Source organism: Aequorivita vitellina (assembly GCF_022008365.1).
Taxonomy (GTDB): Bacteria; Bacteroidota; Bacteroidia; order Flavobacteriales; family Flavobacteriaceae; genus Aequorivita; species Aequorivita vitellina.
Genome location: NZ_JAIRBA010000007.1, coordinates 57,672 through 115,342 on the forward strand (window position 1 = coordinate 57,672; position 57,671 = coordinate 115,342).

The window sequence follows — 57,671 nt, forward strand, 5'->3', positions numbered from 1 at the left end:
TTCAATATCGGAAGCGTATTTTGTGCGAAACGCAGAAGTAGTCATTGCCGCAGGATGAACGAGCAAGGGCGTTTTTATTTCAAAATCTAAATCATAAAAAAGAAAGGGCGTACAGGTCCCTGCTCTAAAGCCAACGGTATTTCGAAAAACCATTGTAAAATCGCGATTTATTTCAAGTTCTACCAAATGCCGGTAAATATCGGGAAGGTTAACTAAAAATTCCGAATTCATCGAACTGCTTAACGCACGGTTAGTAATTGCCTCCATTCGGCGTTTTTCACGTTTTAAAATTTGGTAATTACTCAAGGCGTTAAACGAAAAAATAAGACCTACATTTTTATAGTCGGCCACGTATTTTATGAGCAACTTAAACTTTTGACGGTGGGTGTTCATACTTTCGTTAAAAGACAAGGCATTTCCTAAAAGAAAAAAAATTGTAAGTTTAAAATTACTGCGATTGGCAATATTTACGATCCATTTAAAAGTATCTAACGGATCGCGTTTAAGCCCAATTATAACTTGAGTACGGCTAATAATTTCTCTAAATCTCCCATGAATTAAACTATCAAAATACCCCACAATTGAACGAAAAATACTTTTCTGTTTATAAGCATAGGGTTGTGCGGCCTCAATTACGGGGTGGATTACAATTTTTTTTGATGGAAAGTCAATTTCCGGGAACGTGGTTAAAAGTTTTTCTTTAAAAATATATGCCCAGATATCAACAACGGGTTGATGTAGAAAACCTTCCTTATATGCCAAACTCTCCGATGCCATAAAGCGTCCCATTTCGTCTTTAACGTGGGGCAAATATTCCTCGTAGCGCGTTAACATAAAAAAGCTAGCTGCAAAAATATCGAACGGCAAAGCACTTGTATTTGAAACCGAAAAGAAACCATACGTATTACCCCATTTTTTTACTGTAACTTCAATGGCTTCGAGACCCTGCTGATCTAAAAGCCCTTCACTTTGGAAAAAGAGTTCGTTTCCGAGGGGTTTTTTACCATACGAAATTTTGGGACCTGTGTGTGAAATAAACTCCTCAATAACCGAGGAAAACCCTACCTCTATCCCCAAAATACGCAGACAAATATGCTTGAAAATATAGGAAATTCGCGGAGTAAGTTTTTTGGTGTAAATTAAAAGCATAGCAGATTACAGCATATTTTCATCGGCAAAGCTAAAGTACGCTTTTTCGGTAATAATAAGATGATCCAGCACTTTTATGTCTAAACTATCACCAGCTGTTTTTAGTTTTTTTGTGAGATGAATATCGGCTTGACTAGGTTTTAATGTTCCCGAAGGATGGTTGTGGGCCAAAATAATGCCAACTGCACCAAGCTGTATGGCTTCCTTAAATGCCAAACGAACATCTACAACCGTTCCCGTTATACCGCCTTTACTAAGCTGTGCGCTTTTAATAATTTTATTTGAATTGTTTAAGTAAAGAATCCAAAATTCTTCGTGTGGTAGTTCTCCAATTATTGGCTGTACATATTCAAAAACAGAATTGCTGGAAGTTATTTTTTTGCGCTCCAAAGCTTCACCCGTTCTTCTCCTTCTCCCCAGCTCCATAGCGGCGGCAATACAGATTGCTTTTGCTTCGCCTATGCCTTTAAACTCCATTAACTCTGATATAGACCGACGGCCTAACTCACTTAAATTATTACTAACCGAGGCCAAGATACGCTGGCTTAATGACACGGCACTTTCTTGACGATTTCCGGAACCAATTAATATTGCTATTAATTCGGCATCGCTCAAAGCTATGCGCCCCTTTAGCAACATTTTTTCGCGAGGGCGATCGTCTTCATTCCAGTTTTTTATGGAAAAGGAGTTATTTTCTTCCATATATTAGGTTTTGAATAAAGATAATAACCTAAAAGGAAACCACATAAAGTTTTGAAAACAATATTTTTATGTCCGTGGTTTTTAAAATTTATTAAATAAATTTATAACCTGTAATTTTCACTAAAATCTTAGAGATGAAATCACTTTTTGAACCAGAAACCCATACTGTAATTATAGAAAGAATAAACAAACTTTCAGAAAAAAGTGAACGGCGATGGGGATCGATGAATGTAGCGCAAATGCTTCATCACTGCCAGCTCCCTCTAAAAATTTCATTAGGAAAAGGCAATTTAAAAAAGCAGTTTTTTCCACTCGCTTTTCTTTTTAAAAAATCGCTTTACAACGATAAACCTTGGCGACAGAATTTACCAACCGCAAAAGCTTTTAAAATTACCGAATCGAAAGATTTTGCCGAAGAAAGAACGATGCTTACCGCACTAATTGATGAATTTCACACCAAAAAAAACCAGTCAAAATGGGAACCACACCCCATATTTGGTAAATTTACAGCGCAACAATGGGGGCAAATACAGTATAAACACCTAGATCACCATTTAAAGCAGTTTGGCGTGTAGCTCGTATTATTGATGAAGTGATTATTGAAGAATTTGAACTCAAGGAAAAAACAGTTTCCTATATTTTTGATTGTGCGAATAAAACGAATTAACGGTTATTTTTCTAAACCTTTTAACCAATCCAAAGCTTTCTGGCGTTCGTGTAGCTCAAAGCCTTTTGTTTTAATACCTGGGATAATTAAACTAAAAGCCTCAATAGATTTTTCCAACCATTCTTTGTCAGTAACAATAGCGACGGTTTTAATATCGCTCCAATAATGCAACCCCATTTTAAAGTCTTCCCACAGGGCTTTCGCGGTGTAGTTTAATTCGTCAATTTCTATAAAAAATTTGATAGTCCCGTGCATAGCTTTGTGTTTTTCCAATAAAGGATTAAGCAGGTCGTAATCTGCCTTTGTAGTTTTTCCTGAAATTACGATTCCTAAAATATCCTCGGGAATTCCGCTTATCATTGTAAACATAATTGTAAAATTTTAATTAAATTTTCAGAAGAATAAAGTTAAATATTGAAAACCACCTAAACTTCTAAGATTCTGCTAATTAACACATTTTTAAAGGTTTGAAAATTAATTTGAATTTTATGGAAGTTTACAAAGAGAGACAATGGGTTGGTTAGACATTGCTTTCATTGCTAAGTGTAAAGAAAAACCGCCATTAAACACCTATTTTAAGCCTAGTTTTAAAAACGAAAAAACTGTACTTACAAAATCAAGTTTCCACGATTTAAAGTACAGTTTTTTCTATTTTTAGTGACCGCGAAGGGATTCAAACCCCCAACCCTCAGAGCCGAAATCTGATGCGCTATTCAGTTGCGCCACGCGGCCATTATTTAGTGTTCAGTGTTCAGTGTTCAGTGTTCAGTGTTCAAAAAAATATAATTTGAATTAGTTAAAACAAAATAATTCAATAACATATTAACCAATAACCATGAATTATGAAAGCCTCGACTTCACCACAGTCGAAATAGTTTTTCCATCTGCTTTCCCCGCAAGTTTTGCGCTTGCCAAGCCCATAACTTTACCCATATCTGCCATCGATGAGGCTCCAGTTTCGGCAATTATTTGAGCCACTACCTTGTTTATCTCTTCAATACTTAATTGTTGTGGTAAAAACTGTTCTATTACTTTCGCTTGCGTTAATTCTGGTGCTGCCAAATCTTCTCGCCCCTGCGCTTTATAAAGTTCGGCGCTATCCTTTCGTTGTTTAACTTGTTTTTGAAGAATTTTTATTTCTTCTGCCTCACTTATTTCTGTTTTTGAACCTGTTTCAGTTTGTGCCAAAAGCAGGGCAGATTTAACCGAACGTAAAGCCTCTAAAACTTGTGTGTCTTTGGCTTTCATCGCGGCTTTCATCGCCTCCATAACATTTTGCTGTAAGCTCATTTCTGTGGATTTTAATTGCGTACGAAGATACTTAAATCTCGGCAAACTAAAAAGCGTATAAACTTAGTTTTTCTACTTAATATTGTTATAAAAATAAGCCCCGAATTACAATAATAAATTCGAGGCTTTGCATTAAGTGTATAAAAATTTATTAATCCACGTTATCGTGTAAAAAGGAATTATTCCTACGTAATTCAATCTCGTCTGCATCGGTATTCACAGAGGTTCGTGAAATATTAGACTCGTTTTTCGTTTCGTTTAAATCAATCCCCATGCGTTTGTAAGCGGGTTGCTTTTCAATTTCATCAATTCGGGAAGGACTATTTTTGAACTTATAATTGAATTCTTTCATTTTTCGCTTGCGCTCTTCGGCACGGTCACTCAATATTTTTGATATTGGCGAATTCATCGGGTCTTCTTCTACATTGGTATCGGATGTATCGGTACTTGGTTCTGAAACCGTTCTTTTTTCAAAAACAATTTCCTCATCCATATCTTCCGAAGGGCTTATTTTTTTTGGCTTGGCATTGTTTAAATGACTTTCAACTTCTTGATAGTCGTCAAGACTGTAGCGCTTTATTCCGTTTTCCGAAACTTCGGTAACCGGAACAACTTCTACGTGATCTTTCACCTCTATTTCATCCAGATTAAAGAAAACCTTTTCTTCTTTCTGTTCTTTCTCAGAAGTTTTCTGAGAATTAGATTTTATAGGAAGATCGAACATTAATATTTGCTCCTCATTCTCAATAGCAGTGCTTTGAGAAGTGCTTGTGGTTTCCTCCTGTTTTTTTGGAGCTTCTACAATTACGAATTCGTTGACGTTTATTTTATTAACTTCAACTTGGTTAAAATCTTCAATATTTTTCGCTTCAACTTCTTCATAATTAACCGTTAAGTTTTTCAACAATTCTGAAGTTTTAACATAGCCTTCAAAAGGTTGTTCTTCTTGCAATTCGGTATCATCAAATAAAGTGTGTTTAACTATCGGGGCTTCATTTTTGGGCTGGGTAGTTAAAGGCTTTTCTGGCAATCTAACGGGACTTGCAGTGGCTTTAGGAGTAAGATCTTGCACGGCCTTTTGTTCGTCTTCTAAGGTGTGAATTATCTTTTTTGTTTCGGTATTTACTATTTCATTTTGTTGTTCAATGTTAAAACCAGTAGCAATTACGGTAATTGAAATAGAGCCCTCTAAATTTTCTTCGTCGCCCACACCCATAATAATATTCGCGCTATGGCCAGCTTCACTTTGAATGTGATCACTTATTTCGCCAATTTCATCAATAGTAATTTCATCGGTTCCAGAAACGATAAGCAGCAATACGTTTTTAGCACCTTTTATTTTATTATCGTTGAGCAATGGCGAGTCTAAGGCTCTGCTAATTGCCTCTTTAGCTCTGTTCGCACCAGAAGCGGTAGCGCTTCCCATAATAGCCGTACCACTATTTGCAAGAACCGTTTTTGCATCCCGAAGGTCAATGTTTTGCGTGTAGTGATGTGTTATTACTTCGGCAATTCCACGAGCAGCAGTTGCCAATACTTCATCGGCTTTGGAGAAACCAGCTTTAAATCCGAGATTTCCATAAACCTCTCGCAATTTATTATTGTTAATTACCACCAAAGAATCTACATTTTTGCGCAATTTTTCAACTCCAATTTGCGCCTGATCGTTACGGGTTTTTCCTTCAAATTGAAATGGAATAGTAACAATGCCAACAGTGAGAATGTCCATATCTTTTGCCATTTTGGCAATAATAGGCGCAGCTCCTGTACCCGTACCACCACCCATTCCGGCTGTAATAAAAATCATTTTGGTATTGGTAGTAAGCATACTGCGAATTTCTTCCATGCTTTCAACGGCAGATTGCTCACCAACGTCGGGATTGGCACCTGCGCCCAAACCTTCGGTTAAAGAAACCCCTAATTGAATTTTAATTGGCACCGGGCTGTTTTCTAACGCCTGTGAATCTGTATTACAAATTACAAAGTCTACTCCCTTTATGCCCTGGCTGAACATATGGTTAATGGCATTACTACCTCCACCGCCAACACCGATAACCTTAATCACATTTGATTGGTTCTTCGGCAGGTCGAATGAAATGTTATCAAATTCTGTTTTGCTGCTCATAGTTTTATTTTTTGTTGCAATGTTTTAAAATTTTATCCGATTAATTCATCGGTTTATCCGCGATGCATCACACATCGTCGTTATTCGGCATTGTCTAAAAATTCTTTAAACCGTTCTGCCCATTTATCAAAAAATCGTTTTGATGATTTCTTTTCTTTGGTAGTTTCTTCTTCTGCGCCATCGTCGTCCTCTTTCGCTTCAGTTGCTACCGCTTTCTCTTCATCATCTTGCGATTCTTCACCATTTGGAAAACGCTTCATTAAAGAAGATTTTTCTTTGCTTTCCAAACTATTTAACACCAAGCCTACCGCTGTTGCATACATTGGGCTGGTAGTTTCGGCATCGCTGTCGCCTGCCAAATGCTCGTTGGGATAACCAATTCGCGTATCCATTCCTGTAATGTATTCTACCAACTGTTTAATATGCTGAAGCTGCGCACCGCCACCGGTTAGCACGATTCCGGCTATTAATTTCTTCTTCGGATCTTCATGCCCGTAATTTTTAATTTCCATATAAACCTGCTCAACAATCTCGATAACTCGCGCATGGATTATTTTTGACAAGTTTTTTAAACTAATTTCTTTTGGTTCTCTTCCGCGTAGTCCAGGAATAGAAACTATTTCGTTGTCTTTATTCTCTCCAGGCCAAGCCGAGCCAAATTTTATTTTTAAAAGCTCTGCCTGTTTTTCAATAATAGAGCAACCCTCTTTTATATCGTCCGTAATTACATTTCCTCCAAATGGAATTACAGCGGTATGACGAATTATACCGTCTTTAAAAATTGCTAAATCTGTGGTTCCACCTCCAATATCAATAAGTGCTACTCCCGCTTCTTTTTCCTCTTGACTCAAAACTGCTTTAGCCGAAGCTAACGGCTCTAATGTTATAGCCGAAAGTTCTAAACCAGCGCTTTTAATACATCTGCCCACGTTGCGGATAGAAGATACTTGCCCAACTACCACATGAAAATTCGCTTCAAGCCGTGCGCCGTACATTCCTATCGGTTCTTTTATTTCTCCTTGACCATCTACTTTAAAATCTTGTGGCAACACGTGTAATATCTCTTCGCCCGGAAGCATAACTAGTTTGTGTACTTGATTGCACAGTCTATCTATATCCTCTTCTTTTATTACATCTTCGCCATTAGAACGGGTTATGTAATCGCTGTGTTGCAGACTGCGAATGTGCTGGCCAGCAATGCCAACAACCACTTCCTTTATTTTCATCCCAGAGGAAGTCTCGGCATCTTGCACTGCTTGCTGTATAGATTGTATGGTTTGGGTAATATTGTTAACAACCCCCCGGTGTACGCCAAGGCTTTTTGCTTTTCCAATTCCCAACACCTCCATTTTGCCATAATCGTTTTTTCTACCAATCATAGCAACTATTTTGGTAGTTCCAATATCCAATCCTACAGCAATATTATCGTTTTCCATGGCCTTACTTTTTAGTGGCAATTACCTGATTGTCAAACTTCAGATTTACCATTTTGTACTCAAATAGCGTACTGTCTTGTTTTGTTTTTTTATAAAAAGCTTTAAAGTTTTGAAACTTTTGCGCTATGTTTTCCGGTTGCCCGAATAACACATTAAAATCCATTTTTCGAAGTTCGAATTGTATCGAACCATCTTCAAGCCGGTTTACCCCTATCACGCTTTTTTTCATAAATTCATCTTCATCAATTTTTAGCAACAAAGACGTAATTTCATTAAAATAATTTTTAGAGCTGCCCGTAATTATTGGCACCCTTGCCGAGTAAACTGTTGATAACGGCATTTTTTTTCCATCAGCATCTATGTAATAATCGGGTGTTGCAGACACCCTACCAATGGGTCTACGCTGCTCAATCTTTGCGCCCAACGTGCCATCTACAGACACATAGACCTGAGCATCACGAACCATAGGGTTTTTCTGCAGTCTTTCCTCCATCTCCTTCAAAACTAAAGTTTCTTTGTCTATGCTCGTAACCTTAGCATGATTTTGTATCAACAATTTATTAACTGTATCAAAAGTGATAAAAGGGTTATTTTCATCTGTAAAAACAACTTCTATTTTATTGAGTTTTCTGGCGTTATTCCGCTTATTTGTGAAGCTGAAAAGAAATGCCAGCACCCCTAATAAAATGATAAATTTTATAATTTCAAGACTGCGTTTCATTCTTCAATTTTTTGGTTAAACTATTTACTTCTGCACCAATATCACCAGCCCCTACCAGCAATTTAACTCGGCATTTAGACTTTAATAGAACTTCTGGTAAAGCAGATTTAAAAACCACTCTTTTATTTTTTGCTTGTATTTGGTTTAAAAGCCATTTTGACGTAATACCTTCAATGGGTTCTTCACGCGCTGGATAGATATCTAAAAGTACAACCTCGTCAAATTTGGAAAGGCTTCTTGCAAAACCTTCGGCAAAATCGCGCGTTCTGCTGAAAAGATGTGGCTGAAAAACAATCTGTTTGTGATCGTTCGGGTACATTTCATCTACCGCTTGAAAAAGTGCCTCAATTTCTGTGGGGTGATGTGCATAATCGTCTATTAAAACCAACGTTTCTGTTTTAATTTTATACGAAAAGCGACGTTTTACCCCTTTAAAAGATGCCAACGCTTTGGGCAGACGATCGGTTGGGGAGCCTGCTAAAATCGCCATGCCCAAAGCCATGATGGCATTTGTAAGATTATGGTGTCCAGGAAGATGAAAAACTAAATTTTCAATTGTTAAATCCGGTGTTTTTAAGTCGAAAATATATGCGCCATTTTCAATTTTTACGTTCTGCGCTTGGTAATCTGCCGTTTCGTCAACTGCAACAGTCATCCCGTCCAACGGAAGATTTTGTTTAATAAAAACATGTTCCTCCTTTTCCACCAAACGCGCAAAAGTTCTAAACGCATTTTCTAATTCGGAAGCATCGCCATAAATATCTAAATGATCTGCATCCATTGAAGTAATGCAAGCAATATTTGGTTGTAATTGAAGAAACGAGCGATCAAATTCATCGGCTTCTACTACGGTTATTTGTTTTCCATTATAGATGAAATTGGAATTATAATTTTCCGCAATTCCGCCCAAAAAGGCAGTTACCGGCATATTGCACTCCGCCAATAAATGCCCCAAAATTGCCGAAGTTGTTGTTTTGCCGTGCGTTCCTGCAACTGCCAAACACAGTGTGTTTTTTGAAACCTCGCCTAAAAGTTGCGCTCTTTTTACAATGGAAAATTCTTCGGAAAAGAAATAATTTAAAATCTTATTTCCCTTCGGAATGGCAGGGGTGTAAACAACCAAAACATTATTTTTTGAAATAACTTCTTTCTGAATTTCTGAAATTTCATCAATAAAATTCACCTGAATTCCTTCGGCTACCAATTCATCGGTTAAATCGGTTGGCGTTTTATCGTAACCAAAAACAGCTTTCCCCTGCATATTGAAATAGCGGGCAAGCGCACTCATCCCTATGCCGCCGATGCCGACGAAGTAAAAGGTTTGTATTTGGTTTACATCTTTCAATTTTTAGTTTTTATCAATTTTTCAATCTCTTCAACTATATCTTTTGTGGCGTTTGGTTTCGCTAATTTTTTAATGTTTTCCGACAGTGTTTTTTGTTTTTCTTCGGAAGTAATTAATGCCGAAAATTCTTTTTCAAACTTGGAATCCAACTCGCTTTCTTTTATTAACAACGCAGCATTTTTTTCTGAAATTGCCATGGCGTTTTTAGTTTGGTGATCTTCTGCTACATTGGGCGATGGAATAAATACAACAGGTTTTCCTACCAAGCACAACTCTGAAACTGAAAGCGCTCCTGCCCTTGAAATAATGAAATCTGCCGCAGCATACGCCAAATCCATTCTGTTTAAGAAAGTGTGAATTTGAACCGTTTTACTACCCTTACTTTTATAAATTTCACCGTAATATTTTCCACATTGCCAAATTACCTGCAACTGTTGTTTTTCAAAAAGCGGAAGCGATTTATCTATTAATTCATTTATACGTTTTGCACCCAAACTTCCACCTAAAACCAATAAGGTTTTTTTGTCTTTCTTCAAATTGAAAAAAGCGAGCGCCGCTGCTCTTTTTGAAGAAACGTCAATTAAATCTTGCCGCACGGGATTTCCGGTAAGTTTTATTTTATCGGAGGGGAAAAATTTATCCATTCCGTCGTACGCGACACAAATTTTCTGAACCTTGGTACTCAACCATTTATTTGTTATCCCGGCGTGGCCATTCTGCTCCTGTATTACACACGGCACGCCACGTAAAGCTGCCATTCGCAACAAGGGAGCGCTCGCAAAACCGCCAGTGCCTATGGCAACGTCTGGTTTAAAATCTTTTAAAATTTTTAAAGATTTCCGAAGACTTGAAACAAGTTTTAACGGAAACGCTAAATTCTGCAACGACAAGCTGCGTTGTAATCCCGAAATCCAAAGCCCAATAATCTTGTAACCAGCTCGTGGTACTTTTTCCATCTCCATTCTGTCGGCGGCTCCCACAAATAAAAATTCAGCATCGGGGAAACGAGCTTGCAACTCGTTCGCAATAGCAATCGCCGGGTAAATATGACCTCCGGTGCCGCCGCCTGATATGATGAATTTTCGTTTCATTAACTTTCTCTTTATTCTTTCCTCTTTATTCTTTGTTCGCCACTTCTTTAAAAACACTACTTTAGACGCACTACAGTGCGGTTCTACGGTTATATTGTTTCACTTAAAATATCAAGTGGATTTTCTTCCGTTTCTTCTTTGGGCACCACTTCTCGTTTTGCACTCACACTTAAAATCATTCCCAACGCCATACAAGTCATCCAAATTGACGTTCCGCCGCTACTTATTAACGGTAAATTTTGTCCTGTTACGGGGAACAATTCCACCGCAACCGCCATATTTATCATCGCCCTAAAAACAATGGGCAAGCCAACGCCAATGACGAGCAGTTTCCCAAAAATGGAAGTGGATTTGTGAGCAACGACCACAATTCTGAATAATAAAAACAGGTAGAGTATCATTAAAAACATACCCCCCAACAAGCCAAATTCTTCAACAATTATTGCATAAATAAAGTCTGAAGAAGACTGCGGCAAGAAGTTTTTCTGAACACTTTTTCCCGGACCCAATCCTGCAATTCCGCCGGAGGCAATGGCTATTTTTGCTTTTTCAATTTGGTAATCTGCTTCGGTATCTTTATCGTCGCTAAAGTTCTCAATACGGCTCATCCAAGTATCTACTCTATTTGGAAAAACACCCGGGAAAGCTTTCGCTGTAAGCACAAAAAGTGTTAGAAAAAGCAAGCCTGCTCCAAGAATTATCCCCAAGTATCGCAACGGATAACCGCCCACAAAAACTAACATTACAATCATTGAAAAGAAGATTGCAGTAGTTGAAAAGTTAGCCGGAAGAATTAATGCGAGCACCATAAATACTGGCACCCAAAGTGGTAAAATAGTTTCTTTAAAGCTTACTGTTTTGTCTTTGATTCGCGATAGGTATCGCGCAACATAAGTCATTAAAACTACACCCGCCAAAGTTGAAGTTTGGAACGTTATGCCCACAAATGGCAAACGGATCCAACGGCTGGCATTGGCTCCTTCAATTGTAGTTCCCTCAGCCATTGTAGCTATCAACAACAAAATAATCACAGGCATCGCAATGATGGAAAGCCCGCGGAAATAATGATACGGTATTTTATGCACACCGTAAAGAATGGCAAAACCCAAAACCAAATGCGAAAAGTGCCGCAACAAATACGGCAAAGTACTTCCATCGCCGTACAAATAGGCCAAGTTACTGCTTGAGCTGTAGACGGGCAAAAAGGAAAAGAGCGCCAAAAGACCCACAACTCCCCAGATTGCTTTATCACCTTGTATGTAATGGAAAATGTTTTTCATTTTTTATTTCTTGTCTGTTCTCTGTTGTCTGTTGTCTGTTGTCTGTTAAAAAATTATAAATTTCTAATTGCATCTTTAAACTGTCTGCCGCGGTCTTCGTAGTTTTCAAACAAGTCAAAACTCGCACAGGCTGGGGAAAGGAGCACCGTATTATTTCGTTCTGCTAGTTTGTACGCCACTTCTACCGCCATCGCCATTGAGTCTGTTTCAATAATTGTGTCTATCACATTTCCGAAAGCATCAATTATTTTTTGATTGTCAACGCCCAAGCAAATAATTGCTTTTACTTTTTCGTTCACCAAAGGCAACAGTTCGTCGTAATCATTCCCCTTATCTACGCCCCCAACAATCCATACAGTTGGATTCTCCATGCTATCTAAAGCAAAATATGTAGCATTTACATTCGTGGCTTTTGAATCGTTGATATACAACACGTTGTTTATTTTCAAAACTTTTTCTAGCCTGTGCTCCACACCCTGAAATCCTTCGAGACTTTCGCGGATTGTTTGTTTTCTAATTCTCAGCAATTTAGCTACTGTTGAAGCAGCCATAGCATTTTTTACATTGTGTTCCCCTTGTATTCCTATTGTTGCAATTGGCATAGTAAATTCTGTATTATTTATTTTTAATATTATTTCGTTATTTCTTTTGTATGCGCCCTGTTTCAGTTCTTTTTTAACCGAAAAAGGAAGCGGTTGCGATTTTATGGGATTTTGCGAAAGCCATTTCGTTATTTCCACATCGTCAGCGTCATAGATGAAATAGTCTTCGGACGTTTGATTCATCACAATTCGAAATTTTGAAGCGATATAATTTTCGTATTTGTAATCATATCTGTCCAAATGGTCCGGACTCAAATTGGTTAAAACTGCTATGTGCGGTGCAAAAGTTTCAATTCCGTCTAGTTGAAAGCTGCTTAATTCAAGTACGAAATTTTCATACTTTTCTTCAGCTACTTGTCCGGCAAAACTCTTTCCTATGTTTCCGCCCAATGCTACATTTAAGCCGCCGTCACTCAATAATTTATAAGTGAGACTGGCTACCGTTGTTTTTCCGTTACTTCCCGTGATGCCTACAATTGTTGCTTTCGTGTACTTTGAAGCAAATTCAATTTCAGAAATCACCTTCACACCTTTCGCAAGTAATTTTTTTACGATTGGCGCTTTATCGGGAATTCCCGGGCTTTTCATTACAATATTTGCGGAAAGAACTTTTCCTTCGGAATGACCTTCCTCTTCCCATGAAATCTCATTATTTATAAGAACTTGTTTGTACTTCTCTTTTATTTTTCCGAAGTCTGACACAAACACTTCAAACCCCTTCTTTTTTCCTAAAATGGCAGTTCCAACTCCACTCTCGCCTCCGCCCAGAATTACCAATCGCTGTTTCACTTTATCTAATTTTGAGTGTAACGAGTGTAATTATTGCTAGAAATATTCCTACAATCCAAAACCGAGTTACAATTTTACTTTCGTGAAAACCCTTTATTTGATAATGGTGATGTAATGGCGCCATTCTGAAAATACGTCTCCCATCTCCAAATTTTTTCTTCGTGTATTTAAACCACGTTACCTGTAAAACCACCGAAAGGTTTTCCATCAGAAATACGCCACAGAGGATTGGTATTAATAGTTCTTTCCGAACAGCAATAGCGATTACGGCTATAATTCCGCCAATAGTTAAACTGCCGGTATCGCCCATAAATACTTGAGCTGGATACGTATTGTACCATAAAAACCCGATGAGTGCCCCAACAAAGGCAGTGATAAAAATGGTCATCTCTCCCGTATTTGGGATGTACATTATATTTAAGTAATCTGAAAAAATTACGTTGCCCGAAACCCAAGCAAATAGAGCCAGGGTAGATGCTATTATAGCAGATGTTCCCGCAGCAAGCCCATCGATTCCATCGGTGAGATTGGCGCCATTTGAAACCGCGGTGATAATAAAAATTACAATAGGTATAAAAATGAGCCAAACATAACTTTGGTAGTTATTGCCTGCCCAACTTATAAGCTCGGAATAGTTAAATTCATTCTCCTTTACAAAGGGAATGGTGGTTAACATAGACTTATCTTTTACATAAAAAGTATTGGTTGTTGGTTTTTCAATTACACGAGCAATTTCAGTTTCAGTTTCAGGGTTTTGAACAGTGCGCTCAACCACAATATCTGGATGTAAATACATAGTCAACCCCACAAAAAGCCCCAGTCCAACTTGCCCAATTACCTTAAACTTTCCCGGAAGACCTTGTTTATCATTTTTAAATTTTTTAATGTAATCGTCAATAAAACCAATAACTCCCATCCAAAGGGTGGTAATAATTAGCAGGATTACGTAAATATTTTCCAGCTTTGCGAAAAGCAAAACAGGGATAAGCGTGGCCAGAATTATAATAATTCCACCCATGGTTGGCGTTCCGGCCTTTTCGTTTTGCCCTTCCAAACCAAGGTCGCGGATAGACTCGCCAACTTGTTTTTTTCGTAGGAATTCAATTATTTTTTTACCGTAAACCGTGGCAATAAATAACGAAAGTATAACCGCCGAAATAGCACGAAAGGAAATAAAATTGAACAAACCCGCGCCTGGCACATCGTACGTTTTATCCAAATATTCAAAGAGATAATAAAGCATTTGGTTATTTGTTTAAAGCTGTTAATGTTTGGTTTACTATTTTAAAATCATCAAAATCAAAGCGTTCGCCATTAATTTCCTGATAGGTTTCGTGACCTTTTCCGGCAATTAAAATAATGTCATTTTCTTCCGCCATTTGGCAAGCTGCTTTAATCGCTTCTTTTCTATTTGTAATTGAAATGGTCTTTTTATAATGTACGGCTGGCACTCCAGCTTCAATCTGCTCAATAATTTTTTCGGGATTTTCAGTCCGTGGATTATCACTCGTAAAAACTACCCGCGTACTCAAAGTAGCCGCAATTTCACCCATAACAGGACGTTTTTGGTCATCTCTATCGCCACCGCAACCCACAACTGTAATGACCGCTTCATTCCCGGTCCTAATACTATTTATGGTCTTTAAAACATTTTGCAAAGCGTCAGGGGTGTGTGCATAATCTACAATTGCAGTAATTTTAGTTTCAGATATTAAATATTGAAACCTGCCATCAACACTATCCAAAGTGCTCATAATTTGAAGAATTTCCAGTTCCTCTAACCCCAAGAGTTGGGAGGCACCAAAAATGGCAAGTAGATTGTATGCATTAAAGTCTCCAATCAATTTTACCCAAACATCCTGATTATTAATTTTTAGAAGCTGACCAGAAAACTGACTTTCCAAAATCTGTGCTTTATAATCTGCGTATGTTTTTAAGGCATAGGTGTATTTTGTGGCTTTGGTATTCTGAAGCATTACCAATCCGTTTTTGTCGTCAACATTTACTAATGCAAAAGCAGATTTTGGCAACCCGTCAAAAAAAGATTTTTTTACATCGCGGTATGCTGCAAAATCTTTGTGATAATCTAAATGATCGTGCGAAAGGTTTGTAAAAATACCACCTGCAAAACGCAAAGCCTCCGTCCGTTTTTGATGGATGCCGTGCGAACTCACTTCCATAAAACAGAACTCTACCCCTGCATCTACCATTTTGCGTAAATAGCTGTTTATTGTTAGTGAATCTGGCGTTGTGTGCGAGGTTTTATATTCGCTGTCCCCAACCATTATTTTCACCGTAGAAAGCAAACCGGCTTCCATGCCCGCTTTTTTGAAAAGTTGGTATAAAAGTGAAGAAACCGTTGTTTTTCCATTGGTGCCGGTTATACCCACAAGTTTCAATTCTTCCGAAGGATTTCCGAAATAATTGGCAGCCATTATTGCTAAAGCACTGTGCGTATTTGCAACCTGCACATAGGTAATTCCATTTATAATATATTCTGGCAATTCTTCGCAAATAATGGCCAATGCACCTTGGTCCGCCGCTTTTTTAATATATTGATGTCCGTCTGAAATTGTTCCTTTTATTGCAATAAACACGTCGTTTAAAGAAACGTTTCTCGAATCAAATTCTAGATTGTTTATTGCCACAGAAGTACTACCAACGACGCTTTCGATGGTTACTTTGTACAGTATGTCTTTTAACAAAATCACGATAAACTCAATGTTATTAATTGTCCTTTTTTAAGTAATTCTCCAGACTTTATAGACTGAGTAGAAACTGTTCCGTTGCCTACAACTTGTACTCTAAGTCCAAGATTTTCTAAAAGTGAAACTGCGTCCATTCCCGCCATTCCCGTTACATTTGGGATGGTTTTGGATGGTTGTTGCAGTTTGGCATAATATTTTTCGAAATCTTTTTCGACGGTAGTATCCGGAATTTCTATTTTTTCTACTTTATCCACATTTCGAGATTCAGTAAATATTTTCTGCGCCACGCGTTTAAATACAGGTCCAGAAACATCTGCCCCGTAAAAACCTCTTTTAGTACTGGGTTTATGAATTATGACAATGCAAGAATATTTAGGATCTTCTGCCGGAAAAAATCCTGCAAACGAAGAAATATATCGCGGATTACTATTCCAATCGGGGTACCAATATTCAGTACGGGCAGTTCCTGTTTTTCCCGCCATTGAAAAATCTGGTGAGTAGAGGGATCTTCCAGTTCCACGCTTCACCGTATTTTTCATAATTTCTCTAATGTCATTCAAGGTTTTATCTGAACAAATTTTTGAATTTATAACCTGGGTATTATAGACGGTCACTTTTTCATTCCATGCGCGTACTTCTTTTATAAAGCGCGGCTTCACCATTACTCCGTTGTTTGCAATGGCATTGTAAAAAGTTAAAGTTTGAAGTGGGGTCAACCTTAAATTATATCCGTAAGCCATTGATGGAAGCGCATTCTTACTCCATTTTTTATCGCCGGGCTGCGGAATTAATGGAGCTCCTTCACCTTTAATTGCCACCCCAGTTTTATCATCGAGATGCCAACTTTTTAATCGATTAATAAATTTATTTGGGTTTTTGGAGTACCCATTATCAATAATTGTAGCCAGCCCTATATTTGATGACACCTCCAACGCTCTCGCCGCCGAAATTTCACCATAACCACCCCGTTTTGAATCATTAACAGGTTTGCCATAAAATATCTTCCTGCCATTGCCGGTATCTACAACACTGCTAGTGTCTATTACTTTATCTTCCAATGCCGCCATTAACGCCATCACTTTAAAGGTTGAACCGGGCTCGTGCGATTCGCCGACTGCGTAATTAAGTTTTTCGTAATAGTTCCCGTTTGATGTACGCCCCAAGTTTGAAACAGCTTTTATCTCGCCAGTAGCCACTTCCATTACAATTACAGTTCCGTGCTCGGCTTCGTAATATTCTAGTTGCTTTAACAAAGCGTGATGCGCTATATCTTGAATATTTACATTAATTGTAGAAACAATGTCGTAACCATCTTGTGGCTCAATTTCGTTGTCGTCTGAAATAGGTTTCCACTGTCCTTGAGCTATTTTTTGCTTTAGTCGATGCCCTTCTTTCCCGGTTAACAAATCGTTGAAAGCGCCTTCCAATCCAACGGCATAATAGCCCGGACGGTCAAATGCTTCGTCACCAACGGTGCGCTGAGCAATTTTTCCAATTGGATGTTCACGAACGGTGCGCTGCTCCACAATGATGCCACCCTTATACGGTCCTTTGCGGAAAAGCGGTAAATTTTTCACTTTTATATAATCTGAATACCCCAGGTTTTTTACAATTAGTAAATACCTGTTTTTATCGGCACGGGCTTTTCTGAACTTGTTTTGGTAATACGAAACAGGTTTTCCAAACATACTGCTCAATCCTTCGGAAAGAGGCTTTAAATTTTCTTTGAAATCTTTTGAAGAAACGGTAACCGCGTCAAACCGAATGTCGTATTTAGGAACCGATGTAGCCAAAAGACTGCCGTCATCGGCATAAATATTACCACGATTAGCAGGAATTATAAAATTTTTGGTGGTATTTTCCTTTGCCAAATCACGATACTTATCGCCGTCTATAAACTGAATGTTCATCAATTTAACGCTAATGGCAAGCGCGAAGAGAAACATACATCCTGCAATGATGTATAAACGATTTAATATGTTTTTTTCTTCGAAAGCCATTTTACTCCTCAGTATCCCTTTTTTATTCTTTTCTCTTTTTTCTTTTCTCTTTATTCTTTCGTCTTTATTCTACCCGCTCTAATCCTCTTCTTCAATAATTCGAATTCTTTTCGGTGGATTAGACGATGGCTGCAACCCTCGACGTTCCATTGCCGCAATAATTTTGCTTTCCATTCGCGACTGCATCAACATCATTCTTACATCTACATATTCGCTTTTAAGCTCCTTTACCTGTGCGTTTAATTTTGAAATTACGTGCACTTTTTTATCGGCGCTGTGCGAACTGCTAATCATTACCAAAGCCAAAACAGAAAGAAAAATGATGAAATGCCAGTTTTTTAATGCGTCATCACTTACCAAAAATTTTCCTTTTATTATGTTGTAAAAACCTTCTTTCATTTTATAATTTCTCGGCTATTCTAAGTTTGGCACTTCTAGCGCGATTGTTCTGTTTTATCTCTTCTTTGGTGGGAATAATAAATTTCCCCACAGCTTTAAAAGGCACTTCCACCCTTCCGTACACGTCTTTCTCTGGTTCGCCTTCAAACAATCCATTCCGGATATAGCGTTTTACAAGCCTATCTTCTAAGGAATGATAGCTAATTAAACTAATTCGCCCTCCGGGTTTTAAAACCTCGTTTGTTTGAAGCAAAAACTCTTTTAGAGCCTCCAATTCTTGGTTTACTTCTATCCGGATTGCTTGATAAATTTGCGCCAGAATTTTGTTTTCTTTATGCGCAGGCAAAAATCTGCTCAATATTTTTTTTAGCTGCTCACTCGTTTTTATTTTTTCCACTTGCCTGGCCTCAACTATTAACCGAGCCATTCCTGCGGCACTTCGCAATTCGCCATAATTTGAAAGAACATCACGCAATTGGGTTTCTTCATATTTGTTGACAACCGTATATGCCGAAAAATTGCTATCGCGGTTCATTCGCATATCTAAATCGGCTTCAAAGCGAGTTGAAAAACCTCTTTCCGCCACGTCAAATTGATGCGAAGAAACTCCAAAATCGCCCAAAATTCCATCAACAGTTCGATACCCGTGAAATCTTAAAAATTGCTTCAGAAAACGAAAATTCTGATTAATGAGCAAAAATCTTTCATCGTCAATCACATTTTTTAAAGCATCTTTGTCTTGGTCAAAAGCTATGAGTTTTCCTTGTGGCCCCAAGCGCTTCAATATTTCGCGCGAGTGTCCGCCGCCACCGAAAGTTACATCCACGTAAACCCCGTCTGGCTTTATGTTTAAACCATCAACTGTTTCCGTTAGCAAAACTGGATTATGATACTCCATCTCCTTCGTCATTTTTATCTCCCATTACTTCTTCAGCTAAATCGGCAAAATCATTTGCCGCATCGTCAATAGCTTGTTCATATTTGTTTTTATCCCAAACTTCAATAATATTTATAGCGGAAGAGAGCACAATTTCTTTACTGATGCCCGCAAAAGAAAGCAGGTCTTTTGGAATCAACAAACGGCCTGTAGCATCAAGCTCTACGGTTTTCACGCCCGCTGTAAACCTTCTAATAAAATCGTTGTTTTTCCTGCTGAATCGATTTAACTGGCCCATTTTCTGCATTAAAGCATCCCATTCTTTCATTGGATAAATTTCCAAACACGGCTGAAAAACGGCGCGCTTAATTACAAAGCCCTCAGGAGCAACCGCCGCCAACTGCTTTTTTAGCGGCACAGGCACCATGAGGCGTCCTTTTACGTCTGCTTTACATTCGTATGTACCTATTAGATTGAGCATTGTGGAATTTGGCGATTTGCAATTTATAGTTTCAAATATATATAACTTTTACCACTTTTTACCACATTCTACCACTTTGTTGATAAGTTTTACCACATTGTAGATAACCTCATTTTGAAATAAGTAAAAACAAAGGCAGCGTATAAATAGACGCTATGAAAAATTTTTGTTTACTTTTGTCATTCTAAATTGCAACAACCAAGCATGTCAGAAAACTTAAAGAAAGAAGGAAAATTTTCATATTTAGAAATAGGTGAAGGCACACCAATTGTTATCCTTCACGGGCTTATGGGAGGCTTAAGCAATTTTGATGGCGTTGCCGAATTCTTTCCGCCGAAAGGCTACAAAATTCTCATCCCAGAACTGCCTATATACAAAATGACTTTACTGCGCACAAATGTGAAAAATTTCGCAAAATACGCGGCGCAGTTTATAGATCACTTGGGGTATAAAGAGGTAATTCTTTTAGGAAATTCGCTTGGGGGCCATATTGGGCTTCTCTGTACAAAAATGTACCCCGAAAAAGTAAAGGCGCTGGTTATTACCGGCAGCTCGGGACTGTATGAAAGTGCCATGGGTGAAAGCTATCCAAAACGTGGCGATTATGAGTATATAAAACAAAAAGCCGAAAATGTATTCTACGATCCGGCAGTTGCAACCAAAGAAATCGTGGACGATGTTTACGAAACCGTAAACGACCGTACAAAGCTAATACGAACATTGGCAATTGCTAAAAGTGCTATACGGCATAATATGGCAAAAGATTTGCCAAAAATGCACACTCCAACCTGCATTATTTGGGGAAAAAACGACAACGTAACCCCACCAGAAGTGGCGGTAGAATTTCACGAGCTTTTACCAGATTCAGACCTCTTTTGGATCGATAAATGCGGTCATGCGGCAATGATGGAACACCCACATGAGTTTAATAAAACGCTTTACGCTTGGTTAGAAAAACGAGGGTTTTAGCGGGACCTTAGGCTTCAAAAAATATATTTTTCCAAATAATTTATACCTTAAAAAAATGCATATTAAATCTGCAGAATTTTTAATGAGCAATAGCGATGTTGCCAAATGTCCGAAAGATCGCCTGCCAGAATACGCCTTTATTGGGCGAAGCAATGTGGGAAAATCTTCCCTCATCAATATGCTTATGCAGCGAAAAAGCTTGGCCAAAACTTCAGGCAGACCGGGAAAAACGCAGCTTATAAATCATTTTATTATCAATAAAAACTGGTATTTGGTAGATTTACCGGGTTATGGATACGCGCGCGTTTCAAAAACCAGTAAAAAGATTTTTCAGAAATTTATTACCAATTATTTTGAAAAACGCGAACAGATGGTACTTGCCTTTGTTTTAATAGATTGTCGCTTGGAGCCCCAACCCATAGATTTAGAATTTATGGAATGGATGGGCGAAAGCGGGATTCCTTTCAATATTATTTTTACAAAAGCAGACAAACTGAAGCCCAAAGCATTGGAACGAAATGTTGCTGCTTATACCGAAAAAATGCTCGAAGCTTGGGAAGAAATGCCTCCCTTTTTTATTACCTCTGCCAGTGATGCCACAGGAAGAGATGAAGTTTTAAACTACATTAATCAGCTTAACGAATCGATTGTTAATTGAAGTTTTTAAAATTATTGCCCTCGCTTTAACTCTAACTTTTCAGCAAAATAATCGCAGAAATCGCGCATAGTGGCGCTCATTTTTTCATCGTTTGTTGCGCGCTGAAATGTATCTGCCATCGCACTCAATGTTTGGTGGAAAAAAACCTTCATTTCGTCTACGGGCATATCTTTTGTCCAAAGGTCTATTCTAAGCGACTCCTGCTTTTTATTGTCCCAAACTGAAAGCATTAACGCTTTGGTTTCTTCGTTTGTAATACCGCCATCTTCGGCTGTCCAGTGAATATTCTCGGGTATTTTATTTTCGTCTAAACCAACGTTTAGTCTAATTTCTGAAGTGTGTTTTACTGCCATTATTTCTTAGGTTTATATTTTGAATTTGTAAAAATCTCGTCAGCATTGGTAACCATTAATTGCTGCACATTTGTTTTGTTGTTTTTCATATAGGCGCGCACAATTTTCCAGCCCAAATATCTCCCCAACATTCCTGGAGATTCATTGTCTATTTCGAGATAAAATTTTGAAAAAGGCGCTGGGCTTACAAATCTAGCTGCAAGTTTTGGGTCTGTGCTGTATAGCAATTCTTTCTCTATAAAATAGCGCCACATATATGCTTCATTTTCTTCGGCCCATTGAAACTCTTCTTCGGTGTAACCAATTTTTTCGGCATCGGAAGCATTTGGGAGCCAAAGATCTTTTAGGTATAATTCTTTTCCGAAGTAAACTATCTGGCCCAAAAACGATCGCTTATTCGGAATTTTAATATATTGTCTCGCATATTTTTCTGCTATATCTGGGCCAATTTGCGACGGTTTCATTTCCTTCGCTACATACCTATCAATACCATCGTAAAATTTATGATTACTGCCCAGATAATTGTCTAAGCCCACGATCAACATACTATCTGCAAGTATTATTTTATTCCTGTAATCAACGTCAGATGTTGTAGTAACGACAACCGGTGTTGAAAAGTTTGGGAAATAGTATTTTATATGCTGAAACAACGGCTCGAAAATTTCACGCAAAGAATCTTCATTCGGAAACTTCTTTAGCACTTCGGCTTCCAATTGATTTTGAAGCGTATCTGATAATTTTTCAACCCAAATACTGTCGTTGTATTGCTTCGGAAAAAATAGTGGAAACTCATTTTTAAGACTGGGCAAATCTTTAGGAGTCGCAGCTGCAAAAGCTTTGTCGAAACGGATAATTTCAACATTGATTGGAATTTTCTCAATTTCTTTTTCAACTTCGCTCTTGGTATTGCAAGAAAAGAGAAGGACTCCGAAAACTGCCGTTATAAAATATCTTATCATATTAAAAAATGTTACAGTTGGTTAACGTCAATCCTTTTTATTAATTTTATCTTTAACCACTTTTGCGGTGCAAAGGTATTATTATAAAAGATTAAAAACACGGAAAATGCAGACCGAAAAAGTAATTGACTATATTGTAAATTGGTTGAAAAATTATGCGGTAAATGCAAAGATGGACGGTTTTGTAATAGGCATAAGCGGCGGAATAGATTCTGCGGTAACCTCAGCACTCTGTGCTAAAACAGGGATGCGTACACTCTGTGTAGAAATGCCAATTCATCAAGCGGAAAACCAAGTAAATCGCGGCCGCGAACACATTCAATTTTTAAAGAATAACTTTACTAATGTTAGCAACACGACGGTAGATTTAACCCCTGTTTTTGAACAATTTAAAACTGTGGTGCCACAAACTACAGCCGACAGTTTTTTAGATTTGTCTTTAGCCAATAGCCGTGCCCGTTTGCGCATGACAACCTTGTATTTTTTTGCCGGAATTCACCGTTATTTGGTGGCTGGAACAGGAAATAAAATTGAAGATTTTGGGGTGGGTTTTTATACAAAATATGGCGATGGTGGGGTTGATTTAAGTCCAATTGCCGATTTAATGAAAAGCGAAGTTTACGAAATTGGAAGAGCTTTAAATATTCCAGACTCTATTTTAAAAGCAGCTCCAACAGACGGTCTTTTTGGCGATAGCCGCACTGATGAAGACCAATTGGGCGCAAGTTACGACGAATTGGAATGGGCGATGAAAATGCATAAAAACGGCAAAGTCGATAGTGAGTTTACTGCAAGACAAAAAGTGGTTTACGATATTTACTCAAGGCTCAACAAGGCAAATCAGCACAAAATGATGCCTATTCCCGTTTGTGAAATCCCATTAGATTTAAAAAATTAGCGTCACTTATCGAATAAATATACACTTTTAACGAAACCATCGGTTTTCTGCTCCCAAAGACTTTATTTTATCATAATGAATTGTTAATATTACAGATTAAACTCATTCATTCTCCCCAGATCAAGTTTTTATATTTTCTAAATTTGTAAATACGCAAAAATGAAAAAAGTTGTAATCGTTGACTCACATCCAATTACGAGGGAGGGAATTTCAGTCATGCTTAAAAACACAAATAGATATACTATTGTTGGCAATGTGTCTCGTGGATCTGAATTAACGCGATGTCTCGAAAAAGAGCGTCCCGATCTCTTAATTTTAGAATTGAATATTCCAGATTTTAATGGGTTTCGTAAGCTCCGTAACTTACGTGATGAATTTCCGAAAACACGAATTGTTATTTTTTCATCGTATCCTGAAGAAATTTATGCACTACGCGCTATAAAATCTGGAGCATCAGGCTACATTCCAAAAACAACTTCCTTAAAAACTTTTATCGAAGCAATTAAACACATATCGCTTGGCGGTATATTTTTAAACGATGCGCTTGCCGCTGCGTATAATAACCGTTCTACAAACGATAATAGTGCCATTGGAAAGTACAAAAAACTTTCAGCAAGAGAGTTAGAAGTATTAGACCTACTTTCAAATGGAAAGCGCAATAAAGATATTGCTTCGCTTTTAGAAATCAATGAAAAAACCGTAAGCACTTATAAAACTCGAGTTTTAAAAAAATTGAACGTAAAAAGTTTGGCAGAGTTAATTAACCACGCACGAATGTTTCAAACTAGTTAAACTAAAGCACCCTATTTAGTTTATTGGAAAGCACTTTTTTAAGGCTTATATAATCTACTATTTCCTGCAAACCTATATCATTATCGTCGTTTTTTCCTTCCTTCATTACTTCAGATAATTCATTTATTTTCTGAGAAACCAAATGGCGACGTAAATTTAAAATGGTTTCACTAACTATTTGGGCTATAGTTTTGTCTTTTTCCTTTACATAAATTTCCTTTCGCTCCCAATTACTTAATGTGTAACGTTCTTCTTCCATCAAGATATGCGTTACTGCAGTAGCCATTTCAGGTTCTAAATCATTAATAAAAGTTTCAGCCTTCGCTTCCGGATCTTGGTTGAATCTATTCACTACTTCTAAATACAAATCCTTAAATTCAGGATTGGTAAATTCAATTTCGTCATCTTGCAAATCGAGATAAATTTTTTCAAAAACCCGTGCTTTGTGGATTTCAGGTTTCAGTGAAATTTCTCCTTTCTCGTCTGCTTCAAGTATTAAATCTTCAAAATCCTCTTCCACGTTACCGTAAAGTAATAGCAGCTCAATTATTTTTTGTTCCAACTGAAGTTGCACGTCTATTTTTTCAATCTTCTTTTCCGTGGGAATAACTTCAAACGCTTCCTGCGGCACATTTGCCCTTTTAGTCGCTTCCTTTTTATCCTTTTGAAAAATCTGAGCCAGGGTGTTGAAAAGCACTTGTTCCGAAATATCCATAATTCGCGAACACTCCTTTATATATACTTCGCGCTTTATTACATCGGGTATTTTCGCGATGCTGTTAACCATATCGTGTATGGTTTCCGATTTTTTTATCGGGTCATTTTTCGCTTCGGAAGCGAGCAGAGAAGCTTTAAAAGTGATGAAATCTTTGGCGTTTTCCTCCAGGTAAAGTGTCAATTCTTCCAAAGAATTTTTACGCGAAAAACTATCGGGATCCTCGCCTAGTGGAAAGGTGCAAATTTTCACGTTCATGCCCTGTTCCAAAATCAAATCGATTCCCCGAAGTGATGCGCGAAGCCCCGCAGCGTCACCATCAAAAAGAACCGTAATATTTTTTGTGAGACGATTTATAAGCCTGATTTGCTCTGCAGTTAAAGCCGTCCCCGATGAAGAGACCACATTGTGAATCCCCGTTTGATGAAACTGGATAACGTCTGTATAACCTTCAACCAAGTAGCAATTGTCTTCTTTTGCAATGCTTTGTTTGGCGTTAAAAATGCCGTAAAGCACTTTACTTTTGTGGTAAATATCGCTTTCGGGAGAATTTAAATATTTTGCCGCTTTTTTATCTGAAGTCAAAATACGACCACCGAAACCAAGCGTACGTCCGCTCATACTTAAAATTGGGAACATAACCCGTCCCTTAAAACGGTCAAATTGCTTTTCTTCTTTTACAATAGTCAAGCCCGTTTTCTCGAGAAATTCTAGTTTATAACCTTTTTTTATTGCGTGGCTGGTAAAAGCATCCCAAGAATCTGGCGAATATCCGAGCTCAAATTTTTTGATGGTTTCATCAGTAAAACCTCTTTCCTTAAAATACGAAAGACCGATGGCTTTGCCTTCTTCGGTTTTCAATAGAGTGGTGTGAAAATAGTCTTTTGCAAATTCACTAACTAAATACAAGCTCTCGCGCTCGTTGGCTTGCACTTTATCTTCGGCAGTTTGCTCGGTTTCTTCTATTTCAATGCCGTACTTTTTGGCCAAAAATTTTATTGCTTCGGGATAGGTAAAATGCTCGTGTTCCATTAAAAACGAAACTACATTTCCGCCTTTGCCACTACTAAAGTCTTTCCAAATTTGCTTTACAGGACTAACCATAAAACTCGGTGAACGCTCGTCTGTAAAAGGGCTGAGGCCTTTAAAGTTGCTCCCAGATTTTTTTAATTGCACAAAATCGCCGATAACCTCTTCTACCCGAGCGGTTTCAAAAACGTTGTCTATGGTGGTTCGGCTTATCACAATGTTTGTTGTTAAGTGTTATTGGCTTTTAGATTTCAACTTTTTGAATACTGAGCGAAGCCCAAATATCAATTTGTAAAAATAGGAATATTACGCACGAAAAACCCACAAGCTTTTGGAAACCTTGTAGGTTAATCAACAAACGAATAATGAAAGGGGTTGTGGCTAATCTACATCAAAACGTAAACCGAGCGATACGTTATGCTGGGCAATAGGATTGTTTTTGAATATTGTGTTAAGATCGTATTTGGCATACACCGCAACGCCCTGCCAGCCTATATAACCGCTGAGTCCGTAAATAAAATTGTTTGTGTTGTAATCTCCCTTCAGTTTTAATTTTTGATCTTTTCCGTCTTCTTCAAATTTCAACTTTTGGCGTGTGCTTAAATTAATACCTACATACCCCCCAAACCCAACGGTAAGTTGATTTTTTGTAGAATATCTGAAATAATCATCGTGCTCAATTTTCTTTGATGGACCAAATTCAAAATGAACTGGCACCACTAAATTATCCATTCTAAATTTCGATTTATTTAAGTTTAACGGATAGGTTTCAAGCTCAGTCTCCTCGCCCGTATCTACAAAAAATCGATTATCGGTAGGTTTCAATCCGTTGAATTGAAAGGAAACTCCGTACTTTATTCGCAACCAATTGGAGTTATCAAAAACGCGGGTTTTCCACGCCCAACCAAGTTCGGCAAAACGGCTACCGGCAACCTTAAAGTCTGAGTCCTGCAAAGATTCACCTTCTGTAATCGCGTTGTTCAAACCGAAAGCGAACACTAGATCGGAGGTGGTGCGACGGTCGTATTTGCGTTTCTTGTTTTTGGGGCCAATGTATAGCACATTGTCGTTTTCACTATCGCTGGTGCCAATACGTATAATCATTCCCGGTTCGTCTTCGTAATTTTCACCATTATCGTTTCGTTTTAGCAGCGCAATTTTATTATCAATTATCGCCAAACGATTTTCAATATTTAGAGCGTGCTTTTCTGCGGCTTTTTGTTTTAATAATTCGCCTTCTGCCTCTGTAACGCCATCGCTGTTCAACAGCGAGTTTATTCTTTCAACTTCTACTTTTAGCGCGTCTTTTTCCTCTTGAATTATTTTTTCCTTCAACGCGCTAAGTTGTTCAACAGCTGTTTGGGTTTTGGTCGTTGTTTCTTGTGCTTGTGCATAAACACTGGCAAGTAGCCATATTGTAAGCGCACCGGTAATCGTGATTAATGATTTCATAACTGTTCGATTTTTTGATTATTGATGAATTATTGATGAATGTTTTAATTGAATCTTAGTTAATCATTTCGCTCCGAAACGGCGGTGCGTACTTTTTGAAAACCTTCGCCCAAGGCGTCAAAAACTTTGTCGCGAAAACTTTTATCGAGCTCCCACTCAACGTCCTGCAACAATGCGGTGGCATCTACTTTTTGGCTATTCATTATGCGCTGCGATTGAATTTCGCGCTGCGCGTTTTTTAGCAGTGCCTCCACTTCGGCTGCGGTTACATCTGTATTGTCTTCTTGTAGTTTTTTTACTGAAGCAACTACTTCATCTACTTTAAGGTTGAAGTTTTTTTCGTCTTCTGAAATTGAGCTTTCTATTTTTTCTGACTTTTTGTTTTTTGAAACTTCGGCAACCGTTTTACTTTTTTTAATCAGTTTGTCTATTTCAGATTTTTTCTGCGGAAGTGGTTTTACGCTATTTGAATTCTTTTTCACCTTTTCGTCAGTTTCCTTTTTAGAAGTTTTGGCATCAACTTTTTCTGAACTGAATTCTTCATCCGAATTAGCGGGCAGATCGGAAGCAATTTTTTCAGCTTCAGTTTTATTTTGAAGTATTTCAGATTTTTTTTCAATTGTAGGCTGTTCAAAATTTTCATTCACTATTTGATTATTTCCTTCAAAATCATTTCTATTAAAGAAAACTGAAGCCAAGAGCAAGATTCCAATAAAGCTCGCTGCGACGTAATACCAAAGCAGCGGTTTCTTTTTGGGCTGCTGGGCATCTAATTTTGCTTCTAGTTTGCTCCAAGCATCGGCGGAAGGTTTTAGCTCCCTCGCTTCTAGTTTTTCGCGAATGTTGTCTTCTAGTTTATAAGGTGCCATAACTTAGATTATTTTGTTGTTTTACCATATTTTGAAGCATTTTGCGTGCTTTAAAAAGTTGTGTTTTTGAAGTGTTTTCACTTATCTGCAACAGTTCTGCTATTTCGCCGTGCTTGTAGCCTTCAACCGCGTAAAGCACAAAAACCGTTTTGTAACCGTCTGGCAAGCCATCTATCATTTTTTGAATTTCTGCCGTTTCCAGTTCGGTTTCAATATAAGTGGAATGCGTTGCTGAATTTTCAATTTCTGTTTCAGAAATAAATTGCAATTTTTTGTCCTTCCGAAGCTGCGAAATACTTTCGTTGACCATTATTCTTCTAATCCAACCTTCAAAACTGCCTTCGTTTTTAAAATCTTTTAAATACGTAAACACTTTAAAAAATCCGGTGAGCATTACTTCCTCGGCCAAATCGTTGTTCTTTAAATACTGTCTGCAAACCCCCATCATTTTAGGCGCAAACATTTCAAACAATTGTTGCTGTGCGCGCCGGTCGCCTTTGGACGCTTTGCCAATTAACTTAGAATAATTTTTATGTAAGGGTATTATTTTCAAAATACGCTTCGCTTTTATAGGCTTCTATTTTAATAGACGCAGGTTTCTGAAGAATGGTTGCCTAAGGAAAAAAAGTTTTTCGGTTTGCGGTGGCAGTTTTCATTTTACTACTGTACACTGCGCCTGTAAGCTATAACTTAAAATTGTTACTTTTTCCTATCAATAACGTAATTTACCATAAGCTCCAGCGATTCTTTGTAGGGTGAAGCGGGATACGTTTCTAAAAGCCGAAGTGCTTCCTGCTGGTATTCCTTCATTTTTGTTACGGCATAATCTAAACCACCGTTTTCTTTTACAAAAGCGATGACTTCCTTTACGCGCTGTTTGTCTTTGTTATGGTTTTTAACCGAATTAATAAGCCATTTATTTTCTTCGGAAGTTGCGTTGTTCAAAGCGTAAATTAAGGGAAGCGTCATTTTTTGCTCCTTAATATCAATGCCCGTGGGTTTGCCAATGTGGTCATTCCCGTAATCAAAAAGGTCGTCTTTTATCTGAAAAGCGGTGCCGATGAGTTCGCCAAACTTGCGCATGTTTTCAACTTCTTCATCCGATGCCATTACCGAGCGTGCGCCCATTGCGCAACAAGCTGCAATTAGTGTGGCCGTTTTTTGACGAATTATTTCGAAATAAACATCTTCGGTAATATCTAATTTTCGGGCTTTTTCAATTTGCAACAATTCGCCCTCGCTCATTTCGCGAACGGCGACGGAGATAATTTTCAGCAAATCAAAATCGTCATTATCTATGGAAAGCAACAGCCCTTTTGAAAGTAAATAATCGCCAACGAGCACGGCAATTTTGTTTTTCCAAAGTGCATTTAAGGAGAAAAATCCACGGCGGCGGTCGCTGTCGTCCACAACATCGTCGTGCACTAAAGTTGCTGTATGTATAAGCTCAATGACCGAAGCACCGCGATAGGTACGTTCGTTTACTTGGCCATTATTGGTCATTTTTGCAATGAGAAAAACAAACATAGGGCGCATTTGTTTTCCTTTTCGGTTTACCACATAATGTGTAATTCTGTTTAGAAGAGAAACTTTAGAAGACATAGAGGCTGAGAACTTTTTTTCAAAAAGCTCCATCTCCTTTTCAATGGGAAGTTTTATGCGTGAAACTATCTTCATAAAAGTTCAAAGATAGTTAAAAATGGACGACGGTTTTAAGCGAGAATGCAAGTAAAAGTGATTGATTTAACAAAACCTTTTAATATGGTATTTGTAGATTAAAATTGAAAACGCAATAAAAGCAACTTTTAATTTGTAAAAATTGAAAAAGCTTGTTAATAAAAAAAAAGTAAACACCGAAAAGCATTTGCAAAATGCGAATTTTAAAAAGCGCGTTAAAATCTCTCGAAACACCCGATAACAAAGGAACAAGCCCTATTTTTGGAGAAATTATTATTAACTCCTTAATTATTATTAAAATGAAAAAAATTACATTATTAGCAGCATTATTTGCTGGCTTTGCAATGAATGCGCAAACTACTATTTTTGAAGACGATTTTGAAGCTTACGATGACTTTATCATTGCAGACGTTGGAGATTGGACTTTAGTTGATCTTGATCTTTTACCAACTTATGGTTTTTCAGGTGTTACTTTTGATAATTCTGGGTATACTGGTGCTTTTATTGTATTCAATTCAACTACAACAAATCCACCTTTAGACCCAACTGCAGATTCTGATTGGACTGCTAAAAGTGGGGTTAAGGCTATGACTTCTTTTGCTGCTGTACCAGACGGATCAACTAATGCAAACGACGATTGGCTAATTTCACCTCAAATGACATTAGGAACATCTGGAAACATGCTTTCTTTCTGGGCAAAAGCTGCTGACGCAACTTACTCTACCGAAACTTTTAACATTTTAATCTCTACAGTAGATACAGATCCGAACAACTTTTCACCACTTGAAACAGGTTTAGTTCCTCAAGCAATTGACTGGGAAGAATTCACTGTAGATCTTGATTTTTACGCTGGACAAGATGTTTACATCGCTATCCAACACGTAGCTTCTGACCAATTCGGCTTCCAAGTTGATGATTTTAAAGTTACTGCTGATGTATTAGGTGTTAACGATCAAGTTTTCCAAGGTTTTAAATACTTTGTTGCAAACGGTCAATTAAACCTTTCTGCTACTACTTCTATGGAAAAAGTTGCTATTTACAATATGTTAGGTCAAGAGGTAGTTTCTCAAAAACTAGCTAACACTAACGAAACTGTAACTATTTCTGGACTTCAGTCTGGTGTTTACATTGCTACTGTTTCTATTGATGGAGCAAGTAAAACTTTCAGAATTGTAAAGAACTAATTTACAATTTAGTTTGAATTGAAAAGAGCGGCTTTTGGCCGCTCTTTTTTTATTGTTTATTTGCTAATTGCCCGCAGGCCGCATCAATATCTTTCCCCCTGCTTCTTCGTACTGTTACAGGAATTCTATTGTGTTCCAACGCCTGAATATAATCTTCAATTATTGAAGAAGACGCTTGCTGAAATTGGCCGTCATCAATAGGATTGTACTCAATTATATTAACTTTACAAGGCACGTATTTACAAAAGGTAACAAGTGCTTCAATATCTGCCCATTTATCGTTTATATCTTTCCAAACAATGTATTCGTACGTAATTTTACGGTTGGTTTTACTGTACCAATATTCCAAAGCGTCGCGAAGATCTGTTAAAGTAAACGCTTTTGCAAAAGGCATAATCTGTTCCCTCGTTTCTTGAATTGCGGAATGCAACGACACGGCGAGATGAAATTTCACCTCATCGTCTGCTAATTTCTTTATCATTTTTGGCACGCCCGAAGTAGAAACCGTGATTCGTTTTGGAGACATTCCCAATCCTTCTTCCGAAGTTATTTTTTCAATAGACTCTAAGACGTTTTTGTAATTCATGAGCGGTTCGCCCATTCCCATAAAAACAATGTTTGAAAGCGGTTTGTTGTGATATAAGCGACTTTCTTTGTCTATTGCCACTACTTGATCGTAAATTTCATCGGGGTTTAAATTCCGCATTCTTTTCAATTTTGCGGTGGCGCAAAATCTACAGTCTAAACTACACCCAACTTGCGAAGAAACGCACGCCGTAGTTCTACTTTTGGTAGGAATTAAAACCGATTCAACCACCAAATCGTCGTGAAGTTTTACGGCGTTTTTAATAGTGCCGTCATTACTTTTTTGAATATGATCTACCTTTATATGATTAATGACAAAGTTTTCACTCAAATGCGCACGGGTTTCTTTTGAAAGATTGGTCATATCGTCAAAACTGTGAATTCCTTTGTTCCACAACCAATCGTAAACCTGTGTTCCACGAAATGCTTTATCGCCTATACTTTCGAAAAAACTTCGAAGTTCATCTTTTGAAAGTGCCCGTATATCTTTTTTTTCTGAAATCATGTTGCAAAATTACTGTATTTAAAAGTAAAAAGCCCCTTTCCTTTTCAGAATAGAGGCATCTCGTTTTAAATAGAATTAGGGAATTATTTTTTGATAACTATTTTTTTAGTGACAGAGTTCTTGCTGTCTTCATCTAATAAATATAGAAAATAGACGCCATCGGTAAGGTTGGTAACATTTATGGTATTCATAGTATTAGACAAAGAGCCAAAGTGGAGGCGCTGCCCCATTACATTTAAAAACTGAAATGATAAATGAGGATATCTATTATTCATTACCGTAATGGCAGTACTTGCTGGATTGGGGTAGATTTTTATTTCGCCAATTTCTTCAAAATCTGGAATATTCAAAAGATTTTGGAGGGTCTCCACTGTAGTTTGACCTGTATTTATTGGATCTAACCATTCCATTAAGCGAGATTGGGGGGTGTTTCCGGTATTCCAAGAAACGCCAAACCTGCCGTAAATATCGTATTCATTATTGTTTTCTAAACCATTGCACGCAGATTGACCTGCATACAATTGCCCAATTATGTGGCCATTTTCATTAAATAGAGGCGATCCAGACGAACCACTTTCGGTAGTGCCTATCTCCCACCCGTTGCCACTTCCGTGTGAGCCACCGCCAATTAACCAAACTTGAGTGCCGTTGGCATCAACCTTTGTAGCGCCAGAATTATCTCTGCATATTTTCATAATATCTCCGTTGGGATGATGAATTCCGACCTCGAACAACGGATTTGTATCTGAATTGTCCCAACCCGCAAAAGCAACATCCCAAGATTCGGGAATTTTTTCAAAAAGTTCAACCAAGGCGAAATCACTTTTGGTATTGTTTGCTTTCAATTCGGCTCCACTAATAGTAAAATTTGTTTGCAAATCTCCACTGTCTTCACCCGTGCCGCAGACTGGCGTGGGGCTTACCCAATTAAACCGAATAGACCACAGAGCGGGATCACTGGTATCTAAACAGTGGTTCGCTGTTAAAAGATACGGGGTTTTATCATTCCGTGTATTATTTACCAATGCGGCAGAACATAAATAGCCATTTCCTAAATTTAAGAGAGCAACGGCCTTTTTAACCAAATCTTTTTTGGAGTCAAAATCGGCACCAACCGGACAATTTACATCGTAATTACATTCTCCAGAATCGTTTATTCCACGAACCCCGTCGAGCAGCGCAATTACACTCCCCATTCTGTATCCGTGAATAACACTATTTATTTGAAGTCGTGGTCTATCTTGCGTATATGGTGGTTGATAGTACTCTATCCAAATTATATCGCCCTTTACAAACCACGTACCTAATTGTCCATTAATTCTATTTTGCGAATTGTTATACGTTCGAGTAACATCAGTTCTGTCCTGATTATATAGTTGAAGTCTTGAACCCAGAGGCAAATAAAAATCGTTAAAATTTATACTTAGGTTGAGCGCACCGTACGATTGAATTGTAGCCCGCCATATTTTCCCTCCATTGGGTAATGCTGTCCACAGGCCACCGTGCTCCATATTTAAGTTTAAAGGTATTTCAACACCGTAGCGCCAAGGCATACTTTTGTCTAAATCATTGAGGCTATCTTGCTGCGCTATTATCTCCAAATCTAAAGGCGGAAGACGAATTACGTCGGGTTGTTCCCCTAAATTTAGATCCCAACTTTCTGGCAATGGACCCCCGCTACCTTGCGAAAAGGCAATGAGAACATAGAAACATAAAATGAAGAAAAGTGTAATTTTTTTCATCAAATCTGCGGTTGGTTTTTAGTAAAGAAACACTAAGGTATATTTTTATTTTGACATTTGAAAACCAATTGCTTATAAATAAATAACGCCCTCGGCTGTAATTGAATAAAATGTGTAACAGAATACCGATAAAAATGAAGAAATAGCTCGACAAATAAGTACTTTCAGAATAATTAAAAACTTACGTTATATTTTCATTCTAATCTAATATGCATTATTTATAATAAGCATACGGAAGGTATAAATTAAAAAATCCCGATTTGCATCGGGATTTAAAAGTTTAGATTTGAGAGAATTTAGATAATTAACATGGCATCGCCATAGCTGTAAAACTTGTATTTCTCCTTAATAGCTTCTGCGTAAGCTTCTTTTATAAAATCGTGCCCCGCGAATGCCGAAACCATCATTAACAATGTAGATTTTGGCGTATGGAAATTACTAATCATAGCATTTGCAATACTAAAATCGTAAGGAGGAAAAATAAATTTATTAGTCCAACCTTTATAGGGGTTTAAAGTATGGTTTGTAGAGACTGAACTTTCTAAAGCTCGCATGGCGGTAGTTCCAACAGCACAAACACGCTTTTTTCTGTTAATTCCTGCATTAATAACATCTACAGCTTTTTGGTCAATTTCCATTTCTTCCGAATCCATTTTGTGTTTCGAAAGATCTTCAACCTCTACCGAACTGAAGGTACCCAAGCCCACGTGCAATGTAACTTCGGCCATGTTTACGCCTTTAATTTCAAGTCGCTTTAAAAGGTGTTTAGAAAAATGCAAGCCGGCAGTTGGTGCCGCTACAGCTCCTTCGTTTTTAGCAAAAATAGTTTGATAACGTTCTGCATCTTCCGGCTCAACTTCTCTCTTTATATATTTTGGAAGTGGTGTTTCGCCCAGTTCTGTCAATTTATTGCGGAATTCATCATACGATCCATCAAAAAGAAAACGAAGTGTTCTTCCACGTGAAGTTGTATTATCTATAACTTCTGCCACTAGTGTTTCGTCTTCACCAAAATATAATTTGTTTCCAATTCTAATTTTTCGCGCAGGATCCACCAAAACATCCCAAAGACGGGTTTCCGGATTTAATTCTCTTAAAAGAAAAACTTCAATTCGAGCGCCAGTTTTTTCCTTATTTCCGAATAAACGCGCCGGAAACACCTTGGTGTTATTGGTTACTAGCACATCGTCTTCCTCAAAATAATCAATAAGATCCTTGAACATTTTGTGTTCAATTGTCTTAGTTTTTCGGTTTAACACCATCAATCGTGATTCGTCACGGTTTGGTGCTGGATACTCAGCTAATAATTCGTCTGGAAGCGTAAAGCCAAAATTCGAAAGTTTCATTCCCATAATACGTCGTGTCTTTATATTTTAAAAGGCTGCAAATATACAACCTCAACACAGGCGTTGTCAAGTAAATGACGGTTTATTATTTGCAAGCGAGTGCTGTAGCGCAATAGCGGATGATTTATTACTCGATTAATTTGAAGAATCACTCAAAAAACACTCAATTCCCAATATTTTTAAATCCTTCCAAAAGCTGGGATATGATTTTGAAACTACTTCTGCATGATTTATTTCCAGCGCTGTTTTTACCGATAGCGGCGCAAATGCCATCGCCATTCTGTGGTCTTGATAGGTTTTTATGAGCACGTTTGGGTTTATTTGAAACGCTTTTTCCAGCGTCAACGAATTATTGTCAATTTGAAGTGTTGCGCCTAATTTTTCCAATTCATTTTTTAATGCTAAAAGCCGGTCTGTTTCCTTAATTTTCAACGTATGAAGTCCCGTGAGTTTGCACCCGATGCCTAAACCAAAACACGTTACTGCAATAGTCTGCGCCAAATCTGGCGTATTTGAAAGGTTGAGCATAAGCGAATCTGGAAGTTCAACATTCCTTTTTGAAAGGATTATTGTATTTTCTGAAATATTAAAAACTGTTCGCACGCCCAAAGCATCATAAATTTGAACCAATGCAGCGTCGCCCTGCAAACTATCTTCAGAAAAACTACTGAGTGTTATGCCACATTTTTCTTCCGAAAGTGCCACTAAACTGTAAAAATACGAAGCCGAACTCCAATCAGATTCTACAGTAATTGTTTTATTTTCAATATTTTTAGTGGAGGAAATAGAAATCACATTTTCACTATAGCTTCCTTTTACACCGATGCTTTTTAAAAGTGAAAGCGTCATTTCAATATAAGGCACCGAGGTGGTGTTCCCTTCCAAATAAATTTTCAAACCGTTGGGAAGCATTGGTGCCACCAGCATTAAGGCAGAAATATATTGGCTGCTAACGTTGGCTTTAATTGCAACTTCTTTTTTTAGAAGCTTTTTGCCTTTAATTTTTATGGGGGGAAAACCGTCGTTTTTAGGGTATTCAATCGCTGCGCCCAAACTTTTTAGAGCATCCACTAAAATGCCAATAGGTCGTTCCTGCATGCGTTGGCTTCCGGTGAGGGTTATTTCGGCATTTTGTTTTGCTGAAAAATACGCCGTTAAAAAGCGCATCGCCGTTCCTGCGTGATGAATATCTACGGTGCCTTCCGTAGCTTTTAATCCTTTTTGAAGGACGTTGGTATCATCACTATCTGAAAGGTTTTTAATTATAATATTTGGAAACTGCGCTTGTAAAATCAACAGTCGGTTGGACTCGCTTTTTGAGCCGCCAATATTGATTTTCATATTTTCTAAAGGAAATTTTCCGCGTTTAAGTTTGGCTTTCATTGCCTAGCATCGTTTTCTTTGAGCTTCGCCCTAAATTTTCCGAAAGTAACAAGAAACCCATAAACGAAGGCAGCAACAATAAGCGTTAGAAAAAACCAAAGCGGATTTCTATCGGTGAAAAAAGCCAAATCAAAACCTTCAATGGCCCACTTAATAATTGTAAAAATAAGACCAAAAGCCAAGGCAAGAGAAAAAACCGATTTCCAAAAACCTTTTGTATTTAGCACTCTTTTAAACATACTATTTTAATTTTTTGTTGCTGTGGTGCCTGTCGTGATCGCGTTTGGTTTTCAAATCTAATTTTTTCTGAAAAGCATCTTCAAGATCAACTCCCGTTTGATTGGCAAGACAAAGCACTACAAAAATAACATCTGCAAGCTCTTCGCCCAAATCTTTATTTTTGTCGCTTTCCTTTTCGCTCTGTTCGCCGTAACGACGGGCAATGATACGTGCCACTTCGCCCACTTCTTCGGTGAGTTGCGCCATATTGGTTAACTCATTAAAGTAACGAACACCGTGTTCCTTTATCCAAATATCTACTGCTTTTTGTGCGTTTTTTATATCCATTATGCTTTTGAAAGTACAACTTTTTCGTTTTCCTTCGCAATTAAAAGTTCAAAGAATTTTTTAAGATTGCCATATTCCTCGGCTGCGATATAAGATTTATTGATTGAAAATTCCACAGAAAGCTGAATTTTATTACCCACTTGCGAGATTAAGTAACGATAACTACCCACATCTGTCCCAAGATTAAACATAGCATTTTCTGGTAGTGATTCTACTTTATAACCTTCGGGCAAAGATATGTTTACAATGTAACGATCCTTCATTGGATAACCAAAATCTATAGGATACAGACGGGTTTCGGGCTTAAACGGACTTTCTGTTGTTGCCATAAAAACTAATGGAGAAAAGTATAATTTTCCGGCTACGTCTTCTACTGAGCCAAAGGTTTCAAAATCATATTCTAAAGCGACGGGCTCGCCCAAGGTACTTAAGTTTTCAAATTTTACTTCAGAAAGTTCAGCCTGGTTTGCATCTTTTTCCAGTGCTTTGCGCGTTGCATCGGCGTTTAAACTTTTATATTTTGTTCTATACTTTAGCGCGTAATTACCCGTAAATCTGCTTTTGGTAGCTCCGGTAATAGACAAGTCTGAATTTATATCTACATTAACCATAGCACTTTTAACCGCGTGAATTTGTGGACTTAAAGGAACCCAACTAGAAGATCCATCTTTTAAAATTAAACGCCCTTGCCAGTTCATTATACTTGGTCGTAAAACGCCAATTTCGGCATCTTTGTTAGTTGCATCTAGCAGCAAAGTGCCTTGCGGAAATTCAACTGCGGCAATAACGTAATTAAACCCATTGCGTGTTGGGAAGAGTGGCATGCCGTTGTCTTTTGTACTAACCAGAACTGGATTGGCATTAATATTGGCTTTGCGCAACATTGCAATTAACATCAAGTTTATATCGGCCACGTTACCCGAACCCTTTTTATAAGCTTCCTTTACACCTTCGTTAGTATAATAACCTGTATAACGGTTCCATGTCATCTTTTTTAATACGAAAGAAAAGATTTTGGCCACCTTCTCTTCTGCACTGCTAACGCCACCTATTAGGTTATTTAAATCGTCTTCAAAGTAATTATCTTTTTCCAATTCGTTTCCAAATGAATCTACTTTGTAAATTCCTTTTGAAACATCCTCCCAAGTGGTTGAATAAGTTTTTATTGAGCTACCCGGAAAATCTACATAACTCAATTCAAATTTAAGTCCGGTGGAATAATTATCAATATTTCCAGCATACGACTCCTCTTTCATTGCTGGCACATTGGTTAAGTTAATTGTATAAATATCTTCTTTAAACTTTAAATCTCTGGCACCGCCTTTACTCGTCATATTGCCGTACCTATCGTATTCTGAACGGGCGTTCGCCAAAGCAATCGTTCGGTCTCTACTGTTTTTTTTAACCTGGTAAGGCACCCAACCTTTTTGGTGTGTTTTAAAGATAAAATATTCTGGGGATGCAAAACGTATTTCTATATTTTCAACCGGAATGGTTTCCTGCAAACGAAATTCATCAATATTGCTGATAAACGGAGATTTAATACTGTATTTATATTCAATAACACAGCCCTCGCGAACGTCTGGCATTGTAAATTTAACTTTGTGAATATACTTGGTGGTTTTTTCTTCAAAAACACCGTCGTTCTTCAATTTTACATCTTCAATTTTATTGTTGCCATCTAAATAATAGGTGTATGCTTTTAGGCCTATAATTTCATCTTTAGAGCTGGAACTACCTTGGTAAAGATCCACTTCTTTTGAGGCCCAATCAAAGCCCTCTTTATTATAAATTTTCACACGTTCAAAAACATCGGTAACCATATAAAAACCGTCGCTATTTGTATATTGAAATTCTGTGTGAATTTCTCTATATAAAATGGCGGCGTTTGCCGTTGGATCTGTAGGGTGTTCTTTTTGCAGTATTTCATCTTTCGAAACTTTTCCGAATTTATAATTTTGGGCAATAGAGGTGTTCAGAAAGCAAAAAATTGCAATTATTGCGAGGAAACGAGATTTCATAGGTATTATATATTTATTGAACATTTTGTTTTAGTAATATTTTTGTTTTGTCTAAACGCGCAATGGAACGAAGAAAAGCACGGTAATTATTATATTCAGAAGGGGGATATTCTCCTTTGTTTATTAGCATTTTTCGGCTATAAATCAATTTATTATCAGCGGTTTCGCTGAAACTCATTTGGTACTTTCCAAACTTAGTTTCTAGAATGGTTTCGTCGGGAAGTCCATCGGGCTGAAAGTTTTCGGGCAGGGTTATTTCTACAGTGTCTTCGTGTATGTATCCATTTCCTATATAAAGATTTTGTTTTCTATTGTCTATTCGCGGCGGAATGTACTGGTTTTGGTTAAAAATATTAGCGCTAAAAAGAAAATCGTTGCCTACCGGATTTGCATAATTGGGAATATTGAGCGTTAATTCTTCAGTGAAAACCACGTCTTCCCTATTATTAATCAACTTTATATCGGCAATTGAAAAGCCGTTAATATAGCCCCACTTCTTTTTATAGTGTTCATCTAAATCTTCCTGTTTTTCCTTGGGAAGCATGTATTTCTTGTCGTATTGAAGCCCTTCGGAAACACTTTTAAATGAAGCCGTTACATTACCATCTGCAGTTATGGTAGCTTTTGCACTATTTGTTTGCGTGTTCTCTTCGGTTTTATAAATGGTAGTATGCACAATTTTCCCCCCATAGGGCGTAATTATAAGTACATCGCGATCGTCTGTAAAATTGCCAATATAACCGTAGGGCGTTTCTTGGCTGGTACATTCTAACCACGTTATTTCATCGTTTTCTGGAATTCCTAAAATAACGTGATTTCCCTGTATCGAGGCAAAATCTTCCATTATGTCCCATTCCATTGAATCGCCGTAAACAACGGTGTAGTAAGACGGAACGCCGACTGCGTCTAACAAGGCTTTTGTATAATTTGTCAATGCTTTGCAATCGCCATAGCTTAGTTTATCAACTTCAGAAGCGAGCATGGGCTTCCATCCACCAATTCCTATTTGAATACTGATATAGCGAACTTTATCCTGCACATATTGATAAATTTTCCGCGCCTTTCCTTCGTTAGTAGTTTCATTGGCAACTAGACTTTTAACTTGAGCCAACGTTCCCGCTGGAAGATCGTTTACATCAGAGAGCAAGCTTTTATTCATCCACGTTCCAAATTGTTGCCAATCTTTACCTGATCCAGCCGTACCTTTTAACTTAAAGTTATTGAGGGCCACATATACAATTGGGAATATTTTACTGGACGAAAGGCTGTGTTCTTCGTAGCGAATTGTTTGTAGATCGGACGCCGAAAAAATTAATTCGTCTGGATTTTCTGTAATTGAAATATTATAACCTTCAAGGTTTTGAGGTTTGTATTTTGGCTTGTTTAGGGGATTAAATTTAATCTTTACAACACTTTTCTTTGTACTTTCGGCATAGCCATTTAAAGGAGTCCATGGGCTTAAAAATGCAGTATCGCCAGTTTCGGTTTCCTTGTTAAAAACCACAATATACGGATATGTTGTTGGGGTGTAGTTTATGCCTAACATGCGGTCATCGCTATAAATGCTGCTTCCCGTACGGCTTACATCCATAAAGTCCTTCTTTTTAAAATGCGCTATTTCTTTTCCAAAGGCATTGTAAATTTTGGCTTCAATATTTTTCACTTTCGAGTTTTCATCGTAAAATGCATAGAGCCGTGAATCGCCATCGCCAAGTTTGTTTAGCACGGCAATTACCCGGTGGGTTTTCTTTGTCTTTTTAGCAATATTGGTTACGTCTATTTCAACCAATTCATCCAGCAATACACTATTGGAATATTCCATAAGTTCCTTTGGAATAGAAGCTATTGAATATTCTTGCTGCGCGTAAATATGCGCTGAGCATAGTAACAACGCAAAGCAAAAAATCTTTTTCATCTGTAATAAAATTATGAGGAATAGGAAGATGAAATAACCAAGCTATATCTATTGATCAAATTTGAAAAATAGAAAAGGGTATTTCACGAAATCGTCATATTGTTTGGCAATATATAAAATTTTCGAAAGGTTAAAAAAAAGTTAAAGAGATTATTCTCTTCTTTTTGAATCCATCCAAATTGTTACCGGCCCATCATTGATTAAAGCAACATCCATCATAGCGCCAAAACTCCCTGTTTTAACTTTGCTATTTGTTTGACTTTCAAGTTGAAGCACAAATTCCTCATAGCGTGGAATGGCGATTTCTGGTTTTGCGGCATTAATAAATGAAGGTCGGTTTCCTTTTTTGGTATTTGCGTGAAGTGTAAATTGACTAACTACCAAACAGTCGCCGTTTATGTCTTGAACTGAGAGATTCATAGCATCGTTTTCATTTGAAAAAATCCGTAAACGCGCAATTTTTCCTGTCAACCAGTTTATATCTTCTTGAGTATCTTCGGCTTCAATTCCTAATAAAATGAGCAAGCCTTGCTTAATTTCGGAAAAGATTTCGCCTTCAATACTAACGGATGCTTTTTTTACTCTTTGAATTAAAACGCGCATTAAAAAATTAGTTATTATTATACTTAAGAAATCTACTTTTCATAAATATCTTTTCTGAAATGTTCTTCTTCCCCTTCAATAATTTGCAAATAACTTTTGTATCGAGACCACGCCAATTCCTCATTTTCCAAAGCATTTTTTACCGCACAATTGGGTTCTTCAAGATGGAGACAATTATTAAACTTGCAGTTTTCCTTCAGCTCGAAAAATTCTGGAAAGTAATCGCCCAGTTCTTCTCTGTCCATTTCTACTACTCCAAAACCTTTTATTCCCGGTGTATCAATAATTTGACCGCCAAAAGAAAGGTCGTACATTTCGGCAAAAGTAGTTGTGTGTTGCCCTTGTAAATGTTGCTCAGAAATTTCAGATGTTTTTAATGACAAATTGGGCTCAATTACATTTATTAAAGTAGATTTTCCTACACCACTATGGCCGGAGAACATTGTTACCTGGTCCTGCATCAATAATTTTACCTTATCGATATTTTTTCCCGTAACAGCCGAAATTCCAATGCACTCATACCCTATTTTTCTATAGAGTGCAGCTAGGAGTTTAATTTCTAGCAACTCGTCTTCGTTATAGGTGTCAATCTTATTAAAAAGCAGCACAGCTTTAATATGATAAGCTTCTGCTGTAACTAAAAAACGATCTATAAAAGTGGTAAAAGTGGGTGGGTTATTGAGCGTAATTACGAGAAAGGCAATGTCTATATTGGCCGCAATTATATGCGTTTGCTTTGAAAGATTAACCGATTTGCGAATAATGTAATTGTTGCGCTCTTCAATATGTTTAATTACTCCAACCGTTTCATCGCCTTTTGTTTCTACATCAAAATCTACGTGATCGCCCACTGCAACAGGGTTGGTGCTTTTTATACCGCCTATACGGAATTTCCCTTTTATACGGCAATCGTAAAAAGTTCCGTTTTCAGCTTTTACGGAATACCAACTACCAGTAGATTTATAAACTAGGCCCTTCATATCGCAAAGTTGCAAAACTTTTCAATCATTTATTACCTTTTTCTGATGGTTAATAGATTCTTGGTGAATGGCTTTGTATATTTTCAATACAAATTCTTCACTTAATCTATTTTCTTCACCTTCTAAAATCATTCTACCAAGCACCTCATTCCAGCGCTTTACTTGTAATATTGCAACATTGTTTTTCTTTTTCAACGCACCAATCGTATCTACAATTTTCATACGTTTGCCCAACATATCCATTATTTGATCGTCTATTAAATCTATCTGCGTACGCATGGTGTTTAATTGATTGTTGAATTCTTTTTCATCGCCTTCTACTTTCCGAATTTTCAAGTCTACAGTCATTTGTTCTAATGCTTTGGGCGTAATCTGCTGGTCTGCATCGCTCCATGCATTGTCTGGATCATAATGAGTTTCAACCATAAGTCCGTCGTAATTTAAATCGAGTGCCGTTTGGCAAAGATCAAAAATTCTGTCTCTACGCCCTGCAATGTGCGACGGGTCTAAAATAAGGGGTAAATCTGGAAAAGCATTTTGAAGATCAATGGGAATTTGCCATTCGGGATTGTTGCGGTAGCGCGTTTTTTCATAGGTAGAAAAACCACGATGAATAACGCCAAGCTTAGTAATACCAGCAGTATAAAAACGTTCTACTGCACCGAGCCATAAAGCCAGGTCGGGGTTTACTGGGTTTTTCACCAATACAATTTTATCGGTTCCTTTTACGGCATCTGCTATCTCCTGAACTATAAATGGCGAAACGGTAGTACGTGCGCCAATCCATAGTATATCTACATCGTGTTTTAACGCCAATGCTACGTGGTTAGCATTGGCAACTTCTGTAGTTGTGAGCAAGCCGGTTTCTTCTTTCGCTTTTTGAAGCCATTTTAACCCCAAGGCTCCAACCCCTTCAAAATTACCAGGTCGGGTACGCGGCTTCCAAATTCCAGCACGTAAGACCGAAGTGTCTGTATTTTTTAGTTGGTGTGCAATTTTTAGCAGCTGCTCTTCAGTTTCTGCACTGCACGGGCCAGCAATAACGAGTGGGTGATTCAAGCCAAAAGCGTCTAACCAGTGGCGTAATTCCTTATTATTTTCCATAAAATTTATTCAAAAAAAAAAGCCCCAAAAATGGGACTTTTTAACGTATAATTTAAATACAACATTCCCTTTAGCCGACGTTAATAAACATATGCCACCACGCTTTGGAAAAATTATATGAGTGTTTTTTTATCATTGCGGCTAAATTAGCTAATAATTGTGATTTTGAAAACGTTTTATGAAAAATTTTAAACGGGGAAGCCCAATTACTTCGGAAGAAATTTATGTAGTTTTGTTTATAAATAAATATGTCCATACAAGTACAAAATATCACTAAAACCTACGGCGACCAAAAAGCGCTTAACAAGGTCTCCTTTACTATCAACAAAGGGGAAATTGTTGGTTTTCTCGGCCCTAATGGTGCCGGAAAATCTACAATGATGAAGATTTTAACAACCTATCTTCCCGCTTCGGAAGGCGTTGCTTTTGTGAACGGTTTTGAAGTAACAAAGAAAGATATAGCCGTTAAAAAAAGTGTTGGGTATCTGCCCGAACACAATCCGCTTTATTTAGAAATGTACGTTCGGGAGTATTTGCTTTTTAACGCAGGCATTTACAACATCCCAAAATCTGAAGTAGAAAGTATTATTGAGAAAACTGGTTTAACGCCTGAAGCAAACAAAAAAATCAGTCAACTTTCTAAAGGATATCGCCAACGCGTGGGGCTTGCGAATGCACTTTTGCACAATCCTGAAGTTTTAATCTTGGACGAGCCAACAACAGGCTTAGACCCCAACCAATTAATTGAAATCCGTCAACTTATAAAAAACGTTGGCGAAGAAAAAACGGTTTTGCTTTCCACACATATTATGCAGGAAGTAGAAGCAATTTGCGATCGCGTAATTATTATAAATAAAGGTGAAATAGTGCTCGACAAAAAGCTTGAAGACCTAAAAAATAACAAACAACAAATTATTGAGGTAGAATTTGATTACCGCGTTGAAGAAGTGGCGTTGCAACAGCTTCCGAAGATAGAAAGGGTTGAAAACTCAATTGGTTTTGTGTATCAACTTCACTTTAAAACGCAACAAGATATGCGTGGGAATGTTTTTGATTTTGCGCACGATAACGGATTAAAAATCTTGCAATTGCATCAAAAAAACACAACCTTAGAAAAACTATTTACGGAATTGACTATTGAAAAATAAGACGACCGCGATAATATTCTTCAACTTCAATAATGGGCGGTCTATGTTTGGAAATTACGTTGCCTACGCTCAAAATTTTCCCGCGTATGGTGAGTTGAGGATTAACTACCATTTCAGCCGTACTTCGGTGATAGACGTACAAGGTTTGAACAATTAAATCTTCTGAAAAAATTCTAGAATCCCCCGCATATAAGCCAAAACTCGCAAAATCTGCTGTACCGCTTAAATAAAAAGTTGAAAGTCCATTGGCTACAATATTGAGGTTTTCAACTTCTAAATTAAGTTTAAAATCACCGTCTATTTGGTATTGGTCTTCATTTTGCTGATCTTCAGACAAAAGGGTTAACGACGGATACGAAAGCACACCAATACTCTCTACTGCATAGCCTGTACTACTTCGTATTTCGGTTATATCGGGAGCCGTAACATACACTTTTGTTAGCCCGTAATCGCGAACCAAGTTACATCCATAATTATTTCTAATTTCAAGTTTTCCTCCAGATACCGATACAACGATATTCGACATTAAATTTTCGCCAGTTTCAACTCTTACGTGATGTTCATCTCCTTGCTCAATATAAAGTTTGATGCGATCCCACACAAGAATTTTTGTAAATGAGGGAACCGACACATCTTTTGAAACAATATTTCCTGCCGCCTGAACACAATCCCAGCCTTTGTTAGAGTCGCAACCCAAACTAAGTAGCAATAATGCGATGTAAATAATTTTTTTCATAATTTCTATTTCTGAAAAACTTCAGAATTATCACAAACGATAGCCAATGCTAAACTCTACTGCTTCCGCTTTTGCCCAATGTGCGTGTACGGTAACAGCCGCAAAAACAGTATCATTAAAGAAATACCTCTTTAATCCTAATCTGTTATAAACTCGATTCTCAAACTCAAACGGATAGTAAATATAATACCCCAACTGCGAAACAAAAGCCACCTTGTTAAAGCGCCATTCATGCCCTCCAAAAACACCAACGCGTTTATAGTCTTCATCTCCCGACACATGATCTTCAGGATAGGCAATGGAGCGATATTTAATGAATTCTTTTAAGAAAATAGAGTAGAAAACATCTACCCCAGCAGTGAAGGTACTTTTAAAATTTATGCGCTTATCAACAAAGGCCGAAAGTACCATAAACGGTTCTTGGCCCAGCCCAACTACGTCGCTTTCGTTTATGCCAGACCTAATTGCAAAATTGTATTTAAATCTTTCAGCGTGGGTTTTACTTAATGAATCTTCCTTTGTTATAAATTCTGGAAATTCTTTGTAATCTAATTGATAGCTAAAGCCCGCATTTACGGCTAAAGTGTTTGTGCTATTGTTTGGGGCTTTTAGGTTTGCATTACTATAATGAATAACGGTAAATCCCGCCTGAAAACCCAAACCTTTCCAAATATTTTCACGAACAAAATTAGCTTTTATGAATGTGGAACTTAAAAATTGAGTGCCGTACGCATTGTTGCGAAAATTGGATACGGGATCAAAAGGGTCTGTAGCATAAGCAACACCCTGGCCTACACGCAGCATTAAATATCGGTTTAAAAAGTAGAAGTTAAAGTGTCCATAAGCACCAACAGCATGGCCTAAAAACTCATTTTGTAAATTTTGATATGCAACCGTAAACCCCCAATCTGGATAATTATAACGTCGCTCCCACTCACTAAAGCCATAGGTTTTTTTGTTGAAGGAGAGAATTAAACCCGTTGGATGTCCCGTTATTAAATGTTGAATATCTGGATTGTGTTCTAAAATTGTTCCATAGAAGTAATCTGCTTCTAAAGAAATTGGCTTCAATTCTTTTTCCTGCGAATAAAGCGGAAAACAAAAAAGTATCGCAATGAAAGGTGAAAGTAGGTGCTTCATATTTTTTCAACGGTCGTAAAGATAAACTAATCTTGAAATAATAGCCTGCCTGTAAATAATTCTTTTAAGACTATTAGTTACTTTAAAACCGAAAAAATTTAAAACGGCAAGTTTTTTAAATCTACATTGCCGCCAGATAAAATTATTCCAACCTTTTTATTTTTAAATCGTTCTTTTTCGCGAAGCAAAGCTGCAAAAGCAACTGCACTGCTGGGCTCGACAACTATTTTCAGCCGCTGCCAAATAAGTTTCATTGCCGAAATAATTTCAGTTTCTTCAACGCTTATTATTTCTGAAACCAATTTTTTTATGATTGGGAAATTAACACCGCCGAGAAAGGTTTTCAAGCCATCTGCAATTGTATTTGTAGTTTCGTTGAATTCTATTTTTCCGCTTTTTAGACTTCGAAAAGCATCGTCAACTTCAATAGGTTCGCCTCCGATTGTTTTGCAATTAGTGCCGAAATATTTCACCGAAAGTGCAGTCCCAGCAATCAATCCGCCTCCGCCAACTGGTGTAAAAACATAATGGAGATCGGGATGAGTTTGAAATAATTCCGCTGCGGAAGTTGCATTTCCAAGAATCACATTTCTATCGTTTGAGGGATGGATAAACGTAGCGCCTGTTTCCTTTTGAATTTGCGCTGCTTCCTGTTGGCGAGCAATTGGAGTGGATGCAGATTCGGTGATGATTCCGCCGTAGCCTTTCACGGCTTCTTTTTTAACTTGCGGCGCATTTTCGGGCATTACGATATATGCTTTTACACCAAGATTTTTGGCTGCCAACGAAAGGGCTTGTGCAAAATTCCCCGAGGAATGCGTTACTACACCAGCTTTTTTCTGCGCTTCGGAAAGTTGTAAAATAGCATTGGTTGCTCCCCGCATTTTAAAAGCACCCATCTTTTGAAAATTCTCACATTTAAAGAAAATTTCGGCTCCCGAAAATTCATTTAAAAAAGACGACTTCAAAATAGGTACGTTGTGAACGTATGGCTTCACCCGCTCACAAGCTGCTTCAACTTCTTCTTTTGTAGGAATCATTTAAAATCATCTGTTTAAACCTCAATAATAGCTAAAGATTTTCCGTTTAGCTCAATACTATACGTAATTTTTACCGAGGCTTCCATGGTGATGGAAACCGAGCAGTATTTTTCAAAGCTCAACTTTGCAGCACGAATGGCCTTCGCTTCATCAATTTTGCCTTCTAAATACAACCTAACATGTATTGCTTTAAACGGTTTTGCTTCACGAACTTCTTCGCGTTCGCCTGCTACTTCCATTTTATAAGAAGTTATTTCCTGCCTTTGTTTCTTCAAAATTGAAACCACATCTATCGCGCTGCAACCGCCAACGCCCATCAATAAAAGCTCCATTGGGCTTGCACCCTTTGAAGGTTCGTCGGTTTTACTGTCAATGAAAACGGGAACGCCAGACTCGCCTTTCGCTTCAAATAAATAGTTATCGTTTATTCTGTTTAAGGTAACTTTCATAATTATATATTTTCTTTTATTAATAATGACTTAGGACGGTAAAACATCGGACTATTCTTAGTGATTTTAAGTCTTACGTCCTACAGCGCAGCGGTCTTAAGTCTTTCTTCAATCTTTATCGCTTATTCGTAAAATATCCCCAAAAACCCCTCGTGCAGTAACCGCTGCGCCTGCACCTGCGCCTTGTATCACAATTGGATTATCGCCATAACTTTCGGTGTATATTTCAAAAATTGAATCGCTGCCTTTTAAAGCACCTAACATACTGTTTTTAGGAACCGATGTTAAATTTACAGTTAAAAGAGCACCCGTTTCTTTTGATAAATCGCCGTGCAAATCTGCAACGTAACGAAAAACGGAATCCTTCAACTGATTCTTCTTTTTAATTTGAAACGGAACGTCCAATTCTTTCAATCGCTTCAAAAATCCTTCTTTTGAAACATTGCGCAAATCCTTTGGAATTAAATTTTGAATAGCAATATCGTCAAATTCGTTGTGCAAATCCAATTCACGCGCCAAGATAAGCAATTTCCTTCCAACGTCGTTTCCACAAAGGTCTTCGCGCGGGTCGGGTTCTGTAAATCCTTTGTCGATTGCCGATTTTAAAACAGAACTAAACGAGCTGTCTTCTTCCGAAAAAGTATTGAAAATATAACTCAACGAACCCGAAAACACTCCGCGAATTCGCGTAATATTTTCACCCGAAAGATGCAAAAGTTTAATGGTATCTATCAACGGAAGCCCGGCGCCTACATTGGTTTCATATAAATATTGACGTTTTTTTAAAGTCAACTTTTGGCGAAGTTCTTTATAAAAATTTAAGTCCAAAGTATTGGCAATTTTATTTGAAGAAACCAAATGAAAACCATTTTCTACAAAGGTTGAATAATTTTGAACAAAATCTGCATCGGCCGTATTATCCACCAAAATCAGGTTTTGAAGGTTGTTGGTTTTTGCGAAGGAAATTACTTGATCAATATCGTAACTTTGCCCATATTCACGCTTTTCATCCAACCAATTTTTGTCTAAACCTTTCTGTTGAAATAAAACCGATTTTGAATTTGCAACGGCAAAAATGTTCAATTCTAAATCGCGTCTTCGGGAGATTTCTTCTTTTGATGAAATAATTTGATTGACCAAATGGCCTCCCACATTTCCATGGCCAAAAATGGCGATATTAATTTTCTTCTTTTTTATATTGTTTAAATCTATCAAGTTTACAATTGGATTATCCAATATTTGCGTGCTCATATTTTTTTGTTTTTGTGTGTTTTTCTGAATTAAAAATCGGGATCAAAATTCCCGACAGTTGGTCGTATTCAATTAAAAAAGCATCATGCCCGTGAATGGAATTTATTTCGGCAAAATGCACATTGTCTTTTAAGGGTTTTAATGTTAAAAACGTGTCCTTTATCTCTTCGTTTAAATAAAATCCATCGCTGTCAATGCCCACCAAATAGATGTTTCCTTCAATTTTTGAAGCCAAATTCAAAAACATTTCTTGTGTTTCAAAACTTGAAGTAACCAACAAGTGATTCATTAATTTATAGGCTTGTAATTGAAAGCGTTTTTGTAACGTTTCACCGTGATGAAGCAACCAACTTTCAACATTGAAAATTTTCAGCGCTTCGTTTATGCTTCTATTGAATTTCTGCTTAAAAGATTGCGGCGTTCTATAGAAAGTCATTGCGTGAACGCGGGCATCGTGGATAGGATTTTCAGAATTGCTTAAAATTTGTTTTTGCACCCTACACTGCGCTATTAACCAATCTGTCGCTTTCCAATCTGTTGCAATTGGAATTAAATTTTGAAACAAATTAGGCTTTAAAACTGCCATTTGCCACAGAATACTTCCACCTAAAGAACCGCCAATTCCTGCAAAAACATTGGATATGTTAAGTTGCTGCAATCCTATCAAAAACCATTGAGCAACATCGTAAATGGTGATGTCTTTGTAATTTTCAATTAAAAATCCGTCGAATCCATTGCCCGGAATGTTAAATGAAATAATAGAAAAATCTTCACTATTGATGCATTTCTCAACACCAATTAATTCTTTCCACCAGCCATTATCGCCACAAACATTACTGTTTCCAGTAAGTGCATGCGTTACCAAAACCACAGGAGCCGTGCCCAATTGTTTCCCAAAAACTTGGTAGCTCAAGGGAAGGTTTTTAAGGCTAACTCCACTTTTTGTGGTGTAATCCGCTATTGTTAGACTTGAGATGTGAGACATTAGATTTGAGATTTTAGACTTGAGATGTGAGATAGTTTACACCAATTGCTCTTTAAAAATACTTTTGAAAGCTTGTTCCAAATCTGTTTTTAAATCTTCAATATTTTCTAAACCAACGGAAAGTCTAATTAAATCTTGACTTACCCCCGAGGCGGCTTGATCTGTTTCGCTCAGTTGTTGGTGGGTGGTGCTTGCTGGGTGAATTATCAAGGATTTGGTATCGCCAATGTTTGCTAAAAGTGAAAATAACTTCACATTATCAACTACTTTTTTAGCAGCTTCATAACCGCCTTTTACGCCAAAAGTGACCAAGCCACTTTGTCCTTTAGGAAGGTATTTTTGTGCAAGGTTGAAATATGCATTATCTTCCAAACCGGGGTAATTTACCCACGCCACTTCCTCACGATTTTGAAGCCATTTGGCAAAATTCAATGCATTTTCGCTGTGTTTTGCAATTCGAATTTCTAAAGTTTCCAAACCTTGAATTATTTGAAATGCACTAAACGGACTCAAAGCCCCTCCGAAATCGCGAAGCCCTTCGAGGCGCACTTTTGCGATGAAAGCGGATTCCTTTAAAACTTCGGAATAAATTAAACCGTGATACCCTGCAGAAGGCTCTGTAAATTCTGGAAATTTTCCGTTAGTCCAATCAAAATTTCCTGCATCGATAATTGCACCGCCAAGCGTTGTTCCGTTTCCATTGATGTATTTTGTAAGTGAATGGATTACAATATTTGCACCGTGCGCAATTGGATTCAATAAAGCTGGTGTAGCAACTGTATTATCAACAATTAGTGGAATTTTATTTGATTGTGTCACCTTAGAAATGGCTTCGATATCTAACACATCCAACTTCGGATTTCCGAGCGATTCAATAAAAATAGCGCGGGTATTTTCTTTTACGGCATTTCCGAAATTTTCAGGATTGGACCCGTCAACAAACGTGGTAGTAATACCCAAACGCGGTAAAGTAACGTTTAATAAATTAAAAGTTCCACCGTACAAACTGCTGGACGCCACAATATGGTCGCCAGCGCGAAGCAGTGTTAGCAATGTAGTTGAAATGGCTGATGCGCCCGACGCAGTGGTAACAGCGCCAATACCGCCTTCCAAAGCCGCCAAACGTTGTTCCAAAATATCGCAAGTTGGGTTATTTAGACGCGAATAAATGTACCCAGCTTCTGATAGGTTAAACAGATTTGCAGCGTGGTCGCTGTTTTTAAAAACGTAACTTGAGGTTTGGTAAATTGGCACCGCACGGGTTCCTCCGTTGGCGGTTACGTCGTGTCCTGCGTGCAATAGGTTCGTTGCGAATTTGTTTTGTGTACTCATTTTTCTAGTTTTTTTGAGTTAATAAAAAGATTAAAACAAAAGATCAATCCCGAAGCGAGTTCGGAAAAACAGAAAAATGTTAAAAAGAATAAATGAAAAGTAATTTCAGAAAAGAAATTGTCTTGTCGTTATCTATCATCAATTCTATAATATTTCAGAATCGTTGTAGAATGTAGCACCTTCATTCCGTAGAAAGGGTTGCTAAGGCGTCACAGGGTCTAATCCCTCGGCCTTTCTTGATAACATTTCAGTAAAAGTTTGAACTTTGTGTGGGGGCAAATATAGCGTCATAAAAATTTAATATCCAAATATTTCGTCAAAAAACTTTAAATAAAACGGCGGTTCATTTAATTTTTCTACTTTTGCCGAAGATAATTTAAGAGGAAAAATTTGACTGATTGCAACCTCAATAAAAAATGCTAAAGGCAGTGAAAATCTACCTTCGGCGTACCCGTCAAAATTTCCTGTAACTATAATATTTTAAATCCATTTATATGGCCTATTTATTTACTTCGGAAAGTGTTTCTGAAGGACACCCAGACAAAGTTGCGGATCAAATTAGCGACGCACTTTTAGATAATTTTTTGGCTTTCGATCCAGAGAGTAAAGTTGCTTGTGAAACCTTGGTCACTACCGGTCAAGTTGTTTTAGCAGGTGAAGTAAAAAGCAATACCTACCTCGATGTACAAACCATTGCACGCGATGTAATCAACAAGATTGGTTACACCAAAGGCGCGTATAAATTTAGTGGCGATTCTTGCGGCGTTATTTCTTTAATTCACGAACAATCACAAGATATAAACCAAGGTGTAGACCGCGCGAATAAAGAAGAACAGGGCGCTGGCGACCAAGGGATGATGTTCGGTTACGCTACCAAAGAAACTGAAAATTATATGCCTTTGGCTTTAGATATTTCGCATAAAATTTTAATTGAATTGGCTGCCCTTCGCAGAGAAGATTCTGAAATAAAATATTTACGTCCAGATTCAAAAAGTCAGGTTACTATTGAATACAGTGATGATAACATTCCGCAGAAAATTGTTGCAATCGTTGTTTCAACGCAACACGACGAATTTGATGAAGATGAACCGATGTTGAAAAAGATTAAAGAAGACATTGTTAAAATCTTAATTCCGAAGGTAAAGAAACAACTTCCAGAATACGTTCAAAAATTATTCAATGACGATATTGTTTACCACATTAACCCAACCGGAAAGTTTGTTATCGGCGGACCACACGGCGATACAGGTTTAACGGGAAGAAAAATAATTGTTGATACCTACGGCGGAAAAGGCGCGCACGGCGGTGGTGCTTTTAGCGGAAAAGACCCGAGTAAAGTTGACAGAAGTGCTGCTTATGCTGCCAGACATATTGCGAAAAATTTAGTTGCTGCAGGTGTATCTGATGAAATTTTAGTTCAAGTTAGTTATGCAATTGGCGTTGTAGAACCAACTTCAATTTTGGTGAACACTTACAACTCTAAAAATATAAATCTTTCGGACGGTGAAATCGCTAAAAAGGTTTCAGAAATATTCAATATGCGCCCTGCTGCAATTGAAAAAAGGTTGAAACTTAGAAACCCGATTTATTCCGAAACAGCTTCTTATGGACATTTGGGAAGAAATCCTCAAGTAATTACCAAAACTTTTGAAAGTCCGTACAACGGAAAAATCACGAAAGAAGTAGAGCTTTTTACGTGGGAAAAGCTAGATTATGTTGATAAAGTGAAGGAAGCTTTTGGAATTTAAATTCCGAATCTCAAGCACCAAATTCCAAAATACAAATCCCAAATTCCAACTGTACTCTTTGGAATTTGGGATTTGTAATTTAGTGCTTTTGGGGTTTGGTACTTTTAATATTTACATTCCTCCCTTTCGTTCCGGCACTCTCGGTGTTGGCCAAGTTTGTTGCTCTCCAGTTCGGTCATTTATTGGCAGAATAATTTGCGCTCGCGAAGTTTTTGAATCGTCTTCCGAAGCCATATAAGCCATAATGGCAGTTAAAATTACATTGCTCTGTACATCGTCAAAAATAATTTTATCGTACGTATCGCGGTTTGTGTGCCAAGTGTAATTCCAATAACTCCAACTTAACGAACTCAAGTTGAATGCCGGTGCGCCCGCAGCAACAAATGATGCATTATCTGAACCACCGCTCGATGGCCATCCGGGAAAGGATGTTTCAATATGCCTGCTAATTGTATCGGGAACAGCTTTTAACCACCGAGAAATATATTCGTACGAATGTAAAAATCCGGCACCGTTAATGCTTTTCACTCTTCCCGTTCCATTATCTTGATTAAACACAGCTTGTATATTATTTACAATTTCGGGATGGTCTGCAACGAAGGCAGAAGATCCGTTTAAACCTTGCTCTTCACTCCCCCAATGGCCCACTAAAATAGTGCGTTTTGGATTGGGATAAACTTTCTTTAAAATTCGCATAGCTTCCATCATCACTAAAGTTCCGGTACCATTATCGGTTGCGCCCGTTCCGCCATCCCACGAATCAAAATGTGCAGAAAGGATTACGTATTCATCAGGTTTTTCAGTGCCTTTAATTTCAGCAATGGTGTTGAATGCAGGTACCACACCCAAGTCTTTGGATTCTGCAACTACGTGTATTTCTGGCTTATCGCCGTGTTCTACCATACGGTACAACATAGCGTAATCTTCCAATTCAATATCTACGGTTGGAATTTTCTTAGTACGAGCACCAAATATTTTGTTCACCCCAAAACCTCTTGACCAGTAAGAATCTACAATTCCAGCCGCTCCCGCATCTTCCAAAGCAGGTATAATATTTCTTCGGTTGTAACCGCTACGTTTAATGTTTTCGTTCCAAGCTTTGGTTTGAGCATTTCTTTCGCTCTTCATTTTTTCAAAAGATTCGGGTGTGGCCCATTTTTCCCAGTTATCATCTGGTCTTCCGGTAGGCTGTTTCATTGCAATCATCACGAATTTTCCTTTCACAGTTTGCAACCACTTTTTGAATGAAAGCGAATCTTTTATTTCCGGAAGCACAATTAACTCAGCCGTTATGCCATTTGACGATGTACTGGGGTTCCACGCTAATTGTGTACCACTTAAGGTTTGAATTCGGGGTGAAACCATATCAATATGCGTTATACCTCGCTCCCAACCTTTCCACTCGCCCCATTGTTGGTTTTCGGCAGCAATACCCCAACCTTTGTATTTTTTAACCGCCCAGTCGTGGGCTTGTTGCATTTGCGGTGTTCCAACCAATCGCGGACCAATATCGTCGAGCAACTCGTGGGCGAGAATTTCTAATTGTGAATTTTCGTAAGCTTCTTTTTGAATGTTTTCAATTACGGCGTCCTTTTCTTGTGAAAAACTCAGCAACGGTAATAAAAAGAGGAAGGTGCAAAGGGATAATTTCTGCATAATGAATATTTTAGGTTTCAAGTTTTTTTTAAAATGAAATCTAAAACTACGATATATTTTGGACTACCGAAAGCAATAGGCAAAAGACACAAAGAAAAGAGCCAAACCCCGTAGGTTTTGAATACCATTGGAGTCACCTTTCAACCTTGACACAAGACCTCACAGGTTTCAAAAACCTGTGAGGTCTATTGGTATTGATTCTCAAATAATATTATGGTTTTTAGCCTTTTGTACCGCTTCAATCTTGCTGTGAACTTGCAGTTTTTTGTAGATATTTTCAATGTGTTTCCTTACCGTACTGGGCGAAAGAAAAAGATGATCTGCAATTACCGTGTAACTTAAACCTTTGCTAAGTTGTTCCAAAACTTCAACTTCGCGCGTGGACAGCGAAATTTCTTCTTTGTCTTTCAAGTTTTGAATATCGATAGGGTTTCGTAAAAGTTTTAAAGTTTTCATCGCAATAGATGGGTTCATCGCAGCGCCTCCGTTTAAGGTTTCCAAAATACCTTCGTATAATTCTTTGGGATTAATTTCTTTCAGTAAATAACCATCGGCGCCAGCTTTAATAGCGTTAAAAATATGTTCGTCATTATCAAATGCCGTAAGCATAATTATTTTAATGTGTGGATATTTTTGCTTTACAACTTGAGTCGTTTCAATTCCGTTTAAAATGGGCATTTCAATGTCCATTAAAATTAAATCGAGGTTGTGGTCTTCTCCCAACTTTGTGAGTAACTCGCTGCCGTTTATTGAGGTATGTTTTACAACTACATCTTCAAAAAAGGAGAGTTTTTCCTTTATGGCGTGGATAAGGAAAGAGTTGTCGTCAACAATGGCAATCTTAAACATTTGTAGTTAGTTGTTGGTTTAAAGATAGTTAAAAATTAGGTGTTAGAAACCAATCAAAATAGGGCAATTGCCGTATAGTGTGGAGCTCTGTGCTATGAATTCGAAAAAAATTCGAAATTTATTACACTGGAAAATTTAAAGCAACGCGTGTTCCCTTGTTTATATTTGAAACAAAGTCAATGTTTCCACCAATCTCCCGTGCACGTTTTTTCATATTGTTCAAACCATTGCCTAATTCAATAGAGGTTTGCTCAAAACCTTTGCCGTTATCAATAATTTCGAGTTGATATTGATTTTGTTTTCTTGAAATATTGACTTCAATTTCATCTGCTTTTGCATGTTTTAAAGCATTATTTACGGCTTCTTGTATAATCCGGTAAATATTCATTCCTTCGACAGAAGAAAATAAATGTGTTTCATCTACATTTTCAGCTATATGAAAAGAAAATTCTGTCTGGTCCGAAGCGTTTTGTGCGTGTTCAATAAAATTGGCAATGCGCACCTGCAAATCTTCAAAAGTAATTTGCTCCTTATTCATCGCCCAAATAGTGTCGCGCAATTCATAAATGGTCTGCGATGTGAAAGCACTAATATTGCTAAGTTTATTACTTAATTTTTCGCCAATATCTGAAAATCCATACTTCAGATTATCGATGCTGGAAATAATAAAAGTGAGCTGCGCCCCAATGTTGTCGTGCAAATCTCGTGAAATTCGCAGCCGTTGTTCCTGCAGTTTATTTTGGGTTTCAATTTTTGCTAGAGCTGTTTTTAATTCGCCTTCTTTTTGCAGTTGACGGTTTTTTAATTTTTGCTGATTGTAAAACAAATACCCCAGTAATCCAAGCACCAAAGCCAGCCCCAAACTTCCAAAAATAAAAGTGTTTTTTCGGCGGACTTGCAAATCCTTTTCAACTAATTGCGCACGCTGCTGTAGAATTTGGTTTTCCTTTTTTTCAGTTTCAAATTCAACATTTAAGGCGGCAATTTTTTCTTCAACTTTCAATCCGCGTACGCTATCTTTTACTGCAGCATACTGTTCAAAATAATACAAAGCCGAATCTGCATTATTTAGCTTTTTATAAATATCTGAAAGCATTTTATAGTTGTACTGCGTCAAGTTCTGATATTGCTTTTGCAGTGAAATAGGCAGTGACTTGTGCATAAATGGGATAGCTTCTTTCCATTTTTTCTCTGCCATATAAACTTCTCCCAATTGGGTGTAATTTTCGGCAATGCCAATTGAATCTGCCCAAATTAACCTTTGCTGAAGCGATTTGTTAAAATATTCCCTCGATTTCGAAAAATTTTCCTGTAGTCCATAAGCACCCGCCAAATTGCTCCAACTGTACGGGATTCCGATGGTGTCATT

The 57,671-nt window shown here is 37.7% G+C and carries 52 protein-coding genes, 1 tRNA gene, 1 pseudogene and 1 riboswitch (2 of these 55 cut by a window edge); of the genes and pseudogenes, 8 read left to right on the forward strand and 46 right to left on the reverse strand.

All coding sequences use genetic code 11. From position 1 onward, the window contains the following. Positions 1-1,149, reverse strand: the 5' portion of a protein-coding gene (locus K8089_RS05455) for a DUF7033 domain-containing protein (RefSeq protein ID WP_237602275.1). It extends 147 nt beyond the left edge of the window; only the first 1,149 of its 1,296 coding nucleotides appear in the window; its start codon is at positions 1,147-1,149; the stop codon falls past the left edge of the window. 6 nt (positions 1,150-1,155) lie between these two features. Next, on the reverse strand, positions 1,156-1,851 hold the full coding sequence (radC, locus tag K8089_RS05460; RefSeq protein ID WP_237602276.1) for a RadC family protein: 696 nt from the start codon (positions 1,849-1,851) through the stop codon (positions 1,156-1,158). A gap of 134 nt (positions 1,852-1,985) precedes the next feature. Here radC and K8089_RS05465 point away from each other — a divergent pair, with 134 nt between their 5' ends. Beyond that, on the forward strand, positions 1,986-2,426 hold the full coding sequence (locus K8089_RS05465; protein WP_237602277.1) for a DUF1569 domain-containing protein: 441 nt from the start codon (positions 1,986-1,988) through the stop codon (positions 2,424-2,426). A 95-nt stretch (positions 2,427-2,521) separates the two neighbouring features. Here the strand turns inward: K8089_RS05465 and K8089_RS05470 are convergent, their stop codons facing one another. The 16 genes from K8089_RS05470 to mraZ all read right to left on the reverse strand — a co-directional run bounded on the left by K8089_RS05470 (position 2,522) and on the right by mraZ (position 19,662). Continuing rightward, a complete protein-coding gene (locus K8089_RS05470; RefSeq protein WP_237602278.1) occupies positions 2,522-2,887 on the reverse strand; it encodes a SpoIIAA family protein in 366 nt (121 codons plus the stop codon). 289 nt (positions 2,888-3,176) lie between these two features. Next, positions 3,177-3,250: transfer RNA gene (locus K8089_RS05475), tRNA-Arg, on the reverse strand. A 108-nt stretch (positions 3,251-3,358) separates the two neighbouring features. Next, complete coding sequence (locus tag K8089_RS05480) at positions 3,359-3,808, reverse strand: GatB/YqeY domain-containing protein (RefSeq protein WP_237602279.1); 450 nt, start codon at positions 3,806-3,808, stop codon at positions 3,359-3,361. Positions 3,809-3,959: 151 nt separating this feature from the next. After that, positions 3,960-5,933, reverse strand: a complete 1,974-nt coding sequence (ftsZ, locus tag K8089_RS05485; RefSeq protein ID WP_237602280.1) for a cell division protein FtsZ — start codon at positions 5,931-5,933, stop codon at positions 3,960-3,962. Between the two features lie 80 nt (positions 5,934-6,013). Continuing rightward, entirely contained in the window at positions 6,014-7,369 is a 1,356-nt protein-coding gene (gene ftsA / locus K8089_RS05490; protein ID WP_237602281.1) for a cell division protein FtsA, read from the reverse strand. 4 nt (positions 7,370-7,373) lie between these two features. Then, entirely contained in the window at positions 7,374-8,090 is a 717-nt protein-coding gene (locus tag K8089_RS05495; RefSeq protein WP_237602282.1) for a cell division protein FtsQ/DivIB, read from the reverse strand. Next, complete coding sequence (gene murC / locus K8089_RS05500; protein WP_237602283.1) at positions 8,074-9,435, reverse strand: UDP-N-acetylmuramate--L-alanine ligase; 1,362 nt, start codon at positions 9,433-9,435, stop codon at positions 8,074-8,076. Before murC ends, K8089_RS05495 begins: the two co-directional genes overlap by 17 nt. Beyond that, positions 9,432-10,526 (reverse strand): undecaprenyldiphospho-muramoylpentapeptide beta-N-acetylglucosaminyltransferase, encoded by a 1,095-nt coding sequence (murG, locus tag K8089_RS05505; protein ID WP_237602284.1) that lies wholly within the window; start codon positions 10,524-10,526, stop codon positions 9,432-9,434. The genes murC and murG overlap by 4 nt, the downstream gene beginning before the upstream one ends. Positions 10,527-10,615: 89 nt before the next feature. Beyond that, entirely contained in the window at positions 10,616-11,806 is a 1,191-nt protein-coding gene (locus tag K8089_RS05510; RefSeq protein ID WP_237602285.1) for an FtsW/RodA/SpoVE family cell cycle protein, read from the reverse strand. A 53-nt stretch (positions 11,807-11,859) separates the two neighbouring features. After that, a complete protein-coding gene (gene murD / locus K8089_RS05515) occupies positions 11,860-13,197 on the reverse strand; it encodes a UDP-N-acetylmuramoyl-L-alanine--D-glutamate ligase (RefSeq protein WP_237602286.1) in 1,338 nt (445 codons plus the stop codon). Between the two features lies 1 nt (position 13,198). Further along, complete coding sequence (gene mraY, locus K8089_RS05520) at positions 13,199-14,440, reverse strand: phospho-N-acetylmuramoyl-pentapeptide-transferase (protein ID WP_237602287.1); 1,242 nt, start codon at positions 14,438-14,440, stop codon at positions 13,199-13,201. 4 nt (positions 14,441-14,444) lie between these two features. Further along, positions 14,445-15,908: a UDP-N-acetylmuramoyl-L-alanyl-D-glutamate--2,6-diaminopimelate ligase gene (locus K8089_RS05525; protein WP_237602288.1), complete on the reverse strand. Its 1,464-nt coding sequence runs from the start codon at positions 15,906-15,908 to the stop codon at positions 14,445-14,447. Then, entirely contained in the window at positions 15,905-17,905 is a 2,001-nt protein-coding gene (locus K8089_RS05530) for a penicillin-binding protein (RefSeq protein WP_237602289.1), read from the reverse strand. Before K8089_RS05530 ends, K8089_RS05525 begins: the two co-directional genes overlap by 4 nt. Positions 17,906-17,983: 78 nt before the next feature. Further along, positions 17,984-18,304, reverse strand: a complete 321-nt coding sequence (locus K8089_RS05535) for an FtsL-like putative cell division protein (RefSeq protein WP_237602290.1) — start codon at positions 18,302-18,304, stop codon at positions 17,984-17,986. 1 nt (position 18,305) lies between these two features. Then, a complete protein-coding gene (rsmH, locus tag K8089_RS05540; RefSeq protein ID WP_237602291.1) occupies positions 18,306-19,202 on the reverse strand; it encodes a 16S rRNA (cytosine(1402)-N(4))-methyltransferase RsmH in 897 nt (298 codons plus the stop codon). Continuing rightward, positions 19,189-19,662 carry a division/cell wall cluster transcriptional repressor MraZ gene (gene mraZ, locus K8089_RS05545; RefSeq protein ID WP_237602292.1) on the reverse strand — a complete coding sequence of 158 codons (474 nt, stop codon included), beginning with the start codon at positions 19,660-19,662 and terminating at the stop codon, positions 19,189-19,191. The genes rsmH and mraZ overlap by 14 nt, the downstream gene beginning before the upstream one ends. Positions 19,663-19,866: 204 nt before the next feature. Here mraZ and K8089_RS05550 point away from each other — a divergent pair, with 204 nt between their 5' ends. Both K8089_RS05550 and yihA read left to right on the forward strand, forming a co-directional pair. Continuing rightward, the gene (locus tag K8089_RS05550; RefSeq protein WP_237602293.1) at positions 19,867-20,631 is read left to right on the forward strand and encodes an alpha/beta fold hydrolase; all 765 of its coding nucleotides are present in this window, start codon (positions 19,867-19,869) and stop codon (positions 20,629-20,631) included. Positions 20,632-20,686: 55 nt separating this feature from the next. Beyond that, positions 20,687-21,289: a ribosome biogenesis GTP-binding protein YihA/YsxC gene (gene yihA / locus K8089_RS05555; RefSeq protein WP_237602294.1), complete on the forward strand. Its 603-nt coding sequence runs from the start codon at positions 20,687-20,689 to the stop codon at positions 21,287-21,289. Positions 21,290-21,300: 11 nt separating this feature from the next. Here yihA and gldC read toward each other — a convergent pair whose 3' ends face one another. Both gldC and gldB read right to left on the reverse strand, forming a co-directional pair. Then, positions 21,301-21,642 (reverse strand): gliding motility protein GldC, encoded by a 342-nt coding sequence (gene gldC / locus K8089_RS05560; protein ID WP_237602295.1) that lies wholly within the window; start codon positions 21,640-21,642, stop codon positions 21,301-21,303. Next, complete coding sequence (gene gldB / locus K8089_RS05565) at positions 21,642-22,601, reverse strand: gliding motility lipoprotein GldB (RefSeq protein WP_237602296.1); 960 nt, start codon at positions 22,599-22,601, stop codon at positions 21,642-21,644. The genes gldC and gldB overlap by 1 nt, the downstream gene beginning before the upstream one ends. Before the next feature lie 106 nt (positions 22,602-22,707). Between gldB and nadE the strand changes: the two genes are divergently transcribed. Both nadE and K8089_RS05575 read left to right on the forward strand, forming a co-directional pair. Beyond that, positions 22,708-23,499 carry an NAD(+) synthase gene (gene nadE / locus K8089_RS05570; protein WP_237602297.1) on the forward strand — a complete coding sequence of 264 codons (792 nt, stop codon included), beginning with the start codon at positions 22,708-22,710 and terminating at the stop codon, positions 23,497-23,499. A gap of 159 nt (positions 23,500-23,658) precedes the next feature. Next, a complete protein-coding gene (locus K8089_RS05575; protein ID WP_237602298.1) occupies positions 23,659-24,291 on the forward strand; it encodes a response regulator in 633 nt (210 codons plus the stop codon). A gap of 1 nt (position 24,292) precedes the next feature. On the opposite strand, the gene dnaG is transcribed toward K8089_RS05575, so the two are convergent. From dnaG to K8089_RS05600, 5 genes are all read right to left on the reverse strand, one after another. Continuing rightward, positions 24,293-26,251 carry a DNA primase gene (gene dnaG, locus K8089_RS05580; RefSeq protein WP_237602299.1) on the reverse strand — a complete coding sequence of 653 codons (1,959 nt, stop codon included), beginning with the start codon at positions 26,249-26,251 and terminating at the stop codon, positions 24,293-24,295. A gap of 165 nt (positions 26,252-26,416) precedes the next feature. Then, positions 26,417-27,487, reverse strand: a complete 1,071-nt coding sequence (locus K8089_RS05585) for a porin family protein (protein WP_237602300.1) — start codon at positions 27,485-27,487, stop codon at positions 26,417-26,419. 59 nt (positions 27,488-27,546) lie between these two features. Then, positions 27,547-28,356 (reverse strand): hypothetical protein, encoded by an 810-nt coding sequence (locus K8089_RS05590; RefSeq protein WP_237602301.1) that lies wholly within the window; start codon positions 28,354-28,356, stop codon positions 27,547-27,549. Next, entirely contained in the window at positions 28,343-28,909 is a 567-nt protein-coding gene (locus tag K8089_RS05595; protein ID WP_237602302.1) for an RNA polymerase sigma factor, read from the reverse strand. Before K8089_RS05595 ends, K8089_RS05590 begins: the two co-directional genes overlap by 14 nt. A 146-nt stretch (positions 28,910-29,055) precedes the next feature. After that, positions 29,056-30,033: a polyprenyl synthetase family protein gene (locus K8089_RS05600; protein ID WP_237602303.1), complete on the reverse strand. Its 978-nt coding sequence runs from the start codon at positions 30,031-30,033 to the stop codon at positions 29,056-29,058. A 194-nt stretch (positions 30,034-30,227) separates the two neighbouring features. Between K8089_RS05600 and K8089_RS05605 the strand changes: the two genes are divergently transcribed. Beyond that, the gene (locus K8089_RS05605) at positions 30,228-31,217 is read left to right on the forward strand and encodes a T9SS-dependent choice-of-anchor J family protein (RefSeq protein WP_237602304.1); all 990 of its coding nucleotides are present in this window, start codon (positions 30,228-30,230) and stop codon (positions 31,215-31,217) included. A 49-nt stretch (positions 31,218-31,266) separates the two neighbouring features. On the opposite strand, the gene rlmN is transcribed toward K8089_RS05605, so the two are convergent. The 11 genes from rlmN to K8089_RS05660 form a co-directional block, all read right to left on the reverse strand. Then, complete coding sequence (gene rlmN, locus K8089_RS05610; protein ID WP_237602305.1) at positions 31,267-32,307, reverse strand: 23S rRNA (adenine(2503)-C(2))-methyltransferase RlmN; 1,041 nt, start codon at positions 32,305-32,307, stop codon at positions 31,267-31,269. Positions 32,308-32,390: 83 nt separating this feature from the next. Further along, the gene (locus K8089_RS05615) at positions 32,391-34,049 is read right to left on the reverse strand and encodes a T9SS type A sorting domain-containing protein (RefSeq protein ID WP_237602306.1); all 1,659 of its coding nucleotides are present in this window, start codon (positions 34,047-34,049) and stop codon (positions 32,391-32,393) included. Between the two features lie 296 nt (positions 34,050-34,345). After that, on the reverse strand, positions 34,346-35,395 hold the full coding sequence (queA, locus tag K8089_RS05620; protein ID WP_237602330.1) for a tRNA preQ1(34) S-adenosylmethionine ribosyltransferase-isomerase QueA: 1,050 nt from the start codon (positions 35,393-35,395) through the stop codon (positions 34,346-34,348). A gap of 135 nt (positions 35,396-35,530) precedes the next feature. Then, the gene (locus K8089_RS05625; RefSeq protein ID WP_237602307.1) at positions 35,531-36,778 is read right to left on the reverse strand and encodes a 3-phosphoshikimate 1-carboxyvinyltransferase; all 1,248 of its coding nucleotides are present in this window, start codon (positions 36,776-36,778) and stop codon (positions 35,531-35,533) included. Beyond that, the gene (locus tag K8089_RS05630) at positions 36,775-37,017 is read right to left on the reverse strand and encodes a hypothetical protein (RefSeq protein ID WP_237602308.1); all 243 of its coding nucleotides are present in this window, start codon (positions 37,015-37,017) and stop codon (positions 36,775-36,777) included. Before K8089_RS05630 ends, K8089_RS05625 begins: the two co-directional genes overlap by 4 nt. 1 nt (position 37,018) lies before the next feature. Beyond that, positions 37,019-37,345, reverse strand: coding sequence for a nucleotide pyrophosphohydrolase (locus K8089_RS05635; RefSeq protein WP_237602309.1), 327 nt, complete (start codon positions 37,343-37,345; stop codon positions 37,019-37,021). Continuing rightward, positions 37,345-39,366: a transglutaminase domain-containing protein gene (locus K8089_RS05640; protein WP_237602310.1), complete on the reverse strand. Its 2,022-nt coding sequence runs from the start codon at positions 39,364-39,366 to the stop codon at positions 37,345-37,347. Before K8089_RS05640 ends, K8089_RS05635 begins: the two co-directional genes overlap by 1 nt. Positions 39,367-39,379: 13 nt before the next feature. Beyond that, complete coding sequence (locus tag K8089_RS05645) at positions 39,380-41,281, reverse strand: DUF3857 domain-containing protein (protein WP_237602311.1); 1,902 nt, start codon at positions 41,279-41,281, stop codon at positions 39,380-39,382. A 150-nt stretch (positions 41,282-41,431) separates the two neighbouring features. After that, positions 41,432-41,884: a D-aminoacyl-tRNA deacylase gene (dtd, locus tag K8089_RS05650; protein WP_237602312.1), complete on the reverse strand. Its 453-nt coding sequence runs from the start codon at positions 41,882-41,884 to the stop codon at positions 41,432-41,434. A gap of 32 nt (positions 41,885-41,916) precedes the next feature. Continuing rightward, positions 41,917-42,864: a ribosome small subunit-dependent GTPase A gene (gene rsgA, locus K8089_RS05655; protein WP_237602313.1), complete on the reverse strand. Its 948-nt coding sequence runs from the start codon at positions 42,862-42,864 to the stop codon at positions 41,917-41,919. A gap of 21 nt (positions 42,865-42,885) precedes the next feature. Continuing rightward, positions 42,886-43,968, reverse strand: a complete 1,083-nt coding sequence (locus K8089_RS05660) for a bifunctional 3-deoxy-7-phosphoheptulonate synthase/chorismate mutase type II (protein ID WP_237602314.1) — start codon at positions 43,966-43,968, stop codon at positions 42,886-42,888. Between the two features lie 248 nt (positions 43,969-44,216). Between K8089_RS05660 and gldA the strand changes: the two genes are divergently transcribed. Beyond that, on the forward strand, positions 44,217-45,116 hold the full coding sequence (gene gldA / locus K8089_RS05665; protein WP_237602315.1) for a gliding motility-associated ABC transporter ATP-binding subunit GldA: 900 nt from the start codon (positions 44,217-44,219) through the stop codon (positions 45,114-45,116). Here gldA and K8089_RS05670 read toward each other — a convergent pair. From K8089_RS05670 to K8089_RS05695, 7 genes and pseudogenes are all read right to left on the reverse strand, one after another. Next, a complete protein-coding gene (locus K8089_RS05670; RefSeq protein ID WP_237602316.1) occupies positions 45,103-45,852 on the reverse strand; it encodes a head GIN domain-containing protein in 750 nt (249 codons plus the stop codon). The two genes, gldA and K8089_RS05670, sit on opposite strands and share 14 nt — an antisense overlap. Before the next feature lie 30 nt (positions 45,853-45,882). After that, a complete protein-coding gene (locus K8089_RS05675) occupies positions 45,883-46,992 on the reverse strand; it encodes an acyloxyacyl hydrolase (protein WP_237602317.1) in 1,110 nt (369 codons plus the stop codon). Positions 46,993-47,090: 98 nt separating this feature from the next. Further along, positions 47,091-48,032 carry a threonine ammonia-lyase gene (locus tag K8089_RS05680; protein ID WP_237602318.1) on the reverse strand — a complete coding sequence of 314 codons (942 nt, stop codon included), beginning with the start codon at positions 48,030-48,032 and terminating at the stop codon, positions 47,091-47,093. Positions 48,033-48,046: 14 nt separating this feature from the next. Beyond that, positions 48,047-48,481 carry an OsmC family protein gene (locus tag K8089_RS05685; RefSeq protein ID WP_237602319.1) on the reverse strand — a complete coding sequence of 145 codons (435 nt, stop codon included), beginning with the start codon at positions 48,479-48,481 and terminating at the stop codon, positions 48,047-48,049. A 108-nt stretch (positions 48,482-48,589) separates the two neighbouring features. Beyond that, positions 48,590-49,765 (reverse strand): annotated as a pseudogene (locus K8089_RS16690) (bifunctional aspartate kinase/homoserine dehydrogenase I); the annotation flags it as partial. Continuing rightward, on the reverse strand, positions 49,710-50,717 hold the full coding sequence (locus K8089_RS16695; RefSeq protein WP_407932374.1) for an alpha/beta fold hydrolase: 1,008 nt from the start codon (positions 50,715-50,717) through the stop codon (positions 49,710-49,712). The gene K8089_RS16695 and the pseudogene K8089_RS16690, both read right to left, overlap by 56 nt. A 36-nt stretch (positions 50,718-50,753) precedes the next feature. Continuing rightward, entirely contained in the window at positions 50,754-52,049 is a 1,296-nt protein-coding gene (locus tag K8089_RS05695) for an O-acetylhomoserine aminocarboxypropyltransferase/cysteine synthase family protein (protein WP_237602320.1), read from the reverse strand. Positions 52,050-52,174: 125 nt separating this feature from the next. After that, a riboswitch (SAM riboswitch) is annotated at positions 52,175-52,295 on the reverse strand. A gap of 248 nt (positions 52,296-52,543) precedes the next feature. Here K8089_RS05695 and metK point away from each other — a divergent pair. Then, entirely contained in the window at positions 52,544-53,797 is a 1,254-nt protein-coding gene (gene metK / locus K8089_RS05700) for a methionine adenosyltransferase (protein WP_237602321.1), read from the forward strand. 111 nt (positions 53,798-53,908) lie between these two features. Here metK and K8089_RS05705 read toward each other — a convergent pair whose 3' ends face one another. From K8089_RS05705 to K8089_RS05715, 3 genes are all read right to left on the reverse strand, one after another. Beyond that, positions 53,909-55,453: a M20/M25/M40 family metallo-hydrolase gene (locus tag K8089_RS05705; RefSeq protein ID WP_237602322.1), complete on the reverse strand. Its 1,545-nt coding sequence runs from the start codon at positions 55,451-55,453 to the stop codon at positions 53,909-53,911. 201 nt (positions 55,454-55,654) lie between these two features. Further along, a complete protein-coding gene (locus tag K8089_RS05710; RefSeq protein ID WP_237602323.1) occupies positions 55,655-56,302 on the reverse strand; it encodes a response regulator in 648 nt (215 codons plus the stop codon). A gap of 121 nt (positions 56,303-56,423) precedes the next feature. Continuing rightward, positions 56,424-57,671, reverse strand: the 3' portion of a protein-coding gene (locus K8089_RS05715) for a tetratricopeptide repeat-containing sensor histidine kinase (protein WP_237602324.1). The gene runs 528 nt beyond the window's last position; the window shows 1,248 of its 1,776 coding nt (coding positions 529-1,776); the start codon falls outside the window, past its right edge; it ends in the stop codon at positions 56,424-56,426.

Coding starts and splice junctions, on each gene's coding strand:
- radC (WP_237602276.1), bottom strand. CDS start 1,851: ATGGAAGAAAATAACTCCTTTTCCATAAAAAACTGGAATGAAGACGAT.
- K8089_RS05465 (WP_237602277.1), top strand. CDS start 1,986: ATGAAATCACTTTTTGAACCAGAAACCCATACTGTAATTATAGAAAGA.
- K8089_RS05470 (WP_237602278.1), bottom strand. CDS start 2,887: ATGTTTACAATGATAAGCGGAATTCCCGAGGATATTTTAGGAATCGTA.
- K8089_RS05480 (WP_237602279.1), bottom strand. CDS start 3,808: ATGAGCTTACAGCAAAATGTTATGGAGGCGATGAAAGCCGCGATGAAA.
- ftsZ (WP_237602280.1), bottom strand. CDS start 5,933: ATGAGCAGCAAAACAGAATTTGATAACATTTCATTCGACCTGCCGAAG.
- ftsA (WP_237602281.1), bottom strand. CDS start 7,369: ATGGAAAACGATAATATTGCTGTAGGATTGGATATTGGAACTACCAAA.
- K8089_RS05495 (WP_237602282.1), bottom strand. CDS start 8,090: ATGAAACGCAGTCTTGAAATTATAAAATTTATCATTTTATTAGGGGTG.
- murG (WP_237602284.1), bottom strand. CDS start 10,526: ATGAAACGAAAATTCATCATATCAGGCGGCGGCACCGGAGGTCATATT.
- K8089_RS05510 (WP_237602285.1), bottom strand. CDS start 11,806: ATGAAAAACATTTTCCATTACATACAAGGTGATAAAGCAATCTGGGGA.
- mraY (WP_237602287.1), bottom strand. CDS start 14,440: ATGCTTTATTATCTCTTTGAATATTTGGATAAAACGTACGATGTGCCA.
- K8089_RS05530 (WP_237602289.1), bottom strand. CDS start 17,905: ATGGCTTTCGAAGAAAAAAACATATTAAATCGTTTATACATCATTGCA.
- K8089_RS05535 (WP_237602290.1), bottom strand. CDS start 18,304: ATGAAAGAAGGTTTTTACAACATAATAAAAGGAAAATTTTTGGTAAGT.
- rsmH (WP_237602291.1), bottom strand. CDS start 19,202: ATGGAGTATCATAATCCAGTTTTGCTAACGGAAACAGTTGATGGTTTA.
- mraZ (WP_237602292.1), bottom strand. CDS start 19,662: ATGCTCAATCTAATAGGTACATACGAATGTAAAGCAGACGTAAAAGGA.
- K8089_RS05550 (WP_237602293.1), top strand. CDS start 19,867: ATGTCAGAAAACTTAAAGAAAGAAGGAAAATTTTCATATTTAGAAATA.
- yihA (WP_237602294.1), top strand. CDS start 20,687: ATGCATATTAAATCTGCAGAATTTTTAATGAGCAATAGCGATGTTGCC.
- gldC (WP_237602295.1), bottom strand. CDS start 21,642: ATGGCAGTAAAACACACTTCAGAAATTAGACTAAACGTTGGTTTAGAC.
- gldB (WP_237602296.1), bottom strand. CDS start 22,601: ATGATAAGATATTTTATAACGGCAGTTTTCGGAGTCCTTCTCTTTTCT.
- nadE (WP_237602297.1), top strand. CDS start 22,708: ATGCAGACCGAAAAAGTAATTGACTATATTGTAAATTGGTTGAAAAAT.
- K8089_RS05575 (WP_237602298.1), top strand. CDS start 23,659: ATGAAAAAAGTTGTAATCGTTGACTCACATCCAATTACGAGGGAGGGA.
- K8089_RS05585 (WP_237602300.1), bottom strand. CDS start 27,487: ATGAAATCATTAATCACGATTACCGGTGCGCTTACAATATGGCTACTT.
- K8089_RS05590 (WP_237602301.1), bottom strand. CDS start 28,356: ATGGCACCTTATAAACTAGAAGACAACATTCGCGAAAAACTAGAAGCG.
- K8089_RS05600 (WP_237602303.1), bottom strand. CDS start 30,033: ATGAAGATAGTTTCACGCATAAAACTTCCCATTGAAAAGGAGATGGAG.
- K8089_RS05605 (WP_237602304.1), top strand. CDS start 30,228: ATGCGAATTTTAAAAAGCGCGTTAAAATCTCTCGAAACACCCGATAAC.
- rlmN (WP_237602305.1), bottom strand. CDS start 32,307: ATGATTTCAGAAAAAAAAGATATACGGGCACTTTCAAAAGATGAACTT.
- K8089_RS05615 (WP_237602306.1), bottom strand. CDS start 34,049: ATGAAAAAAATTACACTTTTCTTCATTTTATGTTTCTATGTTCTCATT.
- queA (WP_237602330.1), bottom strand. CDS start 35,395: ATGAAACTTTCGAATTTTGGCTTTACGCTTCCAGACGAATTATTAGCT.
- K8089_RS05625 (WP_237602307.1), bottom strand. CDS start 36,778: ATGAAAGCCAAACTTAAACGCGGAAAATTTCCTTTAGAAAATATGAAA.
- K8089_RS05630 (WP_237602308.1), bottom strand. CDS start 37,017: ATGTTTAAAAGAGTGCTAAATACAAAAGGTTTTTGGAAATCGGTTTTT.
- K8089_RS05635 (WP_237602309.1), bottom strand. CDS start 37,345: ATGGATATAAAAAACGCACAAAAAGCAGTAGATATTTGGATAAAGGAA.
- K8089_RS05640 (WP_237602310.1), bottom strand. CDS start 39,366: ATGAAATCTCGTTTCCTCGCAATAATTGCAATTTTTTGCTTTCTGAAC.
- K8089_RS05645 (WP_237602311.1), bottom strand. CDS start 41,281: ATGAAAAAGATTTTTTGCTTTGCGTTGTTACTATGCTCAGCGCATATT.
- dtd (WP_237602312.1), bottom strand. CDS start 41,884: ATGCGCGTTTTAATTCAAAGAGTAAAAAAAGCATCCGTTAGTATTGAA.
- rsgA (WP_237602313.1), bottom strand. CDS start 42,864: ATGAAGGGCCTAGTTTATAAATCTACTGGTAGTTGGTATTCCGTAAAA.
- K8089_RS05660 (WP_237602314.1), bottom strand. CDS start 43,968: ATGGAAAATAATAAGGAATTACGCCACTGGTTAGACGCTTTTGGCTTG.
- gldA (WP_237602315.1), top strand. CDS start 44,217: ATGTCCATACAAGTACAAAATATCACTAAAACCTACGGCGACCAAAAA.
- K8089_RS05670 (WP_237602316.1), bottom strand. CDS start 45,852: ATGAAAAAAATTATTTACATCGCATTATTGCTACTTAGTTTGGGTTGC.
- K8089_RS05675 (WP_237602317.1), bottom strand. CDS start 46,992: ATGAAGCACCTACTTTCACCTTTCATTGCGATACTTTTTTGTTTTCCG.
- K8089_RS05680 (WP_237602318.1), bottom strand. CDS start 48,032: ATGATTCCTACAAAAGAAGAAGTTGAAGCAGCTTGTGAGCGGGTGAAG.
- K8089_RS05685 (WP_237602319.1), bottom strand. CDS start 48,481: ATGAAAGTTACCTTAAACAGAATAAACGATAACTATTTATTTGAAGCG.
- K8089_RS16695 (WP_407932374.1), bottom strand. CDS start 50,717: ATGTCTCACATCTCAAGTCTAACAATAGCGGATTACACCACAAAAAGT.
- K8089_RS05695 (WP_237602320.1), bottom strand. CDS start 52,049: ATGAGTACACAAAACAAATTCGCAACGAACCTATTGCACGCAGGACAC.
- metK (WP_237602321.1), top strand. CDS start 52,544: ATGGCCTATTTATTTACTTCGGAAAGTGTTTCTGAAGGACACCCAGAC.
- K8089_RS05705 (WP_237602322.1), bottom strand. CDS start 55,453: ATGCAGAAATTATCCCTTTGCACCTTCCTCTTTTTATTACCGTTGCTG.
- K8089_RS05710 (WP_237602323.1), bottom strand. CDS start 56,302: ATGTTTAAGATTGCCATTGTTGACGACAACTCTTTCCTTATCCACGCC.